A 56,640-nucleotide genomic window follows, 5' to 3' on the forward strand; every position below is an offset into this window, starting at 1 on the left:
GCTGCTGCTCGCGGTGCTCGGCGGCCACGCGGGCCGCGGGCTGCGCGTCGCCGTCGAGGACCCCGGCTACCCCTCGCTGCGCCGGGTGCCGGAGCGGCTCGGCCACGAGGTGCTGCCGGTGCCGATCGACGACCAGGGCCTCGACCCCGCCCGGCTGCCGTCCGGGGCGTGGGCCGGCCCGGGGGAGTGGGAGATCGAGCGGCCCCCGGACGCCGTGATCGTCACCCCCAGCCACCAGTACCCCCTCGGGGCGTCGATGCCCGCCGCCCGCCGGCTCGAGCTGCTCGGCTGGGCGCGCGCCCACGACGCGCTGATCGTCGAGGACGACTACGACTCCGAGCTGCGCTACGTGGGCGAGCCGCTGCCCGCGCTGTCCTCCCTCGACCACGCCCCGGGCGCCGTCCCGGAGCCCCCCGCCCCCGGCCGGCTGCTCGGCGCCGGCGGCCACGTGGCCACGCTGGGCTCCTTCACCAAGGTCCTCGCGCCCGGGCTGGGGGTCGGCTACCTGCTGGCCCCGCCCGCCCTCCGGGAGGACCTGCTGCGGCTGCGCACGGACCTGGGCAACCCGGCCTCCGCGGTCGCCCAGGACGCCATGGCCCGTTTCCTGGCCGACGGCGGCCTGCGCCGGCACACCGCCCGGATGCGGCGGGAGTACCGGCGCCGGCGGGACCTGCTCACCGCGGCCCTCGCCGGGGTCCACGGGGTGCGGGCCGTGCCCATGGACGGGGGGCTGCACGCCGTCCTCGAGTTCACCGGGGAGGTGCCCCTGGCGGAGCAGGACGTCGTGGACCGGGCCGCGGCCGCGGGCGTGCGGGTGGCGGCGCTGGGCTCGTACTGGGCGCACGGCGCGGGGGGTGGCCGCCGCGGCGTCGTCGTCGGCTTCGGCGCCACCGGTGCCGCCCCGGAGGGGGACGCCCTGCCGGACGCCCTCGCGGTCCTGGCCCGGGTGCTCTCGGCGCCCGGCCCCGCACGCGGTCGCTAGACTGGCCGGTGCCCCGGGGGTCTCCCCGCCGGGGCCCTCCCGCGAGCACGTTCCCGAAAGGCGCACCGTGAACCCCGACCCGAGCACCGGCATCCACCGCGACCTGTTCGCGCCCACGCTGCTGCGCGCGCTCGTGGCGCTGGTGTTCGGCGCCGTGACCGTGTTCTGGCAGGAGCCGACGCTGCCCGTGGTGGCCTGGGGCGTGGGGCTGTACCTCGTGCTCACGGGCGCGGCGAGCGTGCTCCTGCAGCTGCGCCTCAACGGCAACGACCACGTGGACATGGGCCCCACCCGGCAGATCCCGCAGTCCTACGGCGTGCTGTACCTCCTGGGCGGGGTCTTCACGATCCTCGGCGCCGACACCCCCGCGTGGCTCGTGGTCTACGCGGCGTCCATCATGGGCCTGGCCGGGCTCACGGAGCTGGCGCTCGGGCTGAAGTTCCGCACGACCTTCCCGCTGGGCCGCGACTGGACCATCGCCGGGCTGGTCACGGTCCTCGCCGCCACCGGTCTCGTGCTCGTGGTGGACCTCGGCCCCAAGGCGCTCTTCGGGGTGGTGGGGGCCGCCGCGGTGGTCATCGGCGTCACCCACCTGCTGGCCGCCCTCACGCTCCGGCACGAGGACCGCCGGGGACGGGCCCCCGCCGGGACCGCGTAGACTGGGCTACCGCACGGCAGGCCCCGGCCCCGCCGGGGACATCAGCTCACGAGGAGGACCAGTGGCACAGCGCAAGGGCTCGAGAGGCGGCTTCCGGGCCGACGTCAAGGGCCCCCTGATCCTGTCCGCCGTGCTCGCGGCGATCGCGTTCGTCGCCGTGGGCATCTTCGCCAGCGGCGGCACGGACAACGCCCTGCGCCTGGACCTCGCCTTCATCGCCGCCGGCATCGCGTTCATCGTGACGCTCGTGATCAGCGCCACGCTGATGATCGTCGAGAAGCCCAACGACCCCCACCTCGGCGCGGGCACGGGCGTCAACCGCTCCTCGGCCAAGCTCTACGCCGAGGCCCGGGCCCGGCGGCAGGCCGCCGCGCGGCCCCCCGGCGAGGCCGAGTTCGGCCAGCGCGTCCGGCCCGACACCGAGGGCGAGGACCTCCTCGGCCGCCGCCCCGCCGACGGCTCCGCCCCGGCGGACGGCCCGGACGACGACGGCCCCGCCCCGCGCGCCTGAGCATCCCGCCTGCCTGAGGCCCCCGAACGAGCCGGACCCCGCGCGCCCGGGGGTCCCGCTCGTTCCGGGGCCCTGCGCGCTCCCGGGAGGGACCCGCTCCGGTGGACAGCCCTGTCGCGTCCGGCCGGGCGCTGGGTAGATTGGGACGGCACCTGAGCAGCAGGGCCCGAACCCGCGCCCTGCTCGAGACCGGACGACGGGAACCAGCATGAGCCAGCAGCCGGAACCGCCCACCGAGGGCGACGAGGAGTTCGAGCGCAAGGTCCAGCAGCGGATGGCCGACCAGCAGGAGGACGGCGCCGACGAGGACCCCACGGACGTGGCCCAGGAGGACCACAAGTCCGAGGTGCCCGAGCTCGAGGAGAACGAGGAGAGCCCGGTCGACCCGGGCTCCGTCTGACCCCGGACCAGCGCCTGACACAACGCACGACGCCCCGGGAAGGGCCGATGGTCCTTCCCGGGGCGTCGTCGCGTCCGGCGGGCTCAGCGGCCGAAGCTCCGCAGCCGCAGCGAGTTCAGCACCACGAACACGGAGCTGAAGGCCATGGCGGCACCCGCGATCACGGGGTTGAGCAGCCCCGCGGCGGCCACGGGGATGGCCACCGTGTTGTAGGCGAAGGCCCAGAACAGGTTCGACTTGATGATCGACAGGGTCCGGCGGGACAGGGCGATGGCCGTGGGCACCGACCCGACGTCGCTGCGCACCACCGTGATGTCCGCGGCCTCGATCGCCGCGTCCGTGCCGGCGCCCATCGCGATCCCGAGGTCGGCCTGCGCCAGGGCCGCGGCGTCGTTGACCCCGTCGCCCACCATGGCGACCACGCGGCCGTCGTCCTGGAGGTCGCGGACCACCGCGACCTTGCCCTCCGGGCTGACGTCGGCCACGACGTCCTCGGCGGCGATGCCCGCCTCTGCGGCGACGGCCCGGGCCACGGGCTCGTTGTCGCCGGTCAGCAGCATGGGCCGCAGGCCCAGCTCCTTGAGCCGGGCGACCGCCTCGCGGGCGTCGTCCTTGACGGTGTCGCGCAGGTCGACGAAGCCGACGAGGGCCCCGTCGACGGCCACGAGGATCGTGGTGAACCCGCCCTCCTGGGCGCGGCGCAGCGCGTCGAGCTGGGCGCCGTCCAGGCGCACGCCGTTCTCGGACAGCCACGTGGTGCGCCCGACCACCACCGAGCGGGAGTGCATCCCGTCCGCCACGTGCGCGCGGACGCCGCCGCCGGGGGCCGAGACGAACCCGGAGACCGGGAACCGGTGCGGGGTGGCCGCGGCCACCGCCCGCGCGATGGGGTGCTCGGAGTGCTGCTCCACGGTGGCCGCGAGGTCCAGCACCTGGTCCCGGGAGTACCCGGACACGGGCGTCACTGCCGCCACGGAGAGCTGCCCGCTCGTGACGGTGCCCGTCTTGTCCAGCACCACGGTGTCCACGGTGCGGGTGTCCTCGAGCACCTCGGCGCCCTTGATCAGGATGCCCAGCTGCGCGCCGCGCCCCGTGCCCGTGAGCAGGGCCGTGGGGGTGGCCAGGCCGAGGGCGCAGGGGCAGGCGATCACGAGCACGGAGACCGCGGCCACGAAGGACGCGTTCACGTCCCCGGTCAGCAGGAGCCAGCCGGCCAGCGTGGCGAGGGCGATCACCAGGACGACCGGGACGAAGACCCCGGAGATCCGGTCGGCCAGCCGTGCCACGGGGGCCTTGCTCGCCTGCGCCCGGGACACCATCCGGCCCATCTGGGCCAGGGTGGTGTCGGCGCCCACGCGGGTCGCCTCGACCAGCAGCCGGCCGTTGGTGTTGATCGTGGCGCCGGTGACGGTGTCGCCGACCTCCACCTCCACCGGGAGGGACTCGCCGGTGAGCAGGGACGTGTCCACGGCCGAGCGGCCGTCCACGACCACGCCGTCGGCGGCGATCTTCTCGCCGGGGCGCACGACGACCAGGTCCCCCCGGCGCAGCTGCTCCGCGGGCACGCTCGTCTCCACGCCGTCCCGCAGGACCACCGCGTCCTTCGCGCCGAGCTCCAGCAGCGCGCGCAGCGCCTCGCCGGAGCGGGCCTTCGCCCGGGCCTCCAGGTAGCGGCCCAGCAGCAGGAACGCGGTGACCAGGGCGCCGGTCTCGAAGTAGAGCTGGTGCCCGCTCATGTCCATCGCGTGGCCGAGCATCGCGCCGGCCGTCATGCCGGGCTCGCGCAGCAGGTTCCACAGCGAGAACAGGTACGCGGCGGACACGCCCAGGGACACGAGGGTGTCCATGGTGGAGGTCAGGTGCCGGGCGTTGACCGCCGCCGAGCGGTGGAACGGCCACGCCGCCCACGTCACGACCGGCAGGCTCAGGGCCGCGACCACCCAGCCCCAGTGCGGGAACTGGAAGCCGGGCAGCATCGAGATCACGAACACCGGGAGGGAGAGCGCGGCCGCCACGAGGAGGCGCCGGCGCAGGGACTCGGGCGAGCGCAGCGAGGACGCCTCGCGCCCGGCGACCCGGGCCATGGCGTCGGAGCCGTCCGGGCCGCCTGCGTCGTCGCCCCCGGGCGCGTTCTTGAGGACGGCCCCGTACCCGGCCTTCTCGACCGTCTCGACGACCTGCTGGTCGCTCACGCCCGCGGGGACGTGGACGGTGGCGGTCTCGAGGGCGAGGTTGACGGAGGCGTCGACGCCGTCGAGCCTGCCCAGCTTCTTCTCGACCCGGCTGACGCACGAGGAGCACGTCATGCCCGTGATCTCGAGCTCGAGGGTGCGCAGGGGCCCGGCGACCTCGGTGGGGACGGGCGTGCGGGTCTCAGGCAACGGTGTACCCCGCTTCCTCGACGGCCTCCTCGATCTCGGCCGCCGACAGCTCGCGGGTGGACGTCACGACCACGGGGGAGACCCCGCCGGCCACGAGGTCGACGTCGACGGACTCGACGCCCTCCAGCTCGGTGAGCTCCTCGGTGACGGACCTGACGCAGTGGCCGCAGGTCATTCCGGAAACGTTGACGGTGGTCTGCACGATGGGCTCCTCGGGGTTTCGGTGGGGTGGTTCAGCGGGGTGGGTCAGCTCTTGAGCAGGCGCGCGATGGCCGCGGACGCCTCCTGGAGCTTGTCGTCGACACTCGTGACGTCCCCGGACTCCTGGGCGGCCTCGACGGCGCCCACGACGCAGTGGCTCAGGTGCTCGTCCAGCAGGCCCAGGCTCACGGCCTTGAGAGCCGACTGGATCGCGGAGATCTGGGTGAGGACGTCGATGCAGTACTTGTCCTCCTCGACCATCCGGTGGATGCCCCGGACCTGGCCCTCGATGCGCCGCAGGCGCTTGAGGTACGCGTCCTTGTCCTGGGTGTACCCGTGCGGCGGGGTCTGGGTCATGGGTCCTCCTCGGTCGTCCTGCAGCCACTGTATACCCCTTGGGGGTATAGCTCAAGCGGCCGGTCCGCCGCGGCCCGGCGATGTGCCAATCTTGAGGCATGGCTTCACTGATCGAGGACTACGCCCTGCTCTCGAACATGCGCACGGGTCCGCTCGTCTCCCGCACCGGGTCCATCGACTGGCTGTGCGCGCCCCGGTTCGACTCCCCCTCGGTCTTCGGCGCCCTGCTGGGGGAGCCCGACCACGGGCGGTGGCTGCTCGCCCCCGCGTGCACGGTCGCGGAGGGGGCCGACGGCGAGGTCCTCGACGAGGAGGACAGCGGCGCCCAGGTCGCCGAGCGGTTCTACGTGGAGAACACGTTCGTGCTGCAGACCGTGTGGGTCACCGACTCGGGGTCCGTGCGCGTGACCGACTTCCTCCCGCTGACCTCCCGCACGGACGTGGTCCGCCGCGTCGAGGGCCTCACCGGCGAGGTCGAGATGTACCACGAGCTGCGGGTGCGCTTCGGCTACGGCGCCGTGGTCCCCTGGGTCAGCCGCTTCGAGGGGGAGGAGGACCCCGGCGGCGGCGACCCCGCGCCCCCCATGCTCGTGGCCATGGCCGGCCCGGACGCCCTCGTCCTGCGCGGTGAGCCCCTCCCCGAGTCCACGGACGACGACGACGAGCGCCGCCACCGCGGGACCTTCACCGTCTCCGCCGGCCAGGCACGGGACTTCGTCCTCACGCACTTCCCGTCCCACCGCACGCCCCCGGCGCCGGTCGACGTCAACGAGCAGCTCACCCGGACCGTGGAGCTGTGGCAGGACTGGTCCGGGCTGTACTCCCCGCCGGCCGTCGGGGAGGACGAGCCGGTGCACATCGTCCCGGTCCGCGGCCACGCCGTGGCCCGGCGCTCGGACGTGGTCCGGCGCTCGCTGCTCGTGGTGCGGGCGCTGATGCACCAGGAGACGGGCGGGCTCGTGGCCGCCCCCACCACGTCCCTGCCGGACGTGGTGGGCGGGGAGCGCAACTGGGACCACCGCTTCGCCTGGCTGCGGGACGCCGCGATGGCCCTCGAGGTCATGCTCGACCACGACCACGACCGCGAGGCCGCCCAGCTGCGCAACTGGCTCCTGCGCGCCGTGGCGGGCGACCCGCACGACCTGCAGAACATCTACGGGGTCGCGGGGGAGCGCCGCGGGCGCGAGCACCAGCTCGACCTGCCCGGCTACGAGCGCTCCCGGCCGGTCCGCGAGGGCAACGGCGCCGCGGGCCAGCACCAGTCGGACGCCGTGGGGCACGTCATGGTGGTGTTCGAGAAGCTCCGCCGGCGCGGCGCCGTGGAGGACCACCTCTCCTGGCCCCTGCAGCAGGCGATGCTGCGCTCGGTCGTGGAGAACTACGAGGTCACGGACCAGGGCCTCTGGGAGATGCGCGGCGAACGGCAGTACTACACGCACTCGCGCGTGCTGATGTGGGCGGCGCTCCAGTGCGGCGTGGACGCCGTGCGCGTGCACGGCCTGCCCGGCGACGCGCAGCTGTGGGAGCAGCTGCGGGACGCCCTCGCGGAGGAGATCTGGACCAGCGGCTACGACCCCGAGGTCGGCTCCTTCGTGCAGTACTACGGGGCGAAGACCGTGGACGCCTCCCTGCTCCAGCTGCCGCAGGTGGGGTTCGTGGCCTACGACGACGAGCGGATGCTCGGCACCGTGCGGCGGATCGAGGAGGAGCTGCGGCACCCCAGCGGGCTCATCCACCGCTACCGCAACGTCCTGGGCCCGGTGGACCCCGATGACCCCGACGCGTACGCCGGGGTCATCGGGGTGGACGGCTTCCCCGGCCAGGACAACCCGCACCTCGGCGCGTCCCTGTGGCTCGCCGCCCAGTACGCGCGCTCGGGCCGCACGGACAGCGCCCGGAAGCTCGTGGACTCCGTGCTGTCCCGCGCCAACGACCTCGGGCTGCTCTCCACCGAGTGGTCGCCCGAGCAGCGGCGGATGACCGGCAACTTCCCGCAGACCTTCACCCACCTCGCCCTCGTCCAGGCCCTGGACGCCCTCGACGCCGCCCAGGGGCGCCGCGCCCCGGCGGCGCCGCACGAGAGCCCGGCCGAGACCCCGGCTGCGGCCGAGGCGGGCACGGGCGGGGTCTCCGCCGTTCCCGGAGGCGCCTCGTGAGCCACGCGGCTCCGGTCGACTGGCGGTCCTCGCCGGCGGTCCGGATCGGGCTGTCCGTGTCCGTGGCCACCGGGCTGTACGGCATCTCCTTCGGCGCCCTGTCCGTGGCGGCGGGACTGACCTTCTGGCAGACCGTCGCCCTGTCCGCGCTCATGTTCACGGGCGGCTCCCAGTTCGCCTTCATCGGCGTGGTCTCGGGCGGAGGGGCCGGGGCCTCGGCGCTGGGCGCCGCCACGCTGCTCGGGATCCGCAACGCCGTCTACGGGATGAGCATGAACGCCCTCGTCCGCCCGCGGGGCTGGCGCCGGCTCCTCGCCGCGCACGTGACCATCGACGAGTCCAACGCGGCCGCGTCCTCCCAGGTGCACCCCGTCGAGGAGCGGCGGGGCTTCTGGACCGCGGGCCTGGGCGTGTTCGCGCTCTGGAACCTGTTCACCGTGCTGGGCGCCCTGCTGGGCAACGCCCTCGGCGATCCCGCGCGGTGGGGCCTGGACGGCGCCGCGGTGGCCGCGTTCCTGGGCCTGCTGTGGCCGCGGCTGAGCGCCCGGGAGCCCGTGGCGGTCGCGGTGGTCTGCGGCCTCGTCACGGCCCTGACGATCCCGGTGCTGCCGGCGGGCCTGCCGATCCTCGTGGCCGCCGTGGTCGCCGCGTTCCTGGGCCGCTCCCGCGGTCCCGGGCCGGCCCCGTCCGGCGCGGCGTCCGGCCCCGGCGCCGAGGGGGCGGAGGCGTGAGCATGTGGTTCTGGGTGCTCGGGGCGTGCGCGCTCGCCTACGCCCTGAAGCTCGTCGGCTACCTCGTGCCGGACCGTGTGCTGGACGACCCGCGCGTCGGGCGCATGGCCGGCACCGTCACCGTGGGCCTGCTCGCCGCGCTCGTGGTCATGAACGCGCTCGGCTCCGGCCAGGAGCTGGTGCTGGACGCCCGGCTGGGCGCGCTGCTCGTGGCGGGAACGGCCCTGATGCTGCGGGCCCCGTTCCTGCTGGTGGTGGTGCTGGGGGCGGTCGCGGCGGCCGTGCTCCGGCTGCTCGGCGCGCCCTGACGCCTCGCGTCAGGCGACGCTCGGCAGGATGTTGTGGTTGAGCCGGAACAGGTTGCCCGGGTCGTAGCGGTTCTTCAGCTCGACGAGACGCCGGTGCGTCCGCTCCCCGTAGGCCTGCCGCGCGGCCTCGGGCGTGACGGGGCCGTGCTCGGCACCGAGGAAGTTCACGTAGAGGCCGGCGTCGGCGAACGGTTCCACGGCGGCGTGGGCCTTCCGGGCGAACGCCGTGAGGCGGGCGTCGTCGGCGGCGTCCGGCCAGTAGCCGTAGACGTTGAGCCAGTAGCGCGCGGACCGGTTGGGGAAGGCGGTGGCGCCGGCGGGCACGCGCCCGAAGAACCCTTCCATGTGGTGGATGTCGATGCCCGTGCCGAACCAGGTGATCTCCGAGGCGGCGCCGAGCACGGAGGCGGGCAGCTCCCTGGCCTGGAACGTGAAGGAGGTCACGACGCCGAAGTTCCCCCCGCCGCCGCGGATCCCCCAGAACAGGTCCGGGTTGTGCTCCGCGTTGGCGTGCAGGTGCTCCCGGGTCCCGGTGATCACCTCGGCGTCCACGAGGTTGTCGAGGCTCAGGCCGTTGCTGCGCGTCAGCCAGCCGACGCCCCCGCCCACGGTCAGGCCCGCGACCCCGGTGGCGCTCACCACGCCGAGGGGCACTGCGAGACCGTGCGGGACGGTCGCGCGGTCGACGTCGGCCAGGGTGGCGCCCGGCTCCACGGTCACGCGCCGGGTCCCCGGGTCCACCTCGACCCGCCGCAGCGCGCCGAGGTCCAGGACGAGCCCGCCCTCCACGGTGCCGTGGCCGGCCACGTTGTGCCCGCCGCCGCGGACCGCCAGCGGCAGGTCCGTGTGCTGCGCGGCGGCCAGCACCGGGTCGATGTCGGACACCGCGCCGGCCTGCACGACAGCGCGGGGCCGCACGTCGACCATGCCGTTCCAGACCCGTCTCGCCTCGTCGTAGAGCGGGTCGTCGGGCTCGACCAGCGTCCCGGTGAGATGGGTGCGCAGCCTCTCGAGCTCTCGGGCGATCTCCTGGTCGTGCTCCCCGCGGTCCACGGCATTCATGGGGCTGGCTTCCTGTGGGCGGGGGCGCGCGCCCCCGGGCTGGTGCTCGTGCTCGACGGCGGTGCGCGGACCGTCGTCGGCGATGCCGGAAGGGTCACGGGCGGACTCGGAGCGGTCCGGGCGCTCGACCCCGCCGGGGCTGGAGTTCCGGTGCGGGGGGATGCGGAACGGCGCACAGTGGTGCTGTCTCCAGGGTAGGAGCGTCCCCGGCCCGGCACAACGGTCCGCGCACAACGGTCCGCGCACAACGGTCCGGGCACGACGGTCCGGGCGCACCTGGCCGGGCGTGGGTCGGACGGGCGTGGGCCGGACGGGCGTGGGCCGGACGGGACGGCCCGTGGACGCGGGGAACGTCCGATCCGGTGCTCAGGCGAGCGGCAGCACCGGGGGAATGATCCCGTCCTCGATGGCCCGCTTGTAGAGCTCGAGCTTGGTGCGGGCCGGCCGCTCCACCGCGGCGTACTTGCGGCGGATCCGCTTGAGGTGCTCCTCCACCGTGGACTCGGCGATCTCCAGCAGCGCGGCCACCTCCTGCTCCTGGAGTCCGTCCACGTAGAGCGCGAGCACCTGGCGCTCCCGGGCGGAGAGCTTCGCGGGAGCTCTGCTGGGCAGCTCGGCCAGAGCCGACTGGAGCACGTCGCTCACGAAGTGGCCCAGCTGCCGGGAGAGCCGCATGGTGCGGAAGACGGTCCGGATGGGCTCCCACTTGCCCACGGCACCGGCCGCCCCGCAGGTGAAGGCGGACCGGACCCGGGCGAGGTCGTCCGGCGGCACCAGCACCACCACGGTGTGCTCCTGCGCGGTGAGGTCCGTGACGTTCTGCACGAGGTTGCGGCCGTCCAGGGTGTTCAGGCTCAGCAGGACCACCATCTCCTCGGCCGGGTTCTCGGCCAGGAACTCCGGGACGCTGCCCGCCACCGCGCTCACGCGCACGCCGTGCTCGGGGTGCTCGAGGGCCTCGCGCTGCATCGCGATGCGCGTCATGGGCTGGGGGCTGATCACGGCGGCGTTCAACATGGTGGGGCTCCTCGACGTCTCCCGCTGTGAGGTGGGCGGGATCTCCGCGGCCGGGGATCGCCGGTCCGCTCCGGCAGCGGGAGGGCCGTGTCCTGCGGCGGGACCGGCGCCGAACGCCCATATGTCCTTTGTGGAATACAGGGCGGTGTGGCGGGGGCCATCGGGGCAGGGGGTCCTCCGTGCGGTCGCCGCCGGCGGAGATGGTGCAGTGTGTTCCTCCACAGTGGCGGACCCGCCCGCGCGCGGGCAAGGCGATTCCGTGCGGACCTGCAACTTCGCACACCGCACGCCGCCCGACGGGCCGTGCCGGGGTCGGGGCCGGCGGAAGCGGTGCGGCTGGAAGAATGGGGGAGCCCGCACCGGTCGAGGAAAGGTCCGCACCGTCATGCACACCGACGTTCTCCCGGGATCGGGCGGGCAGGGACTCCGGCCGGGAGCGGCTCGCGAGCTCCGCGGAATCCTCGAGGAGCTCTCCCTGCGCGGCCTCGCCCCCCGGCTCCTCGATCCGGGGGCGGACCCGGTGCTCACGACCGCAGGGGAGGAGGGCCTCCGGGAGCACGGGCCCGCAGGCGGCGATCCCGCACCGCGGTCCGAGGCGGAGGCGCTCCTGCTGGCCGGTCTCGGGGCGGATGCTCCCGTGGGCGACACCGGGCTGCTCCTCTGGCTCGACCGGGCGAGGGCCGCTGCGGCGGCGGGCCGGCCGGTCGTCGTCACCGGCCTGGCCCTCGACCCCGATGCCGTCCCGGAGGAGATCGTGCGCCGGCTCCTCCCGGTCGCCTCCCTCGTGGGGCTGCGGGACGAGACGTCCCTGGCGGTGGCCCGCCGGCTGTGCCCCGAGCACCCCGGCCTGCGCGTCGGCTGGGAGGACGCGCTCCTCCTCCCGCGTCCCGCCGCCCCGGCCCGGCCGCTCGAGCAGGACGGGCCGACACGTCGCCCAGGAGAGTGGAGCTCCCCGGCCGGGCGGGCGCAGGAGGAGTGGGAGGGGCCGTCCGCGGAGTCGGCGGATCCGGACGGACGGGCCGAGCGGCAGGACGAGCTGGGCGGGTCGGCGGAGGAGCCGGGGGCGCCGGCGGGGCCGCCGCGGATCCTCGCCGCAGTGCGGCGGCCGGCCGGTCCCTTCCCGCCGGAGCGGCTCGCCCCCGTGCTCGCCGCCCTGCTGGACGCGCTGGTGCACCGGACGGGCGCAGCGGTCACGCTCCTGGCATGCGGCGGCGCCCCGGCCGACGAGGAGTTCGCGGCGGACGTGGCCGCGCTGCTTCCGGGCGACGTCCACCGGGTGCGCGCGGCTCCGGGAGAGGCCGGCACGGAGGCGCTCCGGGCGGACTGGGTCCTGACCACCTGCTCCCGCGGTGCGGCCCTCGGCCTCGCGGCACGGGCCGTCGTCCTCCCGGTGGGTCCGGACAAATATTCCATGGACGACATGAACGGCGTGCTGAGCCGCTGGGGGCTGGAAGGTGCCGTCGTTCCCCTGGCGGCGCTGCTCACCCCCGGCGACGTGGCGTGGGACACCCGTGCGGCCCTCCAGCAGTGGGCGGCGGAGGCCGTGGAGCACCGGGGGGCGGTGCGCGCCGCGCTGGCGGACGCCGAGCCGGCGGTCCGGGAAGCGGCGGCCCGGTGGTGGGACGACGTGGCCGGGGCGCTCCGCGGTCAGGAGCCCCGGCCCGCGGTAGGAACGGTGGCGGTGCCGCGCGGGGTCGGTGCCCCGGTGGTGCGTGCCCTCCGCCGCCGGTACACCGTTCCCGCGGTGCCGCCCGAACGGCCCACCGTCGCGGTCCTGCTGCGGCACCACGGCGCCCCGGCGCGCCTGGGCCGGGCCGTCGACGACCTCCTGGCGCAGACGTTCACCGACTGGCGACTGGTCCTCGTGGACGACGGCGGGAACCCCGCCGAGGTGGACGCGGTCCTGGCGCCGCGCCGGGACGAGCTCGCGGGGCGCGCGACGGTCCTCCACCACCGCAGGGCCCTCGGTGCCGCGGCGGCCGCCAACCGTGGGCTGCGGGCAGGGGAGTCTGAACTCGTCGTCCTGCACGACGGCTCGGAGCCCTGGCCGCCCGAGCTCCTGCAGCGCGCCGTGGCGCACCTCGAGGATCCCCTCGTGACCGACGACGGGGTCGTGGTGCCAACCGAGAATCCGCCCGGGACCGGCCGAGACGTACCGGCCGGTCGGCCGGGACGGAATCTCGTGCCGACGGACCGGGAGGCCCTCACCCTCACCGACGTGCTGGACGGCGACCGCACCGCGGTCGACGCGCCGTTCCTGTACCGGCGCGCGGTGCACGGGGTGCTGGGCGACTACGACGAGACCATCGGCGCCGCGGAGCGCTGGGAGTTCGTGCTCCGCTTCCTGGAGACGTTCACCGTGGGCCTGCTCCCCGCGCGCCCGACCGCCCGGCGGGACCGGACCGACGGGCGCGCCTTGGCGCGGGGCGAGGCGGCGGTGCGCGAGCGCCATCTCAGGCAGTGGAGCGCGGAGCACGGGATCGGCCTGCCGCTCTACCTGCGGCGGGCCGCGGCGGAGGAGGCCGGCGCCCTGCACCGGAGGCTGGACGCCGCCGAGGAGCTCGCGCACGAGCTCCTGGAAGTGGTCCGCGCCCAGACCCGGCAGATCGAACGGCTCGAGCAGGTCGTGGCGGAGAAGGGCTTCCTCGCCTTCTGGCGGCGTGCGTGGCGGGCCCTGCGCGGAGGATGAGCGGCCCGCTCCGGCCCGCTCCGGCCCGCTCCGGCCCGCTCCGGCGCGGCCGGTCGGCAGGTTGCTTTCCAGTTCTCCCGTCCGTGTGACATGCTTCACCCTTGGGCGCGTCCGGGACGTGCGAATTCCGTCCCGGACGCGCCCTTCGCGCAGTGTCCGCACCAGATGAGGAGTCGGGGCATGGGATGGCTTGATCGGCAGCACTCGGTGGCACCACCGGGATTCAACCGCTGGCTCATACCGCCGGCCGCCCTCGCGGTGCACCTGTGCATCGGTCAGGCCTACGCCACCAGCGTGTACAAGAACGCGCTGGTGGCGCACTTCGACGCGAGCCTGACCCAGATCGGCATCATCTTCTCCATCGCCATCGTCATGCTGGGCCTGTCCGCCGCCGTCTTCGGGACGTGGGTGGACACCGGCGGGCCGCGCAGGGCCATGTTCACCGCGGCGCTGCTGTGGTCCGGCGGGTTCCTGGTCGGCGCGCTCGGCATCTTCACCGAGCAGCTCTGGCTCGTCTACCTGGGCTACGGGGTCATCGGCGGCATCGGCCTGGGCATCGGCTACATCTCGCCCGTCTCCACGCTGATCAAGTGGTTCCCCGACCGCCCCGGGCTCGCCACGGGCATGGCGATCATGGGCTTCGGCGGCGGCGCGCTGATCGCCAGCCCCCTCTCCGCGGCCCTGCTCAACTTCTACGACCCGAACTCCGGCACCGAGGGCTGGGTGGCGAGCGGGAACGCCGTCGGCAAGCTGTTCCTGACCCTCGCGGTCGTCTATCTCGCCTACATGCTCTTCGGCGCGTTCACGATCAAGGTTCCGGCGGAGGACTGGAAGCCCGAGGGGTTCGAGCCCTCGAAGGTCGAGTCGAAGGCCCTCGTCACGAAGAACCACGTCTCGGCCCGCAACGCCATCCGCACCCGGCAGTTCTGGCTGGTGTGGATCGTGCTGTTCTGCAACGTGACGGCCGGCATCGGCATCCTCGAGCAGGCCGCCCCCATGATCCAGGACTTCTTCCGCCAGGCGGACGGCGCCTCCCTCGTGACGGCCGCCGTGGCCGGCGGTTTCGTGGGCCTGCTGTCCATCGGCAACATGGGCGGGCGCTTCGTGTGGTCCACCACCTCGGACGTGCTGGGCCGCAAGCGCATCTACATGGTCTACCTCGGTGTCGGGGCGGTCCTCTACACCGTGCTGGCGCTGTTCGGCTCGACCTCCACGCTGCTGTTCGTGCTGCTGGCCTTCGTCATCATCTCGTTCTACGGCGGCGGCTTCGCCACGGTGCCGGCCTATCTGCGGGACCTCTTCGGGACCTTCCAGGTGGGGGCCATCCACGGCCGCCTGCTCACGGCGTGGGCCGCCGCGGGCATCGCCGGGCCCCTCATCGTCAACGCGTTCCTCGACGCCCAGGGCACCCCCGGGGAGCTCACGGCGCAGGCGTACCAGCCGGCGCTGCTGACCATGGTCGGCCTGCTGGTCGTCGGCTTCGTCGCCAACCTCCTGGTCAAGCCCGTGGACGCCAAGTACCACGAGCCCGAGCGCCGGACCGCGGCGTCCGGCGCCGAGGCCTCCGGGAAGGCCGGCACCGAGTCCCCGCGCACGTCCGACACCGAGCTCTCCCCGAAGGAGGCATGACATGAGCCGTGCACGACTGGCACTGGGCTGGGTCCTCGTCGGGGTCCCGCTCGCCTACGGAGTGACGATGACCCTCACGCGGGTGACCGCGCTGTTCGTCTGACCGGCTGAACGACCGGCTGACGGGCCGGGCGCGTCCTGACCGGGCCGCTGCTCGGGCGGCGGGTCACACCGGGCCGCGGTCGTCCCCGGGGGCGTCGTCGTCGGACTGCCCGGCGTGCCCGAGGAAGCCGCGCAGCAGCGCGGCCGTGCCCTCCAGATGGGCGAGGGAGGCGGCCCGGGCGGCGGGGGCGTCGCCGGCCAGGACGGCGTCGGTGAGCTCGCGGTGCTGACGGTCGGAGTGCTCGAGGTTGACCGGCAGGACGGGGATCCGGTCCAGCAGGTCGCTGGCCCGCGAGCGCACCTCCGCGACGGCGCGGACCAGGCTGGGACAGCCGCCCAGCTCGGCCACCGCGATGTGGAAGCGTGCGTCGGCGGGGCGGTAGTCCTCCGGGGCGCTCTCCTCGACCTGCCGCAGGCACGCGAGCAGGTGCTCCCGGGCGGCCGCACTGAGGGACGCCGCCGCGGCCAGCTCCGCCGCGGCGGGCTCGACCACGGCGCGGAACACGAGCACGTCCTCGACGTCCGCGGGGTCCACCGGGGGGAGGGCCTCGTCCGGCAGGGCGGTGCGACCGGTCACGAAGGTCCCGCCGTACCGGCCCCGGACCACCTCCAGGACCCCGGCGACCTGGAGCTCGTGGAGGGCCTCCCGGAGCGTGGCGCGCGAGATGCCGAGCATCGCCGCGGTCTCCCGCTCGGGCGGGAGCCGCTCGCCCCGGCGGAACAGGCCGAGCCGGATCGAGTCGAGGATCCGCTCCACGGCCTCCTCGAAGGCGTTGCCCTGGCGCACGGGCCGGATGCGGGGGTGCTGGACGGGATCGCTCACGGTGGCGCTCCTCCCTGCGGTGCGACGTGCGCCCATGGTGTCACGGTCCCCGGGGACCGCCTCCGGCGGGACCCCGCCCTCCGCGCCGGACGGGGCCACGAGCAGCAGCGGCGCGCCGCCCGGTCCGGACGGCGCGCCGCTGCCTCCGGCCGGGACGGCCGGCCGAGGTCCTAGTGGGTGAGGTCGATGGCGACCACGCCCACCGCGATGATCAGGGCGGCGGAGACGAGGAAGCCCGCCGTGATGGCGATGAGGGCCCAGGAGCGGGCGCGGCCGGGGCGGTCAGTGGCTGAGGACGTGGTCTGGTTCATGCCCACCATTCTGCGGCATCCGGGGGGCCGGCTCCACCGCGACGCGGTCCGTGCCCGGCCCGGCGGCCGCCCGGCCGCGCCCCGCGGGGTCTTGACGGGGCACGGGGCAGCCCACAGACTGTGACCACTCGCGCCAAACGTCTGTTTTCAGACCTTTGTGGAATCCCGGAGGGATCGTCCCATGCCCGAATCCCCAGCACAGCCCACCCGCACCGACGAGTACTTCCAGCACCGCCAGCTCCGCTCCGGCGCCGCCGGGTGGGTCCTGCTCGCGGGCCTGGGCATCGCCTACGTCATCTCCGGGGACTTCTCCGGCTGGAACATCGGGCTCTCCGAGGGCGGGTGGGGTGGGCTGCTCATCGCCTTCGTGCTCATGGGCCTCATGTACACCTGCATGGTCTTCGGCCTCGCCGAGCTCTCCTCCACCCTCCCCACGGCGGGCGCCGGGTACGGCTTCGCCCGCCGGGCGCTCGGCCCCCTCGGCGGCTTCGCCACCGGGATGGCCGTGCTCATCGAGTACGCCGTGGCCCCGGCGGCGATCGCCACGTTCATCGGCGGCTACATCGAGGCGCTGGGCCTGTTCGGGATCACCAACTCCTGGCCCGTGTACCTCGTGACCTACCTGGTGTTCATGGGCATCCACATGTACGGGGTGGGCGAGGCGCTCAAGCTGATGTTCGGGATCACCGTGGTCGCGGTCCTCGCGCTGGGGGTGACCGTCGTCGCGCTCGTGCCGCACTTCGACGCCGCCAACCTCTTCGACATCGTCCCGAACGACGCCGCGGGGGCGAGCGCGTTCCTGCCCATGGGCTACGCGGGGGCGATGGCGGCCCTGGTCTACGGGATCTGGTTCTTCCTGGCGATCGAGGGCGTGCCGCTGGCCGCCGAGGAGACCGCCGACCCCCGCCGGGACATGCCGCGCGGGATCATCGTGGCCATGGCCTTCCTGCTGGTCTCGGGCGCGCTCATGCTGGTCCTGGTGCCCGGCGCGGCCGGGTCGGAGGCGATGAGCACCTCGGACAACCCGCTGCCGGAGGCCATCCGCACGGTCGCCGGGGCGGACAGCGCGATGGCGAACATCGTCAACTACGCGGGCCTGGCCGGGCTGGTCGCGAGCTTCTTCTCCATCATGTTCGCCTACTCCCGGCAGCTGTTCGCGCTCTCCCGGGCGGGGTACCTGCCCCGGTTCCTCTCGCTGACCGGCAGGCGCCGGACCCCGTGGGTCGCCCTCATCGTGCCCGGCACCGTGGGCTTCGTGCTCGCGGCCGTGACGGGCGACGGCGGACTGCTCATCAACATCGCGGTCTTCGGCGCCACCGTCTCCTACGTGCTGCTGAACCTCTCCCACATCGTTCTGCGGCTGCGCGAGCCGGACCTCCCGCGCGGCTACCGCACCCCGGGCGGCGTGGTCACCACCGGCATCGCCCTGGTGCTGGCGCTCGTGGCCGTGGTCGCCACGTTCCTGGTCGACGTGCTCGCCGCGTCCATCACCGCGCTCGTGTTCGTCGTCTTCCTCGCCTACTACTGGTTCTACAGCCGCCACCGCCTCGTGGGCCACGCCCCCGAGGAGGAGTTCGCGCAGATCCGCACCGCCGAGGCGGACCTGCACTGACCCCGTCCCGCCCGACTCCCTGCCCAGCGACCCCAGCACCCCAGCGTTCCCAGCGATTCCAGCGACGAAGGACCGGACCCATGACCCAGACTCCTCAGCACCCGCGCAACGACCGGATGCTCACCGTCGAGCAGCTGCGGCAGCACGTGGCCGACGGGCTCGTGGACACCGTGGTCCTGGCCTTCACCGACATGCAGGGCCGGCTCCAGGGCAAGCTCAACCACGCGCAGTTCTTCCTCGACTCGGTGCTCGACGAGGGCGCCGAGGGCTGCAACTACCTGCTGGCCGTGGACACGGAGATGAACACCGTGGGCGGGTACTCGATCAGCAGCTGGTCCTCCGGGTACGGGGACATGGAGTTCGCTTGTGATCTCGACACGATCCGGCTGATGCCGCACAACCCCGGCCAGGTCCTCATCCAGTGCGACCTCACCGGCCACGGCGGGCAGCCCATCCCGATGTCCCCGCGGTCCATGCTGCGCCGCCAGCTCGACCGCGCCCGGGACATGGGCTTCACCATGGTCACCGGCACCGAGCTGGAGTTCTGCGTCTACAACACGAGCTACGAGGACGCCTGGGACGCCGGCTACCGGAACCTGGTCCCGGCCAACCAGTACAACGTGGACTACTCCGTGCTGGGCTCCCAGCGGGTCGAGCCGCTGCTGCGGGAGATCCGCAACGCCATGTACGCGGCCGGGCTGACCGTGGAGTCCGCGAAGGGCGAGTGCAACCTGGGCCAGCACGAGATCGCGTTCCGCTACGACGAGGGCATGGTCACCGCGGACAACCACGTGGTCTACAAGCTGGCGTCGAAGCAGATCGCCCACCAGCAGGGGAAGTCCATCACCTTCATGGCCAAGCCCAACGAGCGCGAGGGCAGCTCCTGCCACATCCACATGTCCCTGCGCGGACCGGACGGCGAACTGGTCTTCTGGGACCGCGAGCGGAACGCCCGGTCCCGCACCTACGAGCACTTCATCGCCGGGGTGCTGCGGACCATGCGCGAGTTCACCCTGTTCTACGCCCCCACCATCAACTCGTACAAGCGCTTCGTCGAGGGCAGCTTCGCCCCCACCTCGGTGGCCTGGGGCGTGGACAACCGGTCCTGCGCCGTGCGCCTCGTGGGCAGCGGGCAGTCCGCCCGGATGGAGAACCGCCTCCCCGGCGGGGACGTGAACCCGTACCTGGCGCTGGCCGCGATGCTCGCCTCCGGGCTGCACGGCGTGGAGCAGGAGCTCGAGCTGGAGCCGATGACCGAGGGCAACGCCTACGAGTCCGACGCCCCCGTGGTGCCCTCCACCATGCGCGAGGCCCGGGACCTGCTGGACGGCTCGGAGCTCGCACGGGAGCTGTTCGGCGAGGACGTCGTCGAGCACTACGTGCACTACGCCGACGTGGAGCTGGCGGCCTTCGAGGCCGCCGTCACCGACTGGGAGCTGCGCCGTGGCTTCGAGCGCCTCTGAGCCGGGCAGGCCCGGGTACCGGCCGCGGATCGGGCTGACCACCTACTACCAGGAGGGCTCCTGGGGGGTCTGGAGCTCCGTGGCGGCGATCGTCCCGGGCGCCTATGTGGAGGCCGTCGCGGCGGCCGGGGGCACGCCCCTGCTGCTGCCCCCGGTGGGCACGGACCCGGGGGTGCTCGAGCTCGTGGACGGGCTGGTCGTCATCGGCGGCGTGGACGTGGACCCGCGGTTCTACGGCGCCGACCGGCACGAGCTGACCTCGTCCCAGCCCTCCCGCGACGAGCACGACCTCGCCCTGACCCGGGCGGCCCTGGAGCGCGGGGTGCCCCTGTTCGCGATCTGCCGCGGCGCCCAGATCCTCAACGTGGCGCTCGGCGGCACGCTGATCCAGCACCTGCCGGACGTCAACGCGAACGCCGCGCGCTACCAGCCCGGACCGGGCCGGTACGGCGAGGTCGAGTTCGCCACCGAGCCGGGCAGTCGCTGCCGCGAGCTGCTGGGCGAGACGGCGTGGTCCCCGTGCTACCACCACCAGGCCCTGGAGACGGTGGCCGAGGGCCTGGTGGTGACCGCCCGCGCCGAGGACGGGACGGTCGAGGCCGTGGAGACCACCGAGGGCGGCTGGACGCTCGGCGTGCAGTTCCACCCCGAGGAGAACCGGAAGGACTCCCGGCTCTTCGAGGGGTTCGTCCGTGTGGCCCACGGCTACGCGCAGGACCGCGCCCGGCAGCACAGCGCCCGGCACGACAGCCCCGGGGGGACCGGCCGGGCAGAGCACGCTCCACAGCGAGAGGACACCCGCATCCCATGACCACCACGCAGATCATCGACCCCGCCACGGAGGAGGTCGTCGGCACCGTCGAGCTGACCTCCCTGGAGCAGACGGACGCGGCGATCGAACGGGCCCGGCGGGCCTTCGAGACCTGGCGGACCGTCGCCCCCGCCGACCGCGCCCGGCTGCTGCGCCGCTTCGCCGACGCGGTGGACGCCGACCTCGAGCACCTCGCGGCCCTGGAGGTCCGCAACGCGGGGCACACCATCGGCAACGCCCGCTGGGAGGCGGGCAACGTCCGGGACGTGCTGACCTACTACTCCGGGGCGCCCGAGCGGCTCTCGGGGCGGCAGATCCCCGTCCAGGGCGGGGTCAACCTCACTTTCCACGAGCCCCTGGGCGTGGTGGGCGTGATCGTGCCCTGGAACTTCCCCATGCCGATCGCCGCGTGGGGCTTCGCCCCGGCGCTCGCCGCCGGCAACACGGTGGTGCTCAAGCCGGCCGAGCTCACCCCGCTGACCGCGATCCGGCTCGGGGAGCTGGCGCTGGAGGCGGGTCTGCCCGAGGGCGTGCTCACCGTACTGCCGGGCAGGGGCTCGGTGGTGGGGGAGCGCTTCGTGACCCACCCCGCCGTCCGCAAGGTCGTGTTCACCGGCTCCACCGAGGTGGGCCGGCGGATCATGGCCGGCTGCGCGGAGCAGGTCAAGCGCCTGACCCTCGAGCTGGGCGGGAAGAACTCCAACATCGTCTTCGCGGACGCCGACCTGGAGCAGGCCGCCGCGTCCGCCCCCGCCGGCGCCCTCGACAACGCGGGCCAGGACTGCTGCGCCCGCTCCCGCGTGCTGGTCCAGCGCTCCGTGCTGGAGAGATTCCTGGAGCTGCTGGAGCCCGCCGTGCGGGACTTCGCCTGCGGGGACCCGTGGGACGAGGGCACGCGGATGGGCCCGCTGGTCTCCGCCGCGCACCGGGACTCCGTGGCCGGCTTCCTCGCCGACGACGACGCCCGGGTCGCCTTTCGCGGGACCGCCCCCGAGGGCCCCGGCTGGTGGTTCCCGCCGACGGTGCTCACCCCGTCCCCGGACTCCCGGGTGTTCCGGGAGGAGATCTTCGGCCCCGTGCTCGCCGTGGTGCCGTTCGAGGACGAGGCGGACGCCGTGCGGATCGCCAACGACACCGAGTACGGGCTCTCCGGGTCGATCTGGACCCGGGACGTCGGCCGCGCGCTGCGGGTGTCCCGCGCCGTCGAGGCCGGGAACCTCTCCGTCAACTCGCACGCCTCGGTGCGCTACTGGACGCCCTTCGGCGGCTTCAAGCAGTCCGGCTTCGGCCGGGAGCTCGGCCCGGACGCCCCGCAGGCGTTCACCGAGACCAAGAACGTGTTCCTGGCCACCGACTGACGCCGCCGTTCCACCACCCGTCCCGGGGGAACCCCCACCACCGAACCCCCACCACCGAACCCCCACCACCGAAGGAGGACCCATGGAGGTCAACGCCCGCCGTCTGGTCGGCCGCAGCGCCGTCATCACGGGAGGGGCCAGCGGCATCGGTCTCGCCGCGGCCCGCCGCCTCGCCGCCGAGGGCGCGCACGTCGTCGTCGCGGACCTGAACCCCGCGGCCGGGGAGGCGGCCGCCGAGGAGGTCGGGGGGCTGTTCGTGCGCACCGACGTGGCGGACGAGGCCGACGTGATCGCGCTCTACGCGGCGACCTACGAGGCCTACGGGTCGGTGGACGTCGCCTTCAACAACGCCGGGATCAACCCGACCGACGACGGCTCCATCCTGGACACCGGGATCGACGCGTGGCGCAGGGTGCAGGAGGTCAACCTCACCAGCGTCTTCCACTGCTGCAAGCACGCCATCCCGTACATGCGCGAGCAGGGGAGGGGCTCGATCATCAACACCGCGTCCTTCGTGGCCGTCATGGGCGCGGCCACCTCGCAGATCTCCTACAGCGCCTCGAAGGGCGGCGTGCTCTCGATGAGCCGGGAGCTGGGCGTGCAGTTCGCCCGGGAGGGGATCCGGGTCAACGCGCTGTGCCCGGGCCCGGTCAACACGCCGCTGCTGCAGGAGCTGTTCGCCGCGGACCCCGAGCAGGCCCAGCGCCGGCTCGTGCACGTGCCGGCCGGGCGGTTCGCGGAGCCGGAGGAGATCGCCGCGGCGGTCGCGTTCCTGGCCAGCGACGACGCCTCGTTCGTCAACGCCGCCACGTTCCTGGTGGACGGGGGGATCGCCGGGGCCTACGTCACCCCGGTGTGACCCAGTGGTCAGTCGGCGGGGGCGGCAGGGCGGTTCACGGGTTCCTCGCCGTAGAGGGCGGCGACCTCCTCGGAGCCGAGCCATCCGTTGAAGGTGGGCGACTGCGGCCAGCCTTCGGGGGAGTCCTGCCACTCCTCCTGGCGCCCCCAGGGCAGCAGGTCGATGAGCGGGAAGGTGTGGCTGATCTGTTCGACACCGCGGCCGCTGCTGTGCCAGGTGCGGTGGACGGTGTCCCCGTCCCGGAAGAACACGTTCAGGGCGAAGCCGCCGCTCGGAGGAGCTCCGACGTCGGCGCCGAACGGGCTGCCGGCGGTCGAGTACCAGGTCATGCGGTTGCCGACGCGGCGGCGGTAGGCGAGGGCCTCGTCGATCGGGCCCTGGGTGACGACCACGAACCGGGCGTCGTAGTGGTCGAGGAAGTCCAGGCGGGTGAACTGCGAGGTGAAGCTCGTGCACCCTCCGCACTGCCAGGTCTCGCCGGGGAACCACATGTGGTGGTAGGTGATGAGCTGCCGCCTCCCGGCGAAGACGTCGACGAGACGGACCGGCCCGTCCTCGCCCTCCAGCGTGTAGTCCGGCAGCTCCACCATGGGCAGCCGGCGGCGCTGCGCCGCGATCGCGTCCAGCTCCCGGGTGGCGGCCTTCTCCCGGACGCGCAGCGCGTCGAGCTCCCGCTGCCAGGTCTCCTGGTCGACGACACGGGGCCGTCCTGTGCTGGTCATGGCAGATCCTCCTCGGTCCGGCCTCAGGCCGGCTGGTGGGCGGCGCAGTCGACCCCGGACCCGAACGACCGCGCGTCGAGCATCTCGATCGCGCCGTCGAGAGTGACGTTCTCGGTGATGACCAGGGTCCGCATGCCGTGACTCCTCCGTCCGTGCCCAGAGGGTGCGCCGTCGTCCCACGGCACCGTGGACCAGTAGAGTGTGTACACCGTACACATCGATGGAAAGAGAGGTCAAGGGTGCCGCGCACACGGGATTCCTACCACCACGGTGATCTCCGCAGAGCCCTGGTCGACGCCGGCCTCGCCGCGACGCGGGCCCGCGGTGCGGCGGCCCTGGGGCTGCGTGACGTCACCCGTCAGGCGGGCGTCTCGCCGAACGCCGCGTACCGGCACTTCGCCGACCGGCAGGCCCTCCTGGCGGCGGTCGCGCACGAGATCCAGGACCGGATGGCCGAGCGGATGCGGGCGCGGATGCCCGTGGCGGGGGACCTCGATCCGCAGGACCGGGCGCGGCTCCGGCTCCGCGGGGTGGGGCTCGGCTACATCGCCTTCGCCGTGGCCGAGCCGGGGTGGTTCGCGACGGCCTTCTTCGGACCGGGCGGCGGGCCGGGCGACGTGCTCCACGACCCCCACGACCGCCTGCCGCCGCCGTTCGCGCTGCTGGTGGAGGAGCTGGACGGCATGGTCGAGGCAGGCGTGCTCTCGCGCGAGCGGCGGGACGGCGCGGAGTGGGCCTGCTGGAGCGCCGTGCACGGCTTCGCGGAGCTCGTGGTCCACGGCCCCCTGCGCGGGCAGAGTCCCGAGCGGGTCGACCGGTGGGCGGAGCGGGTCGTGGACGACATCATCACCGGGATCGCCTGACGCGCCGGGCCCGTGCCGCGGGACCTGCGCCGTTTCCCAGGAGCCCGGGCGGCGGCACCCCGCGGTCGCGCGAGCGGCGCCCGGTCAGCGGGCGGCGGCGACCAGGTCCTCCCGCAGCGCCGCCACGAACCCGTCCACGTCCTCCTCGGTGGTGTCCCACGAGCACATCAGGCGGACCTCGCCGACGGCCGGGTCCCACACGTAGAACGGCCAGCGCTCCTGCAGCCGGGCGGTGCTCCCGGCCGGGAGCACCGCGAAGACCGCGTTGGCCTGGGGGGTCTGCGTCACCCGGGCGCCGGGGACCTCCGCGATCCCGGCCGCCAGCCGCCCGGCCATCGCATTGGCGCGGCGGGCCGCCTCGAGCCACAGGTCCCCCGTGTGCAGGGCCAGCAGCTGCGCGGACACGAAGCGCATCTTCGAGGCCAGCTGGGTCGAGAGCTTGCGCACGAACCGGGGCTGGCGCACGGCGTCCGGGGTGAGCACCACGACGGCCTCCGCGCCCATCAGACCGTTCTTGGTCCCGCCCCACGAGACCACGTCCACGCCCGCGTCGGTGGTCAGCGCCCGCAGCGGGACGTCCAGGGCCGCGGCGGCGTTGGCGAGGCGGGCGCCGTCCAGGTGGACCGTCAGGCCCAGGCCGTGCGCGTGCTCGCAGACCGCCCGCAGCTCCTCGGGCGTGTAGACCGTGCCGAGCTCGGTGGACTGGGTGACGGTGACGACGCGGGGCTGGGCGTGGTGCTCGAAGCCGAAGCCGTGCGCCTCCCGGTCGATCAGCTCCGGGGTGAGCTTCCCGTCCGGGGTGGGCACCGCCAGCATCTTCACGCCCGCGACCTTCTCGGGGGCGCCGCACTCGTCCACGTGCGCGTGGGCCGTGGCGGTGCAGATCGCGGCGTCCCAGCGGTCGGTCATCGCCGCGAGCGCCACGACGTTCGCCCCCGTGCCGTTGAACAGGGGATAGCACTCCGCCTGCTCGCCGAAGTGCCGGCGGACCACGTCCTGCAGCGCCTCGGTGTAGGGGTCCGCGCCGTAGGCCCCCACGTGCCCGCCGTTGGCGGTCGCCAGGGCCTGGAGCACCTCGGGGTGGACGCCCGCGTGGTTGTCGCTGGCGAAGCCCTTCCGGGCGGGGTCGTGCAGGCGGGACAGGACGGAGTCGGTCACGGGTGGCCCTTCCGGTGGATCGGCGGTGTGCCGGGCGGCACTCGCACTCTACTCGCGCCCCCGCCGGGGCAGTCCGGACCCGCACCGGGCCCGGGGCAGTCCGGTCCGGGCCCCGCCCGGGGCCGCCCGGCCCGGGCCGTCGGTAGGCTCGGGGCATGCGCATCGTCCGGGCCGCCGCGGCGGTGGTCGTCGGGGAGGACGGCCGGCTGCTGCTGGTCCGCCGGGCCCGGGAGCCCCAGCGCGGGCGCTGGAGCGTGCCGGGCGGGAAGCTGGAGCCGGGCGAGACCGTGGCCGAGGCCGCCGTCCGGGAGGCCTTCGAGGAGACCGGCGCCCGGGTCCGCGCGGAGCGCGAGCTGGGGGTGGTGCACGTCCCCGGGGGACCGGATCTCGTGTACGAGGTGCACGACGTCGCCGCGACCTACCTCGGCGGTGTGCTGCGCCCCGGCGACGACGCCGACGCCGTGCGCTGGGTGGCCCCGGAGGAGCTGCCGGGGCTCGAGGCCACCGACGGCCTGCTGGAGCACCTCGCACGGTTCGGGATCCGCCCGGCCTGAGACCCGCGGGCCCGGCCTCTCGTCCGGGCCCGGAGCGCGTGCTTGGATAGGGGCATGGCACAGACGCGGGGTTTCTACGTCGACACCGTGGAGCGCACCACCACGGCGGACCGGGACGCGGTCTGGGCGGTCGTCGAGGGCATCGGCGGCGAGCGCGGCTGGTACAGCACCGACCGCCTCTGGGCCGCCCGCGCCACGGCCAACCGGCTGAACCTCCCGCCCGGGCGGCTGCGCCACCGCGAGCACCCGGACCGCCTGGCGGCCGGGGAGCGCCTGGACTGGTGGACGGTCGAGGCCCTCGAGCCGCCGCGGCGGCTGCGGCTGCGGTCCGTCGTGCGGATGCCGGGGGACGCCTGGCTGGACATCTGCCTGGAACCGGGACCCGACGGCACTCTCGTCTACCGCCAGACCACGGTGTTCCGCCCCGCGGGCCCGGCCGGCCGGGCCTACTGGTACGCCATGCTCGCCCCGCACAAGGCCGTCCTGGGCCGGCTCGCCACGGACATCCTGCGGCAGGCGGGCGGTTAGGGCTCTTCCGCCCCGGCCGCTCCGGCCGTAGCGTGGACTCACCGGCCACCGTGACGCCCGGTGGACGCGGCCGGCGGCCGGGGGAGTGCCTCGGCACCGCTGCCGGGCGGAGCCTCCAGGAGAGTGCCGCCATGACCGCCGACGCCCCGTCCGTCCCCGACTCCCGCGCCCTGGCCGACGAGGCCGTCGCCCTGGTCCGCGAGTGGCTCGTGCGCGCCGCCGAGGGCCGCCGGCACCGCGACGGCGCCGCCGACCGGCTCGCCACCGTCCTCCAGGACCCGCACGGGCTCGAGTTCACCGTCGGCTTCGTGGACCGGGTGGTGCGCACCGAGGACGTGCGGGCCGCCGGGCGCGCCCTGCACGCGCTCGCCGAGATCGTGCCCCGCACCATGTCCGCGGCGGACCGCGCCCAGATCCGGCTCGGGGCCGCGCTCTCGGCCTCGGCGCCGCAGGTGGTCGTCCCCGCCGCCCGCACCCGGCTCCGCCAGCTCGTGGGCCACATGATCGTCGACGCCCGCCCCCGGCCGTTCGGGCAGGCCGTGAAGAAGCTGACGGCCCAGGGCCACCGGCTCAACATCAACCTGCTGGGCGAGGAGGTCCTCGGCGTGGAGGAGGCGGACAAGCACCTCGCCGACGCCGCGGCGCTGCTGGACCGGGACGACGTCGACTACGTGTCCGTCAAGGTCTCCTCCGTGGTCCCGCAGCTCTCCCACTGGGGCTTCGAGGGGACCGTGGCGAAGGTCGTCGAGCGGCTGCTGCCCGTCTACCGGGCCGCCGCCCAGGCCCCGGCCGGGAGCAAGTTCATCAACCTCGACATGGAGGTCTACTCCGACCTGCACCTGACCACCGAGGTGTTCACCCGTCTCCTGGAGCACCCGGAGCTGCGGGGTCTCGAGGCGGGGATCGTGGTCCAGGCCTACCTGCCGGACGCGCTCGCGGTGGTGCGGCGGCTCTCGGTGTGGTCCGCCGCGCGGGTCGAGGCCGGGGGCGCGGGGATCAAGGTGCGGCTCGTGAAGGGCGCGAACCTCCCCATGGAGCGCGTGGACGCCGAGCTCCACGGCTGGCCCCTGGCCACGTGGAGCAGCAAGCAGGAGACCGACACCAACTACAAGCGGGTCCTCGACTGGCTGTTCGTGCCCGGCCGGATGACGGGGCTGCGGCTGGGGGTGGCCGGGCACAACCTCTTCGACATCGCCTTCGCCCACCTGCTCGCCGAGCGCCGCGGCGTGACGGAGCGGATCGAGTTCGAGATGCTCCAGGGCATGGCGGTCGAGCAGGCGAGGGCCGTGAGCGCCGACGTCGGGCAGCTGCTGCTCTACGTGCCCGCCGTGCGCCCGGCCGAGTTCGACGTGGCCGTGTCCTACCTCGTGCGCCGGCTCGAGGAGAACGCCTCGCACGAGAACTTCATGTCCGGGATCTTCGAGCTGGCCCCGGACAACGAGGTCTTCGCGCGGGAGGAGCAGCGCTTCCGGGCCGCCCTCGAGGCGCTGGACCCGCGGCAGGACACCGCCCCGGCCCCCGCCCGCGCCCAGGACCGCACCGCGCCCGGCGCCGGGTCCGCGCACCTGCCGCTGGAGGAGCCCTTCCGCAACGAGCCGGACACCGACGTCTCGGTCCCCGCGAACCAGGCGTGGGCGGACGGGATCGCGGCCCGGATTCCGGACCGGTCCTGGTACGAGGCCCTGGCCGTGCCCGACCCCGTCGGCGCGCAGGACGTCGAGCGGCTCGTGCGCACGGGACGGGACGCCGCCGAGGGATGGCACGGCCGCGGCGCCCGCGAGCGGGCGGAGATCCTCAACCGGGCGGCCGACGTCCTGGCCGCCCGCCGCGGGCACCTGCTGGCGGTGGCCGGCGCGGAGGCGGGCAAGACCCTGGGCCAGTCGGACCCGGAGGTCTCGGAGGCGATCGACTTCTGCCGCTGGTACGCCCGCCGCGCCCTCGAGCTCGAGACCGTGGACGGCGCCCGGTTCGTCCCGGACCGGCTCGTGCTGGTCACCCCGCCGTGGAACTTCCCGCTGGCGATCCCCACCGGCTCCACGGTCGCGGCCCTGGCCGCCGGCGCCGCCGTGCTGCACAAGCCCGCCCCGGAGGCACGGCGCTGCTCGGCCGCCGTGGTCGAGGCGCTGTGGGAGACCGGCGTGCCGCGGGACGTGCTCCAGCTCGTCGACTCCGTGGAGGGGGAGGTGGGGCAGGCCCTCGTCTCCCACCCCGGGGTGGACCGCATCGTCCTCACCGGCGCCTACGAGACGGCACGGCTCTTCCAGTCCTGGCGGGCGGGGCGGCCGATGACCGCGGAGACCTCGGGCAAGAACGCCCTGGTCGTCACGCCCAGCGCGGACCGGGACCGGGCCGTGTGGGACCTCGTGACCAGCGCGTTCGGCCACGCCGGGCAGAAGTGCTCGGCGGCCTCCCTCGGGATCCTCGTGGGCAGCGTGGCGCGGTCCGAGCGGTTCCGCCGGCAGCTGCTGGACGCCGCGTCCTCGATGGTCGTGGACTGGCCGCAGAACCTGCAGGCCTCGGTGGGCCCGGTGATCGCCGAGCCCGGCGAGAAGCTGCACCGCGCCCTGACCCGCCTCGACCCGGGGGAGCAGTGGCTGCTCGAGCCGCGGCAGCTCGACGACACCGGGCGGCTGTGGCGGCCCGGGATCAGAACGGGGGTGGCCCCCGGCTCCTTCTTCCACCGCACCGAGTGCTTCGGCCCCGTCCTGGGGCTGATGGAGGCCGCGGACCTGCAGGAGGCGATCGAGCTGCAGAACGCGGTCGAGTACGGGCTGACCGCCGGGCTGCACTCCCTGGACCCCGACGAGGTCAGCACGTGGGTGGAGCTCGTCGCGGCGGGCAACCTCTACGTCAACCGCGGCATCACCGGGGCGATCGTCCAGCGCCAGCCCTTCGGCGGCTGGAAGCGGTCCTCGGTGGGCCTGGGCGCCAAGGCCGGAGGACCGAACTACCTGGTCCAGCTCGGCTCGTGGCAGAAGGCCCCTTTCGGGGAGGTCCCGGCCGAGCAGGCCGGCACCGAGCTCTCCGCGTCCGTCGCCCGCCACCTCGCGGAGCTCCGCCCCCTCGTGCCCGAGCCGGACGCCGCCTGGCTGACCGCCTGCGCCGAGCAGGACCAGGCGTGGTGGGACCGGGAGTTCGGCCGCGCCCACGACCCCACCGGCCTGCAGTCCGAGGCCAACCTGTTCCGCTACCGCCCGCGCGACGTCGTCGTGCGCGCGGCCGAGGACGCCCCGCTCACGGACGTGATCCGGGTGGGGCTCGCCGCGGTGCGCTCCGGCGCCCGCGTGGTCCTCGTCCCCGCGGGGGAGGTCCCCGCGCAGGTGCAGGAGCTCTTCCGCTCGGTGCTGGACCCCTGCGGTGACGAGGCCTTCGCCCGCGTCGCCGCCGACTGGTCCGATCCGAGCGGGGCCGGACGGATCCGGGTGGTGGGCACCGCGCCGGGCCTGGCCGAGGCGCTCGCCGAGCGGCCCGAGGTCGCGCTGCTCACCGGGCCGGTGGTCGGCGCCTCCCGTGTGGAGATGCTCCCGCTGCTCGCGGAGCAGGCCGTGTCCGTGACGATGCACCGCTTCGGGAACCCCTCGACGGACGCCGAGACGGTGGTGCGCAGGGTGATCGCGTCCTCGCCGGGCCTGGGCACCCCGGCGCCACCGGTCGAAATGTAGGCGTCGCCCCTGGTGGGAACGAGGCGCCGGTGCGAGGCTGAGCCCATGCGCGCATCCCTGAGGTACCTCGCACTGGGTCTGGCCGGAGCGCTCGGCGTCTCCGGCACCGTTCTCGGCGGCTCCGCGGCCGTTGCGCACGACGACCGGCAGCACGGGGGCCGGGGCTCGCCCGTCACCGCCGAGCTGCCCAAGGTCCCCGTCATGACCGGCGGCGGCGGCGCGGTCTCCTCCGTGGACCCGCTCGCGAGCCAGGTCGGCATCGACGTGCTCGAGCGGGGCGGCAACGCCGCTGACGCCGCCGTGGCCGCGGCCGCGGCCCTGGGCGTCACCGAGCCGTACTCCGCGGGCATCGGCGGCGGCGGGTTCTTCGTGCACTACAGCGCGGAGACCGGCGAGGTCCGCACGATCGACGGGCGCGAGACGGCCCCGGCCACGTTCACGGAGGACGAGTTCCTGGGCGAGGACGGCGAGCCCCTCGACTTCGCCACCGTGGTCAGCTCCGGGAAGTCCGTGGGCGTGCCCGGCACCCTGGCCACGTGGGAGACCGCGGCCGAGGAGTTCGGCACGATGGACCTGCACCGGCTGCTGCGGCCCGCGGAGCGGATCGCCGCCCGCGGCTTCGTGGTGGACGAGAACTTCCAGGAGCAGACCGCCCAGAACGCCGAGCGCTTCGGGAGGTTCCCCGAGACCGCGGAGCTGTTCCTGCGCGACGGCGAGGCGCCCGCGGTCGGCACCGTGTTCCGCAACCCCGACCTCGCCCGCACCTACCGCACCATCCGGCACGAGGGCACCGGCGCCTTCTACGACGGGTCGATCGGGGCGGCGGTCGTCGACGCGAGCCGGGAGCCCGCCACCGCCGAGGGCGTGGAGGTGCTCCCCGGGGAGATGACCCTCGAGGACCTGGGATCCTACGAGGCCCTGCTCAAGGACCCGGTCTCCACCGAGTACCGCGGCCTGGAGGTCTACGGCATGGGGCTGCCCAGCTCCGGCGGCATCACGGTGGCCGAGACCCTGAACCTCCTGGAGGCCTACGACGAGCGCACCGGGACGGCCCTCGGCGAAGTCTCCGGGACCCAGTACCTGCACCGCTTCTCGGAGGCCACGGGGACCGCCTTCGCCGACCGCAACCGGTGGATCGGGGACGTGCAGGGCGTGCCCGTCGAGGAGCTCACCAGCCAGGAGTTCGCCGACGAGCGCGCCTGCCTCTTCGACCCCGCCGCGGCCCAGGAGCGGCCCATCCCCTTCGGCGAGCCGGACGGGGACTACGCCGCGTGCGGGACGGCCGGGGCCCGTCAGCCCGAGCCCGTCGGCGGCGTCTCGACCACCCACCTCAACGTGGCCGACCGGTGGGGCGACGTGGTCTCCTACACCCTCACCATCGAGCAGACCGGCGGCTCCGGGATCACGGTCCCGGACCACGGGTTCCTGCTCAACAACGAGCTGACCGACTTCAACTTCGCGCCCGTCACCGAGGGCGTGCCGGACCCGAACCTGCCCGGCCCGGGCAAGCGGCCCCGCTCGTCGATGAGCCCCACGATCGTGCTCCGGGACGGGGAGCCGTGGATGTCGGTGGGCACCCCCGGCGGCGCCACGATCATCACCACGGTGGCGCAGATCCTCACCGGGCACATCGACCGGGACCTCGACCTCGTCGACGCCGTGGCCGCGCCCCGGCTGAGCTCCCGCAACGGGGCCGAGGAGGTGGACCTCGGCCTGGCCGAGTCCGAGGTCGGCCGTCAGCTGAGCGATCTGGGTCACGAGCTGGTCCCGCCCCCGCGCCGCTGGATCGGCAACGCCTCCGCCATCCGGATCCTCGGCGACGGCCGCTTCGAGGCGGCGGCCGAGACCGAGCGCGGCTACGGCGGCTCCGCCATGGTGGTGCACCCCGAGCCGTGACGCCGCGCTGTTGCTGACCGGCCGCTGACCTGTCACCGAGGCCCCGGGCCCCGTCCGCTCCGGACTGGGCCCGGGGCTTGTCGGGACACGTCCTAGGCTGGGTCCGGACCGCGCGTCCCGCGCCACGTCCGTCCGACCCAGGAGCCGCACCGTGTTCAGCCACCCGCCCGCCGACCGCCCCGGCCCCTCCGAGCCCGTCGTGCCGGGGGACCCCGCCCTGGACGACCGGTGGCGGGCGGCCACGGCCGGGTGGCGCCCGTCCTCGATCCGCCCGTCCTCGATCCGCTCGGGCGAGCCCGACCGCGTCCGCGCCTGGGTGCGCCACGCCTGGGAGGGCCTCGCCGGCGGGGGTGTCGACGGCGCGGCCGCCGGGCCGGACGACGACGACGCCGTCGGCCGGCGGGTGCGCGACCTGATGACCGTCGCCGCGCTGTTCGTCCTCCAGGAGCGCTTCCTGGCCGTCGCCGCCGGTGAGCCGGTCCCGGCCGGGGCGCCCGACCCCCGCCGGGACGGCGCCCCCCTGGGCGACGACGAGGTCCTAGCGGTCGTGCGGCAGACGTGGGAGATCGACCCCGCGGAGGAGGGGGCGGAGGGGTTCGCGGCGGAGCTCGCCGGGTTCCTGCAGGACCACCTGGACGAGCTCGCCGAGGAGGTCCGCGAGCGGCTGGTGGACCGGCGCGGCCCCACCCAGGTGTTCGCCGAGCTGTGGAGCCTCGAGCACGTGGACGAGCTGGAGCCCGCCGACCAGGAGGGGGAGCCCCCGTTCCCGCTCTCCACGGACGACATCGCGTGGATCGTCAGCGGCGTCCCCGGCCCCGAGAAGCACACCGCCTGGGAGTGGCTCATCCGCTGAGCCGGACCCCGGCCGCAGTGGCACCGGAATAAGCCGGCCCGCCGACGACTTTTATGGATGTATCCACAAAATCTGCGACGAGGAGCCCCGCATGACCATCCAGCTCGGCCTGAACACCTTCGGCGACCTCTACCCCGGGCCGGACGGGCGGATGCTCGGCGGGGCTCAGGTGATCCGCAACGTCGTGGCCGAGGCGGTGCTGGCCGACCAGGTGGGACTGGACTTCTTCGGCATCGGCGAGCACCACCGGGAGGACTTCGCGGTCTCCTCGCCCGAGACGGTGCTCGCCGGCATCGCCACGGTCACGGAGCGGATCCGCCTGGGCTCCGCGGTGACCGTGCTCAGCTCCGACGACCCGGTGCGGGTCTACCAGCGCTTCGCCACCGTGGACGCCCTCTCCTCCGGCCGCGCCGACGTCATCCTGGGCCGCGGCTCCTTCACCGAGTCCTTCCCGCTGTTCGGCTACCCGCTGGACGAGTACGAGGCGCTGTTCGAGGAGAAGCTGCAGCTGTTCGACCGGCTCCGCACCGAGGGCCGGATCGACTGGCAGGGCCGGCTGCGCGCGCCCATCCAGGGCTTGGAGGTCTACCCCAAGACCGAGGCCGGCGCGCTGCGCACGTGGATCGCCGTGGGTGGCTCGCCCAACTCGGTGGTCCGCGCCGCCCACTACGGGCTGCCCGTCATCTTCGCGATCATCGGCGGCAGCCCCTCGGCCTTCGCGCCCTTCGCCGACTACTACCGCCAGGCCCTCGAGCACTTCGAGAAGGAGCCGCAGCCGGTGGCCTTCCACTCCCCGGGCTACGTCGCGGAGACCGACGAGCAGGCCCGCGAGGAGTTCTTCCCGCACCAGGCGTACACGCACGCCCGGATCGGCAGGGAGCGCGGCTGGGGCCCGCTGACCCGCGCGGAGTTCGACGCGATGTGCGGACCGGAGGGCGCCTACTTCGTGGGCTCCCCGGAGACGGTCGCCCGCAAGATCGTCCGGTCCTCGGCGGCGCTCGGCGCCTCGCGCTTCGACCTCAAGTACGCGGTGGGCACCCTGGACCACGCCCGGATGCGGCGCAGCATCGAGCTCTTCGGCACCGAGGTGCGCCGCTACGTCGAGGACATGACCGCCGACCTGCCCGCGGGCACCGCCGCGTAGCCCCGCGCCCCGGCGGCCGGACCCCCGGGCGGGCCGCTCAGAGCCGCGTCGTGACCGCGTCGTGGGGCAGGGTGACCAGCACCGTGGTCCCGACGCCCCGCTGCGACCGGACCTCGAGCGTGGCCCCCGCGGCGTCGGCGATGTCCCGCATGATCCGCAGGCCCAGATGGCCCTCGGGGGAGCCCCGGGAGCCGTCGAAGCCGGTGCCGTCGTCGCTGATCGTCAGCACCGTGGCGCCGTGCTCCACGCCGAGCCGCAGGCTCACCGTGGACGCGTGGGCGTGCTTGGAGATGTTCGCGAACGCCTCCCGCGCCACCTTCAGGAACATGCCCTCCTGCTCCGGGGTGAGGAACACCGCGGGACCGATCTGCACGGACGTGTCGATCCCCCGCTGGGCCAGCGGGTCCGCGAGCCGGGCCAGGGCCTTCGGCAGTCCCAGGGTGAGCAGGTCCGGGGAGTACAGGGCGGTGGTGATCCCGCGCAGGGTGTGGAGGCTGCCCTGCAGGATCGTCCGGGACCGGCCCAGCGCGCTGCGCTGCTCCGGGACGTCAGCCGTCATCTCCTGGGCCTCCAGGGAGTAGGACAGGCCGGCCAGGTCCTGGATCACGTCGTCGTGCAGGTCCCGGGCGACCCGCACCCGCTCCAGCTCGGCGGCGTCCACGGCGTGCTGGAGCAGCTGTGCGCGGGCCGTCCGGTGGTCCTGGATCCGGCGGGCCAGACCCACCGCCGGGGCGAGCTGCGCCAGCTGGAACAGCGCCAGGGTCAGCAGCAGCGCCGGCGCCATGCCCATGAGCACCGAGCTCTGCTCGTCCCGCACGATCGAGTCGTCGTAGTACGCCTCGAGGACCAGCTGCTCGCCGCCGGCGGGGACGAACCCCACGTAGACCTCGACCAGCTGCCCCGCGCCGGACTCGTGGGAGTTCTCCGCCGCCTGCTGGTGCTCGATGGTGGCGACCCCCTCGCCCCGGGCCACGAGGTCCTCGTCCCACGGGGGCGGGCCGTAGTTCTGCCCCACGAGGGCGTGCTCGTCGGAGTAGACGATCGTGCCCTCCTCGTCCCAGATCTTGATCCGGTGGATGGTCCCGTCGTCGAGCCAGGGCTGCATCCGCACGTCCAGCTGGGCCGTGGCGGCCGCGTCGCCCGCGAGCAGGTCGTCGGTGATCAGGGGCGCCACGGCGTGGGTGGCCAGCCGCTGGGTGACGCGCAGGACGTGCTGCACGGCGTGCTCCTCGGCGACGGCCCGGATCCACCAGGTGGTGGGCACGGCGGCGACGAGCAGCACCACGAGTCCCGTGAGCAGGAACCTGCGAACGGCGGCCCGCACCTCGGACCGGTCGGTCGGCGGGGCCGGCGGGGGCAGCGGCCAGTCGTCGAAGACGACCGCAGCCCCCGGGTCGGCGCGGCCCACGTGCGAGAGCAGGCGTCTCATGACCGGACCGTCAGCAGGCCGAGCCTCGAGGCCACGGCGACCGCCTCCAGCTGGGAGTGGGCCCCCAGCTTGACGAGGATCGTCTTCACGTAGCCGCGGCAGGTGTTCGGGGTGATGTTCAGCAGTCGTGCGTTCGCGCCCACGCTGTGCCCCTCGGCCATCAGGCGCAGGACCTGCAGCTCGCGCCGGGTGAGCGCCGGCACCCCGGGGTCCGGCCGGCGGGCCGGATCCGTGGTCGCGAGCAGTGAGGGGTGGACCGCCATCGTGCCGCAGCGGGCGCTGCGGATGGTCTCCAGCAGGGTCGCGAGCGAGCCGTCCTTCGGCAGGAACGCGCAGATCCCGGTGCTCGCGGCGGCCTCCAGCACGTGCTGGGTGGGGTCACCGGTGAGCATGACGATCCGTGTCCCCGGCCGGTCCCGGAGGATCCGGGCGGAGGCGGTCACCCCGTTGCCGCCGGCGAGGTGGTAGTCCATGACCACCACATCGGGCCGCAGCGCCGCGCACAGGCGGACGCTCGACTCGACGTCGTCGGCCACGCCGACGCTGCACAGGTCCGGCTCCTGGCCCAGCGCGCCGGTCAGCAGCTCCGCGAACGTGGTGTGGTCGTCCACCACCAGGATCGAGGTGCGCGCCGCGCGCCCCTCCGCAATGTCAGCGTCCATCTCGGACCAGCCCCCCGGCAACCCCTGTACTACGTGTGGGTAGTATGCCGATTGCAAATCATGGACACCAAGCGGGCGGGTGTCATCTGTTTGGGGGTTGACAAGGGGACATTCGGTTCGTGAACGCCGTCGGCTGCACCAGCTCATGCCTCCACCCCCTATGCGGCCGTGCTCAGGCTGCGGCCCAGGAAGGCCTGGAGCACCGAGACCGCCTCCTGCCGGGCGAGCGGGACGCGGGCGCCAGGGACCCAGTCGGGGTCGCCGGCCCGGCTGTGGAGCACCAGCAGGGCCGTCAGGGCCTGGCCCAGCTCGTCGCCGGTCGCGGCCGTGGCCTGCAGCATGCGGGTGTAGGCCAACTGCAGCACCCCGGACGGAGCGCATCCCAGCTCCTGGTCCAGGGTCCACCGGCACTGCTCGTAGGCCTGCAGGCCCTCGACCGAGCGCCCAGCCCCTTCGAGCCCGAGCACGAGCACGGTCCAGGCTCGTTCGTTCAACGGGTCGGCCGCGACCACCTTCCGTGCCTGGGCCACGGCTTCCTCGCAGCGGCCCAGCTCGAGGTCTGCCTCGGCCAGCAGTACACGGGCCTCGGTCACTCGAGCCGCGAAGGCGCTGCGCTGGGACTCGATCCACTCGCAGTCCTGCTCGTCCTCCAGCAGGGAGCCCGAGGCCATGCCCAGCGCTCGGTGCAGCAGCAGATCCGCCTCGCGGGCGGAGGAGCGCATCGCAGTCTCCAGCAGTCGCTCGAAGCGGGGCAGGTCCAGATCCACCAGGGCGGCGTCGATGACGTAGCCGCCGTTCGTGGTCCTCAGCGGACCGTTCCTGCCCTGCCCGGGCTGGAGGTGCCGGCGCAGAACGCTGACGTAGCTCTCCAGGTTCGCGGAAGCCGCCGCGGGTGCGTCGTCCCCCCACAGCAGATCGACGAGTCGTTGCTTCGACACCCGTGTCCCCAGGTGCAGGAGGAGGATCTCGAGGATCCGCCGCTGCCGGGGACCCCCCAGCTCCTTGGACGTCAGGGTCCGGCTCCCGCACCGGACCACCAACGGACCGATGACCTGCACCGACAGCCTGGCCCCCGTGGCACCGGCTGCGGTTCGAACGTCGACAGTAGAAACATCCATCGTGATCACTCCCCCCGAAGTGCCTCCACTGTGGCGGGCGGCCCCCCTCGGCCAACAGCACCGGATGGGGGGTGGGGCACCCCCCATCTGAGGGGTGTGCCAAAGGAAACGACCGGCGCACAGGGCGCCGGCCCCCGGGAGTCCGGGCCTCGACCGCCTGGAAGCAGCCCGCCCCGAGGGCCGGACGGGCCCGACCGCAGCCTTCACCGGCACCGATCTGCGACATGGAACGTCATGAACACGGGGCGACTGTCCCCCGAGCTGACGACGTGCGGAGGTGATCGGTCCGCACCGCAACGTTTCTCCAAGGTTCCGTGCCGACCGTGGGGTCATGACCACTCAGGAATCAACAGCCGTCGTCGACACCCCGCCGGCCCGGCGGGGACGCCACCGCTGGATGCCGCCGGCGCTGTTCCTGCTGGCGGTCCTTCTGGTGCTGGCGCACGGTGCCCTCTCCGCGGAGAAGGAGCCGGGCACCATGCTCGGAGCCTCCGGGTCCGTGCCCGGAGGGCTCGCGCGTCTCAACGGGGTCATGCCGTACACGCAGTTCGTCGCCCAGGAGGGACGGGACGTGCCGGCGGAGCTCAGCGGAGACGTTCCGAGCGGCGCCCACCTGGTGATCGTCCTGCTGGAGCTCACCGCGATGGAGTCCGAAGGTCTGGACTTCGACGCCGACGACTACGTGGTGGAACGGCTCGGGGGCCGCACGTCGCAGGTGGTCTGGGCGTCGCCGTCCGAGGCTCCGCTCGCGCAGAACGAGACCGTGCAGGCGGAGCTGGTCTTCGAGGTGCCCGACAAAGCCCTCGAACTGACTCTCGCCGGAGCCGGCGACGTGCGCCTCTCGATGGGTACCGAACACCACAGCGGCGGCAGAGGACGCTGACCGCACGGAACGACCCGGTCGTTCCACCACATGTCATGACCAGAACGCGGGACCGCGCGGAGCGCAACGGTCCCGATCCAAGGGGGAGCAACATCATGGCCGTCTCGAGAAGAAACGTCCTGCTGCTGGGCGGGCTGGGAGTCACAGGGGCGGCTCTGGGCGTGCCGACGACAGCGGTCAACGCCAAGTCGGCGAGCGCGCTCGCCGACTCCCTGATGCCCAGGCCGTTCCGGACCGAGTTCGCCCAGGCGCCCGTTCTCGCTGCTGACGACCCGCTCGGCCGGCCCACGATCGATCCCGTCGACGGGAAGCCCATCGAGTACTACACGGTCACGGAGCAGGCCGCCTCGGCCCAGATCCTGCCGAAGGCGGGTCTCCTGACGCCCATTCTCGGCTACAACGGCATCTTCCCGGGCCCTACGATCGACGTCTACCAGGGCACGAAGGTCGAGCTGACCGTGGTCAACAAGCTGCCGCGCCAGCACGCCCTGGACGGTCACAGCCTGGACACGTCCACCCACCTGCACGGTTCCGCGTCGCTGCCCCAGTACGACGGCTATGCCAGCGACATCACGCGCCCGGGGTTCCAGAAGACGTACAAGTACCCGAACTTCCAAGGCGGCAGGACCCTGTGGTACCACGACCACGGGGTCCACCACACCGCGCTCAACGCCTATTCGGGGCTGGCGGGGCAGTACCACATGCACGACGCCAACTCGGAGCGGCTCCTGCCGCGGGGGAAGTACGACGTCGCACTCACCGTCTCCGACGCGATGTTCGCCGCCAACGGAGCCCTCGGCTACGACGACAACAGCCGGTCGGGGCTGTGGGGGGACGTCATCCTCGTGAACGGCAGGCCCTGGCCCGTCATGAAGGTGCAGAAGCGGGTCTACCGGTTCCGTTTCCTCAACTGCTGCATCTCCCGGTCCTTCCGGCCCAGGCTCAGCACGGGGGACCCGCTCGTCATGGTCGCCACGGACGGCGGGCTGATGCCCACCGCCCAGCCTGTTCGCGAGTACCGGCACGCCGGCGCCGAGCGCTACGAGTTCCTGGTCGACTTCAGCAAGTACAGGACGGGACAGCGGATCGAACTGCAGAACCTGTCCAACGACAACAACGTCGACTACGACTTCACGAACAAGATCATGGCCTTCGACGTCGTGGACGAGCCCGTGGACACGTCCGACCCCACCTGGAACCGGATTCCCACCGCTCTCGTCGGCAGCGAGGTGATGGATCTGCAGGAGAGCCAGTCGACGAGGAGACGACACTTCCGGGTGAAGCGCGACGACAGCACCTGGACGATCGACGGGGAGACGTGGGCGGACGTGATCGCCAGCAACTACCGCAAGGTGATGGCGGAGGTCGAGCTGGGGGCCACGGAGATCTGGGAGTTCGAGAACTCCTCGGGCGGGTGGTTCCACCCCATGCACATCCACCTCATCGACTTCAAGATCATCGGACGCAACGGCCGGGCTCCGTTCGCCTACGAGAAGGGGCCGAAGGACACCGTCTACGTGGGCGAGGGGGAGACCGTCCGGCTGCTCATGAAGTTCGGACCCCACAAGGGCCGGTACATGGTGCACTGCCACAACCTCGTCCACGAGGACCACGACATGATGGCGCAGTACCAGGTCGGCGAGTCGGCGGACCCGGACCCCAACGATCCGATGACGGCGGCACCGGCGGTGCCGGCGGGAACGAGCAGCGCCACCCCTTCCCCCTCGCCGTCGGCCTCGCCCACGCCGTCAGTCTCGCCGTCGGCCACGTCGTCGCCGTCCGTCTCGCCGTCGCCGTCGCCGTCCGCCTCGCCGTCGCCGTCCATGTCGCCTTCGCCGTCGCCCACGCCCACCAAGAAGTCCGGGAAGAAGTCGCAGACCAAGGGTCCGCGTGCCGGCAGATGACGTGGACCTGTCGTACCAGCCGCACGGGCGCAGCGGACCCGCTGTCCCGAGAAGAGAGGATGAGCTGACATGGTGCAGCTGAGACCGGCCCCCGTCCCGACCCGGCAGAAGCCGGACCGGACACGTCACCGGCCCATCGGGCCGCGGACGGTCTGGGCGGTGCTGCTGGGCCTGGCCCTGGTCCTGGCCACCCGGGTCTGGTTGATCGAACCCGTGGTCGTCGCCTCGGACAGCATGGAGCCCACCATGGGGCAGAAGAGCGTGGCGCTGCTGCTGAAGCCCGATCCCGATCCCGCCGCGGTGTCCGCGGGCACCGCGGTCGTCTTCCCCCACCCCGACGACGGCAGCATGACCGTGAAGCGGGTGGTGGCCACCGGCGGACAGACCGTGGCGATCGAGGACTCCCTCCTCGTCGTCGACGGCAGGACGGTCGACGAGCCGTTCGTCGACCACAGCCGGATCGACGGCACCTACTTCGGCCCGGTCACCGTCCCCGACGGACACGTCTTCGTCATGGGCGACAACCGGGGCGTGTCGGTCGACTCCCGGCACTTCGGCACCGTTCCCGCAGAGGACCTGGAAGCCACGGTCCTGCTGCCCCGGCCCTGAGCCCGCCGCCGCTCGACGGCAACCGCACCAGCGGGCCCGGGACTCGCCACTCCCCTCGTCCCGGGCCCGCTCCTCCATGTCATGAACGGGGCATCCGCAAGGTATTTCCAAGACCCGCACCGTTGTCTGTTTGCACATGCACCAACTGGGGGAGAAGGGCGTCCGATGAAAACCACGAAGAGGATCCGCGTGCCGGAGGAGACGGTGGCGGAGGGCGTCTCGCGCAGAGGCGTCCTCACCGGCGTGATGGCCGGCCTGGCCGCGCTGCCGGTCACGGGGCAGGCCCATGCCGCGCCCAAGGCGCCCACACCCAAAGTCCCCGCGCCCACGGCTCCCGCTGCGGCTCGCGTGCTGAGCGCGACCCGGTCGGGCCACGGTACGGGGGCGCCGCGGGGCTCCGACATCGCGGTCACCGCGGGGCGGACCAAGGAGGGACGCTTCGGGGTCATGTTCAAGAAGCTCCCGGCCTTCGCCCCGAGCGACGACCTGCTGGCGGACCTCGCGCAGCAGATGGTCGACCGCACCCCGCCGCTGGCCGACGTCTCGCTGAGCAACGACGGGTTCGACAACCCGGACATTCCTGCCGGCTACGCCTATCTGGGGCAGTTCATCGACCACGACATGACGCTCGACAAGACGCCCATGCCGCAGCAGGACCTGGACCCGAAGGGACTCACCAACTTCGACACCCCCTTCTTCGAGCTGGGCTCCGTCTACGGCAGGGGGCCGGCCGCCGACCCCCAGCTCTACGACCCGGCCGATCGGCGCCGGATGCGCATCGGGCGGAACCACGACGGTTTCCCGGACCTGCCGCGCAACGCGGACGGCACCGCGATCATCGGGGACCACCGCAACGACGAGAACCTGATCGTCGCCCAGTTCCACCTCACCTTCCTGCAGCTGCACAACAGGTTCGTGGACGAGGGCATGACGTTCCAGCAGGCGCAGCAGATGACCCGGTGGCACTACCAGTGGCTGATCGTGCACGACTTCCTGCCCCGCATGGTGGGCAGGGGTCTGGTGGCCGGCATGCTCAAGCCGCGCAGGGGCGGACCGACCGGGGTGGACTGCAAGTTCTACAGACCCGGCAATCCCACCCGGCCCATGATGCCCATCGAGTACTCGGTGGCCGCCTACCGGTTCGGCCACAGCATGATCCGCGCCGAGTACGAGATGCACGACGCGGTCACCATTCCCTTCTTCGGGCACCCCGCGAACGACCTCCGCGGGTCCCGCCCGCTGCCGACCATCGCACGGGCCGACTGGAACTACTTCTTCGACGTCCCCGGGATGAGCGAGCCGGACGACCGCAACATGACGCGGCTGATCGACACCAAGCTGGCGCTCCCGCTCAACGAGCTCCCGCCGACCGTGGTGCAGCACGTCGACGGCGCCATCCTCTCCCTGGCCCACCGGAACCTGGTGCGGGGCAAGCGGCTCGGCCTGCCGGCCGGCCAGGACGTCGCCAAGGCCATGGGTGTGGCACCGATCCCCAATGACAGGCTCGGGCTCACGGACCCCGGCTGGAAGGGCCGGGCACCGCTCTGGTACTACATCCTGAAGGAGGCGGAGCTGCTCGGCGGCAGGACGCTGGGCCCCGTCGGCGGGAGGATCATCGCGGAGGTCGTCCTCGGCATCCTCTCCCTGGACCGCTCCTCGTTCCTCAACGCCCCCACCGGGTGGGCACCTGCGAGGACACCGTTCGAGTGCGGCGACTTCCTCGAGATGGCGGGTGCCCTCGAGAACATGCCCGCCGGCTCCGAGGCCGAGGACCTGGAGGCAGAGGACCCGGAGGTCGAGCTGCCGGAGGAGGAGCACCCCGAGGGGGAGCCCCCCGAGGACGAGCACCCCGGGAGCGCCTGACCCGCCTGCCGTGAGTACACGGATGCGTGTACCGTGAGGGCATGTCCTCCGTCGCCCCCACCCACACCTCGGCGCTGTCCCGGCTGGGTGCCGCCCTCTCCGACGAGACGCGCCTCCAGATCCTGCTGGCCCTGCGCGACGCCCCGGGCCGTCCCTCGGAGCTGGCGCGGGCCCTGGGCGTGTCCAAGCAGGTGATGTCCAACCAGCTCGCCTGCCTGCGCGGATGCGGGCTGGTGACGGCCTCCGCCGAGGGGCGCAGCACCTGGTACCGGCTGGCCGATCCCCGCCTCGGCCCGGCGCTGGGGGACCTGCTGGAGCTGGTGGTGACCGTGGACCCCACCTGCTGCTCCCCGGCCGGATGCACCTGCGCATGAGCTCCCGCACTCTGGGACCGGGCCCCCTCACCTCGGCACGCCGGGCGGTCCTGCACCGGCGGGTGCGCCTGATCGTGGCCGGCACCATCACCTACAACGTCCTCGAGGCCGTGGTCGCCCTGACCGCCGGCACCATCGCCTCCTCCGCCGCGCTGATCGGCTTCGGGCTGGACTCCGTCGTCGAGGTCCTCTCGGCGGCGGCGGTCGCCTGGCAGTTCGCCGCTCCCGACCCGCACCGCCGGGAGAAGGTGGCCCTGCGGGTGATCGCGTTCTCCTTCTTCGGCCTGGCCGCCTTCGTCACCGTCGATGCGCTGCGCAGCCTGCTCGGGGCCGCCGAGCCCGGGCACTCCCCGGTCGGCATCGGACTGGCCGCCGTGAGCCTGGTGATCATGCCGCTGCTGTCCTGGTTCGAGCGGCGCACCGGCCGGGAGCTGGGCTCCGCGTCGGCGGTGGCCGACTCCAAGCAGACCCTGATCTGCAGCTACCTCTCGGCCGTGCTGCTGGTCGGACTGCTGCTCAACAGCACCTTGGGCTGGTCCTGGGCCGACCCGCTGGCCGCCCTGGTCATCGCCGGGTTCGCCGTGAAGGAGGGGCTGGAGGCCTGGCGGGGGGACGCCTGCTGCACCCCGGCGGCGGTGCTCGTCGGTGACGACGAGGACGGCGACGGGTGCGCCGGCCCGTGCGGCCCCGGCTGCGCCCCCTGACCCCTCGGCCGCCGGTCCCTGCGGGCGGCCGGCCCCGTCCGGGCGGGAGCGCACCCAGGGGCCGGCCCGTGCGCCGAGGGGGTCGGAGCACGGGCCGGCTGGAGGGAGCGCTGTCTCAGATGCTCATCCGGTGCCCACCACCCCCCTCGCCTCTCCGCCGCGCGTGGACTGCACGAGCACGCTCGAGATGCGCTGGCCCGGGCCGGGCTTGGCCCGGTACTCCCAGTTGCCGAGCGAGTCCACCGGGGCGGAGCCGACCTTGACCGGCGTGCCCGAGGTCGTGTTGTAGATGTTCACCGAGGTCGCCGGGTTCAGCAGGGACGGTGCACCGGGCACGAGCGCCGTGCCGGTGAGCCGCAGCTCCTTGCCGACCCGGTGGCGCGAGGCCGCCGCGACGGTCACCACGTCGTCGCTCTTCAGGGTGATCGTCGCGGGGGCGCTCGCGACCCCGGCGGCGTTCTTGACCACCAGCTGGAGGACCGGGTCCTGGTCCGCGGCCGCGGGCGCCGTGGCGGAGACCGTGGTGAAGAACGGCACCACCACCTTCGGCTTGGCCACGGTCTTGCTGCTGAACGTCACCTGCGGCCCGCTGACCTGCGTCCACTCGTAGGAGGCCGCGTTCGTGGACCCGCTGCCGTCCAGCTCCGTGGCCATCCCCCGGGCCACCGAGCCGGGCAGGGCCGCGACGGCCGCGGTGGCCGCGGGCTGCACGACGTCGGGGTTGTCCGGGGTGGTGCCCTCCGTGACGGGACCGGGGTCCGGGGAGGGATCGATCGGGTCCTCGCCGACCGGGGAGGCCTCCCCGCCCGTGACGACCACGGGCACGGTGGTCCGGCTCGTCCCGGAGGTGGAGACCGTGGCCTCGACCGGGGGAGCGAGCGTGGGGAACGAGCCCTTGTAGACGTTCGCGGTGCCGGTGGCGGCGAGCGCCCCGAAGCCGGCGACCTCCGGGGCGGTCCCGGAGGATGACGTCGCCTCGACGGTCAGCGCGGTGCCGTCGTAGGTCGCGGCCGTGGCGACCGAGACGTCGGTGACGGCGACCTCGGCGCTGCTGACGGGCTTGTCCCCGAGGTTCCGGACCGTCACGGTCGCCGGAGCGGCGCCCGTGTACGCGATGCGGGCGTAGGCGCGCTCCGAGTCGCCCTCGTCCTTCTCCATGGGCGTGGTGCTGAACACGCCGTCCTGGCCGACCACCTCGAGCTGGTCCCCGCGGCTGGTGGCGAAGACGTCGAGGTGGCCTCCGCCGACGACGGCCCGGTCGGCCTGCACCCCCGTATTGGTGGAGATCTTGCCCATCACGGAGAACTGGTCGTTGCGGGCGGTGCCGCCGTCCGAGGTCGTGACCTCGAAGAAGTTCGTGCCGAGCGGGCTGCCCGTCACGGTGTGCTCCACGTCGGGGTTGCCCAGGTAGCCCTCGGGGGCCCCGCTGTCCCACTGCAGGAAGGGGCCGATGTCCCCCTTGAGCGGTGTCTGGAAGTTGCCGACGGCCGGGGAGACGTCCTCCACCAGGCGCCCGCGGCCCCGCTCGTCGGTGTCGACCGTCACGGTGCCGTAGGGGTGCGTGAACGTCAGGGTGGTGTTGGGCGCGGCGTCGTCCACGTCGATGCGCTGGCGGGAGAAGACGACCTGGTCCCCGGGGATCGGGTTCTCGTTGGCGAAGGCGGCCTCCAGGGCGAGGGTGAGGACCGCGTCCCCGCCGCCGGGGATCTGGACCTCGGAGCCGGCGAGCATGTAGAAGGCCTCGCCGGGGAAGTTGTCCGGGAAGGAGATGGGCTTCAGCGGATCGGGGACGTCCCCCGGCGGGAAGGCGCACAGCGGGTTGTCGCCGTCCAGGCACAGTTCCGTGCGGACCTTGCTGCTGTCCTCGTACCAGGCCGGGAACCCGTGCTCGGTGTTCACGGGTCCCACGGCGGTCAGGCCGCCCGGGTTGCGCTGGACGACCTCGGTGGCGGCGGTCGAGGCGCTGATGCCGGTGGCGCCGAGCAGGAGCGCGGCGGCGGCGGCGACCGTGCGGCGGCCGCGGGGGTGCTGTGGCGGGTCCCGCAGCAGTTCGCGGGGCCCGGTGGAGGTGCTCATGATGTCTCCTCAAGTAGCGGCGGTGCTGATAGCGCGAATATGCAAAAGCGCACTTGAGAAAACCCTGTGGCACCGGGCCCGGGCCGGGGCCGCCACGGAGCGGGAGGGGGGAGGGCCCGACGCACGACGTCATGACGGGCCCGGAGGAGGGAGTGCGCTCAGCTCCGCAGCCGGGCCACGGCCTCGTCCTGGTGCAGGATGTCCTGGCGCATCTCGTCCTCGAGGAAGGCCAGCAGCGCGCGGGAGAGCTCCGAGTTCTCGGAGGCCACGGCGTCCCGGGCCACCGCGGCCCGGAAGTCGTGGGCGAACGCGTCGATCGCGGTCTGGGCCACGCAGCTGTGCGTGGAGATCCCGCAGAGCATCAGGTGGGTGGCGCCCAGGTTGCGCAGCCGGGCCGCGAGGTCCGTGTCGAAGAACGCGCTGTCCCGGGTCTTGACCAGCCCCGTCCCGCCCTCGGTGTCGAGACCGGCCACGTACTCGGACTGCTCCGTGCCGGGGAACGCGAAGCCCTGCCCGTCGTCGTGCATGTTGACGGTCCACGTGGAGCCGTCCCGCTCGTGCTGGGTGCGGATCAGCACGATCGGGCAGCCGCCGTCGCGGGCCGCCCGGATCAGCTCGTTGACCTTCTTCGTCACGGGCTCCCGCTGCTCCTCGAGCTCGGGGAAGTCGAAGTACGAGTTCTGCATGTCGATGACGAGCAGGGCGGTGCGGCCCTGCGCCGGGTGCTGGGGCATGGCGTCCTCTCCGGTGCGGGGGGAGCCCCGCGGGGGGCTCCGGTGGACAACGATCCGATCAGTGAACTTACTACCTTCGGGCGCGCGGCTCCACCCGCTCCGGGGCTCCGGTAGCCTGAGGCGCATGGCCTATCACGCGGACGCCCTCGAGCTCGAGGGCAAGGAGATCCTCACGTGGGAACGCTTCGGCGAAGCGACCCAGGAGCTCGCCCAGAGCGTCGTGGACAGCGGTTTCCTGCCGGACATCATCATCGCGGTGGCCCGCGGCGGTCTGCTCCCGGCCGGTGCGCTGTCCTACGCGATGGGGGTCAAGCTCTCGGACGCGATCAACGTGGAGTTCTACACCGACGTCCACCAGACCCTGCCGGACCCCGTGCTGCTCGCCCCGATGCTGGACACCGAGTCCATCGCGGGCCGGAAGCTGCTCGTCGTCGACGACGTGGCGGACTCCGGGCGGACCCTCGCCCTGGTGCTGGAGCTGCTGCGCGGCCTGGGCGCGGAGGCGCGCTCCGCCGTCATCTACGGCAAGCCCCGCTCCGTGATCCGGCCCGACTACCTGTGGAAGGCCACCGACGACTGGATCGTCTTCCCCTGGTCGGCCGCCCCACCCGTCACCGCCGGCGCCTGACCGCCCCCGGGCCGCGTCCCGCCCGGGCCGCTCCTCATCCGGTCAGCGCAGCGCCGCCCGCACCCCGGGGTGGCCGGCCACGACGAGCCACACGACGTTGACCGCGACCAGGACGGTGGTGCTGAGCCCGGGCAGCAGGTGCCCGCCCAGGAGGAACACCGCCAGGTCGAAGAGGTCGCCGAGCACGGCCAGGGAGCAGAAGACGATGCCGAGGATCCAGCCCCACTGCAGCTGCTCGCGCAGCGGGAACCAGACCAGCGAGTAGAGGGCCGTCGTCAGCACCACGCCGAGGAGCGCCAGCGCGGCGGACAGCCCGGCGCCGGGGAGCCCCGGCACCCGCACCAGGTCCTCCATACCGGGGAGCTGGGCGCTGGGGCCCGCGACCGCCTGCACGAACGTGTCCGCCACGTTGACCGCGAACGAGAGCAGGGTGAGCCGCAGCAGCAGGCGCAGCCGGGCCGTCATCGGCGGCCCGGGCGGGACCGTGCCGGGACCCGGTCCGCCGGGGAGCCGCGGGGGCGGCCCGCCGCCCGGACGGTGCGGGCCGCCGGGACCGTGCGGGTGCTGGCTCATGGCCTGTGCCTCCTGGCGCGCGCGAGGTGTGCTCACCGCCGAACCTACCGCTCCCTGCCCCGGCCGGCACGGGTTTCCAGGAGAGGGTCCACGCGGGGCCTCCCCGGGGCGGCCCGTGCGACGTGGATCACCCGGGGTAGGCTGGCACGGTAGGCACCGACGGCGCGACCGCTCGTCGGTCGTGCGCGCACCCGTGACGACCGACCAGCCAGGAGCAGCCGCGACATGACGACTCAGCACGACCGGACCGCCGCCCCCGACCGCCACCGCGCCGAGGTGATCGACGCCCCGCTGCGTGCGGACGTCCGCCGCATCACGACCCTGCTGGGGGAGACCCTGGCCCGTCAGCGCGGCGAGGAGCTGCTGGAGCTGGTCGAGCAGGTCCGCCGGCTCACCAAGGACGCGAAGGACGCCAAGGCCTCCGGGGCCGACGACGCCGCGGGCCAGGTCCGCGACCTGCTCGGCTCCCTGCCCCTCGACCGGGCGACGGACCTGGTGCGGGCCTTCGCCCACTACTTCCACCTGGCCAACGCCGCCGAGCAGGTGCACCGCGTGCGCGTGCTCGGCCGCCGCCCGGAGGACGAGGGGTGGCTCGCCGCGGCGGTCACCGACGTCGCCGCCGAGGCCGGTCCCGACGCCCTGCGGGAGGCGGTGGGCAGCCTGGACGTCCGGCCGGTGTTCACCGCGCACCCCACCGAGGCCTCCCGGCGCTCCGTGCTGACCAAGATCCGGCACCTCTCCGACATCCTGGCCCGCGAGACCGCCGAGGGCTCCGCCGCGCGCCGCAGCCAGGACCGGCGCCTCGCCGAGCTGATCGAGCTCCTGTGGCAGACCGACGAGCTGCGCCAGAACCGCCCCACCCCGCTCGACGAGGCCCGCAACGCCCTGTACTACCTGCGGGAGGTCCTCACCGAGACCATGCCCGTGCTGCTCGCGGACCTCGAGGACCAGCTCTCGCAGCACGACGTGCACCTGCCGGCCGGCCCCCCGCCGCTGCGCTTCGGGTCCTGGATCGGCGGGGACCGGGACGGCAACCCCAACGTCACCCCCGAGATGACCCGCCGGGTCCTCCAGCTGCAGGGGCAGGCCGCCGTGGACATCGCCCTGAGCTTCCTGGACGTGCTGGTCTCCCGGCTGTCCTCCTCCACCGCCATCGTCGAGGTCGATCCCGAGCTGCGCGAGTCCGTGGAGCGGGACGTGGCCCACCTGCCCGGCCTGGACCCGCGGGTCCTGGAGCTCAACGCGCAGGAGCCGTACCGGCTCAAGCTCACCTGCATCAAGGCCAAGCTGATCAACACCCGCCGCCGGTTCGCGGAGGAGACCGTCCACGAGCCGGGCCGGGACTACCGGACCACCGCCGAGCTCGTGGCCGACCTCGACGTGGTGGCCCGCTCGCTGCGGCACCACGCGGGCGCGCTCGCCGCCGACGGCTCCCTCGCCGCGGCGACCCGCACCATCGCCGGCTTCGGCCTGGGCCTGGCCACCCTGGACGTCCGCGAGCACGCCGACGCCCACCACGAGGCCGTGGGGCAGCTGCTCGACCGGCTGGGCGAGCTGGACCAGCCGTACGCGGACATGGACCGGGGCGCGCGCGCCGCGGTGCTCGCCGGGGAGCTCGCCGGCCGCCGCCCGCTCGCCCCGCCGGGGCTGTCCACGGGCGCCGTGCACCTCGACGGCGACGCGGACCGGACGTTCGCGGTCTTCCGGGAGATCGCCCGGGCCCAGGAGACCTACGGCGAGGAGATCGTCGAGACCTACATCGTGTCCATGACCCGCGACGCGGACGACATCCTGGCCCCCGTGATCCTGGCCCGCGAGGCCGGGCTGGTGGACCTCACCGGCGAGCAGGACCGCGCCACCCTCGGCTTCGCACCGCTGCTGGAGACCGTCGGGGAGCTGCGCCGCTCCGCGGAGGTCATCGACGAGCTGCTCTCCGACCCGGCCTACCGGCGGGTGGTCGCGGCGCGCGGGAACATCCAGGAGGTCATGCTCGGCTACTCCGACTCCAACAAGGAGTCCGGGGTGATGACCAGCCGGTGGGAGATCCACCGGACCGAGCGCCGGCTCCGCGACGTCGCCGCCCGGCACGGCGTGCGGCTGCGGCTCTTCCACGGCCGCGGCGGCTCCGTGGGCCGCGGCGGCGGCCCCACCCACGACGCGATCCTCGCCCAGCCCAGCGGCGTCCTCGCCGGCGAGATCAAGTTCACCGAGCAGGGCGAGGTGATCAGCGACAAGTTCTCCCTCCCCGCCCTGGCCCGGGAGAACCTCGAGCTGTCCCTGGCCGCCGTGCTGCGCGCCACGGCGCTGCACCAGGACCCGCGCTCCACCGAGGAGGAGCTGGACCGGTGGGGCGAGGTCATGGACGTGGTCAGCGACGCCGCCTTCGCCTCCTACACGGGCCTGGTCGAGGACCCCGACCTGCCGGAGTACTTCCTGTCCGCCACCCCGGTGGAGCAGCTGGGCGCGCTGAACATCGGCTCCCGCCCGGCCAAGCGCCCGTCGTCGGACAAGGGTCTGTCCGGGCTGCGGGCCATCCCGTGGGTCTTCGGCTGGACGCAGTCCCGCCAGATCGTGCCCGGCTGGTTCGGGGTGGGCTCGGGCCTGCGCGCCGCCCGCGAGGCGGGGATGGAGGGGGACCTGCGCACCATGCTGGAGCGCTGGCACTTCTTCCGCTCCGTGATCTCCAACGTGGAGATGACCGTGGCGAAGACCGACCTGGAGATCGCCGCCCACTACGTCCGGGCCCTGGTGCCCGAGCGGCTCCAGCACGTGTTCGAGGTGATCCGCCGCGAGTACGAGCTCACCCTCGACGAGCTCGCCCGGCTCACCGGGCAGGCGGAGCTGCTGGACGGCAACCCCACCCTGAAGCAGACGCTCGAGGTGCGGGACCAGTACCTCGACCCCATCTCCTACCTGCAGGTGGAGCTGCTCCGCCGGATCCGGGAGCAGGACGCCGAGGGCCGGGAGGTCGACGAGGGCCTGCAGCGGGCCCTGCTCATCACCATCAACGGGGTGGCCGCCGGCCTGCGCAACACCGGCTGACCGCCCGGGCCGGGCGGCGGCGCGGAGGGACGCGGCCGCCCGGCCCGGTCCGCGGGCGGGAGGAGGTCCGCGGCCCGGCCGGACCGGGGCCCGGATCAGGGGACGGGCAGCAGCAGGGCGACGGCGCCGAGCACGGACAGTCCCGCCCGGAGGTGGTTGGCCCGCGTCCACGGCCGCGCGTAGGCGGACCACACCACGGTCCGGCGATCGGTGCGGGCCAGCCGGGCGTTGAGCGGGACGTTGACCGCCACGGTCAGGACCCAGCCCGCCAGGGAGGCCAGCGCACCCAGCACGCGCAGCGGCCCGCCGGGTGCGGAGAGGCTCGTGCCGACCACGACGAGACAGGCCAGGGCGGTGCCGAAGAACAGGACCAGGAACGGCGCCCGCACCGCGGCCCGGTTGACGGCGATCATCGCCGAGGCCGCCGCGCCGCCGGGGAGGCGCCGCAGCGCCGGCATCACCACCAGGGAGAACGCCAGGTAGAACCCGCCGACGAGGCCCGAGCCGATGCCGGCGACCAGCGCCGGCCACGTCTCCACGCCGCGGGGCTCAGTCGCCGACGGCGTCGCGGCCGCGGCGCACGATCAGCGGATCGGCCGGGTGGACCACGGACGGGTCCTTGTCCTCGTAGTCGAACTGGTCCAGGAAGAAGCGCAGCGCGTTGATCCTCGCCCGCTTCTTGTCGTTGGACTTCACCGTGGTCCACGGGGCGTGGTCGGTGTCCGTGCGCAGGAACATCTCCTCCTTCGCCTCGGTGTAGTCCTCCCACCGGTCCAGGGAGGCGAGGTCCTGCGGGGACAGCTTCCACCGGCGCACGGGGTCGATCTGACGGATCGCGAACCGGGTCCGCTGCTCCTGCTGGGTCACGGAGAACCAGAGCTTGGTGAGGTGGATGCCGGAGTCCACGAGCATCTTCTCGAACACCGGGGCCTGGTCCATGAACCACGCGTAGTCCTGCGGGGTGCAGAAGCCCATCACGGGTTCCACCACCGCCCGGTTGTACCAGGAGCGGTCGAAGAGCACCATCTCCCCGGCGGTGGGCAGGTGGCGGATGTAGCGCTGGAAGTACCACTGCCCGGCCTCGCGGTCCGAGGGCTTGGTCAGGGCCACGACCCGGGCGGCGCGCGGGTTGAGGTACTCGGTGAACCGCTTGATCGTCCCGCCCTTGCCGGCGGCGTCCCGGCCCTCGAACACGATGACGTGCTGGAGGTCGTGGTCCTGGCCCCAGTACTGGAACTTCAGCAGCTCGATCTGGAGCTTGTACTTCTCCAGCTCGTACTCCTCCCGGCTCATCAGCTCGTCGTAGGGGTGGTCCTCCCGCCAGGTCTCCACGGCCGAGCCCCCCGGGTCGATGAGGTCCGGGTCCTCCTCGTGCCCGTGGGGCACGGTGTAGCCCATCTGCGTGAGGTGGTCGATGAACTCCCGCAGGTTCTCCCGCACGGCCCACTGGTCGGCGGGCATCCACTGCCGTTTTCCGTCGGGCATCGGCCGTTCCTCTCCGGTCAGGGTCTCTTGAGCGCAGTGTAGGCGTGCTCATCCTGACCCGCCCGGACGGCGGGCACATGACCGCCCGGTGAACACCAGGGGCTCGGTCCTCCTGCCCCGCCCGGGGCCGACCGTGCAGAACCCCGTGCGGTCGGCTACAGGGGCTCGCCCGCGGCACCGTCGATGTCGACGCTGACGTCGTGGCCGACGGCGGTGCCGTGCTCCACCGTCCGCGAGACCGTGCAGTACTTGTCGTGGGACAGGGTGACGAGGCGTTGGACCATGCCGGCGGCCTTGCGGCCGGCGGCGTCGTCGGGGAACGCGAGGTGGAAGGAGAGGTGCAGGTCCTCCAGGCGGTTCGCCCCGTTCTCCTCGAGGATCTTCTGTCCGGTCGCCTCGACGCGGAACTCCGAGGGCTCCGAGCTGCGGGAGGTCGCCACGTCCACGTCGATGGCCGAGCACCCGGCGACGGCGGCCAGCAGGAGCTCCACGGGGGACAGCAGGCCCTCACCGCGGCCGAAGGCGATCTCGGCCCCCTCGGCGTTGCGGGCGGTGTAGTGGCCGGTGGCGGTGCGGGTCAGCTCGACGGAACGCGGGGCGGGGTCGTTGATCTCACTCATGCACCCATGATGCCAACCCCGCTCGCGTCGGCGGTCCCGGCACCGCCCCCGGGGGCCGGCGGAATAGGCGCTGCGGCCGTCGCCGTTGACGTGGGAACGTCACCGTCCAGCGCCCAGGAGGCCGGCTTGTCCCCATCACGACCGGCGCACGACGGCCGCGAGCCCGAGGAGCCCGAGCGGAGCCACCTGGACGCCGAGCTCGAGGCGCTGATCGCCGACTACCGCCGGCTGCACCAGGACGACGCCCGTCTGCGCCGGATCGAGCGCATCATCCACGCCGCCCACCGGTCCGCCGACGAGGAGGGCGGGGACCGTGCCGGCGAGATCCGCGAGGAGCAGATCGCGCCCGCGCTGAGGGTCCAGGACGCGCGGCGGGTCGCCGCCGGGCTGCTGCGCACCGAGGAGGACATGAGGGCCTACGCGGCCCGTTTCGCCCGGCGCAGCACCGAGAAGGACCCGGCGGGAAGGGACCTGGAGCGCCAGGCGCACGCGCTGGACGCCGCGGGCCGGAACTGGGTGCTGATGATCGGCCAGAACCGTGACCACGGACTGGTCGCCTGCCGCTTCGTCCGGGAGAAGGGCATCCCGCACGCCCGCGTGGTGTCCTTCACCGCGGAACGGCTGAGGCTGCCCATCCTGGTCGTCGAGCTCGGCCTGGACGAGGACGGCCCCTGCCCCGGGTGAGCTCTCCGCCGCGGGCGGCGGCCGGGGGCGCGGGGCACGCCACGACGGGTCGACCTCCGGCGACCAGGGGTCAGGTCCGCGTCGCCAGCACCAGCTCGGTGAGCGCGCTGAGCAGCGGCCCCTCCACGCCCAGGGCGGGTGCCTGCCCGAGCGCCCCCACGGGATCGCGCCGCACGGCCTCGTGCACCCGCCGCTTGACCTCGTAGCCGATCTGGGCGTCGTTGAGCAGGTCGAAGACGCGGTCCGCGGGATCCTGGGCGGCCACGGCGCCCAGTCCCGCCGACCGCACCACGATCTGCGCCCCGGGGGCGACCCCCTCGACGGTGACCGAGGTGCGGTGCCCGCGCACGCCGTTCCCCCGCCGGGCGGTGCGGACCGGGACGGTCCTCCCGTCCACGGTCACGGTCGGCTCGGCCGGCTCCTCGAGGCCGATGAAGGTGAGGGTCCAGGTGCGCGCCGCCGGCAGGCAGCCGAGGTGGCCCTGCGCCGGGCCGACCGTGAACTCCCCGGCGGCGGTGTCGAGGGCGAGCGGGGTGCGCGCCCAGCGGGCCGGGTCGAGGCCGTCGCCGCTGTCGTCGTCCTCGTCCAGGACGGTGCGGTGCGAGGCGCCGGCGACCACCAGGACCTCCAGCTCCCCGGGATTGCCGGGGCCCGGCGCGGCGTCGTCGTCGGACCCCGCGAGGGGCACGATCGCGCCGGCGCGGGCCAGGACGGGCACGTCGTGGAGACCCCGGTGCAGCACGAGCTCCCGCCCGCCGTCGTAGACGGTGCCCGTGAACAGGTCCGTCCAGGACCCCTCCGGCAACCACACCGGCACGGCCGCGCGGGTGACCACCGGGTCCGCGGGGGAGGTGACCGGGGCGACCATCAGCTCGGGCCCGAACAGGTACTGGTGGCCGTACCGGTAGGCCTGCTCCGCCTCCGGGTGCTCGTGGTACAGGGGCCGGACCAGGGGGACGCCCTCCACGGCGGCGGCCCGGTTGGCGGTGTGCAGGTAGGGGACCAGCCGGTGCCGCAGCCGGAGGCCGCGCTCCATGGCCTCCGCGTATGGGGAGCGGTAGCGCCACGGCTCCTTGGCGATGAAGTCGTTGTCGCCCGAGTGCAGGCGCAGGATCGGGGAGAACACCCCGAACTGCAGCCAGCGGGTGGCCAGCTCGTCGTCGCGGGCGCCGAAGACGTGCCCGCCGATGTCGTGGCTCCACCAGCCGAAGCCGATGTTCGCCGCCGTCGCCGTGAAGTACGGCTGGAACGCCAGCGAGGCCCAGGAGATGACGGTGTCGCCGGAGAAGCCGACCGGGTAGCGGTGGCTGCCGGGCCCGGCGTAGCGGGAGAGCGTCAGCGGGCGGGACCCGTCCGCGCCCGAGTCCAGGAAGTGGTAGTGGTTGAGCACCCACAGGGGGTCCACCCCGGGCAGCCGCGAGTGCGGCCCGGACTGCCAGTCGACCCACCAGAAGTCCACGCCGTCGGCCTCCAGGCCGCGGTGCAGGACCTCGAAGTACGCGGCCACGAAGTCCCGGTCGGTGACGTCGAAGGCCACGGGCTCCTCCGAGCCCGGCTCGCGACCCAGGGCCTCGAGCATCGCGGGGTGCGCGTCCTCGAAGGAGCGCACCCCGTCGGCCGGGTGCAGGTTGAGCGTGACCCGGTAGCCGTGCTCGTGCGCCCACGCGAGGAAGGCCCGCGGGTCCGGGAACAGCTCCCGGTTCCAGGTGTAGCCCGTCCAGCCCGAGCCGTGCCGGCGCTCCACGTGCTCGTCCGTGAGGTGCCAGTCCATGTCCACCACCAGCACGGAGAACGGCAGGCGGCGCCGGTCGAACTCGGCGACCAGCTCCCGGTACTCGGCCTCGTCGTAGGCGTGGTACCGGCTCCACCAGTTGCCGAGCGCCCAGCGCGGCAGGACGGGCTGCGGCCCGGACAGGGCGTAGAGGTCGCGCAGCGCCTGCCGGTGGTCGTGGCCCCAGCCGAAGAGGTAGAGGTCCACGGCGCCCTCCTCGGGCGCGCGCGGCGCGTACCAGCCGTCGTCCGTGAGCAGCACCGAGGCGGAGTCGTCGATCACCCCGAAGCCCTCGCGGGACGTGATGCCCGGCTCGAGCGGGATCGGGCCGTCGGCCTCGTCCAGGGTGCGCGCGGTCCCGCCCAGGGTGGGGGCGGGGACGCCGTAGCGCCACACGCTGTGGTAGCTGGTCACGCCGCCGCGGATCTGCGCGGACAGTCCCGTCGGGCTGAAGGCCCGCTCGTCGTAGCTGAGGTGGATCCGCTCCGTGCTCAGCTCCAGACCGGCCGCCGTGCGCCGCACCCGGAAGTCCGGCACCGGGAACCGGCGGTCGACGGCGAACGCGGACGGACGGTCCTCGAAGCGGCCGGCGGGACTGTACTCCAGGCGCAGCAGCCCGGGGCTCAGCACGCTGATGCGGTAGTGCTCGCCGGCGACGACGGCGCCCGGGTCCGCGGTGCCGGCGCCGGTGGGACGGAAGTGGGGGAGGGGCATGCGTCCACCCTAGGCGGACCGGGGCGGGAATAATCCGGGACGGGCGCCGCTTTACGGTAGTAGTTCAAATTTGAAAGAACAGGGCGGGCCGTCCGGCCGGACGCCGCCGCGGAGCAGGAGGACCACATGCAGTTCGGCATCTTCACCATCGGGGACGTCACCGAGGACCCCACCACGGGACGCACCCCCACCGAGCACGAGCGGATCAGGGCCACCGTCGAGATCGCGAAGAAGGCGGAGGAGGTGGGCCTGGACGTCTTCGCCACGGGCCAGCACCACAACCCGCCGTTCGTGGCGCCGGGGAACCCGCCCGTCCTGCTGGCGAGCATCGCGGCGCAGACCGAGCGGCTGCAGCTGTCCACGGCCACCACCCTGATCACCACCACCGACCCGGTGCGCATCGCGGAGGACTACGCCTACCTGCAGCACCTGACCGACGGCCGCGTGGACCTCACCATGGGGCGGGGCAACACCGGCCCGGTCTATCCGTGGTTCGGCCAGGACATCCGCCAGGGCATCCCGCTGGCGATCGAGCACTACAGCCTGCTCCACCGGCTGTGGCGGGAGGACGTGGTCAACTGGCAGGGCCGGTTCCGCGGCGCCCTGCAGGGTTTCACCTCGACCCCGCGCCCGCTCGACGGCGTGGCCCCCTTCGTGTGGCACGGCTCGATCCGCTCCCCCGAGATTCCGGAGCAGGCCGCCTACTACGGCGACGGGTTCTTCCACAACAACATCTTCTGGCCCGCCGAGCACACCCGACGGATGGTGGAGTTCTACCGGACGCGCTTCGAGCACTACGGCCACGGCTCGGCCGACCAGGCCATCGTGGGCCTCGGCGGCCAGGTGTTCATGCGCCGGAACTCCCAGGACGCCGTGCGGGAGTTCCGCCCCTACTTCGACAACGCCCCCGTCTACGGGCACGGGCCGTCCCTGGAGGACTTCACCACGCAGACGCCGCTGACCGTC

At 73.6% G+C, this 56,640-nt stretch carries 50 protein-coding genes (1 of these 50 only partly in view); 31 read left to right on the forward strand and 19 right to left on the reverse strand.

All coding sequences use genetic code 11. The annotated features are described in order from the left end of the window. The 4 genes from CRM73_RS04000 to CRM73_RS04015 form a co-directional block, all read left to right on the forward strand. Window positions 1-982, forward strand: a 982-nt coding sequence (locus CRM73_RS04000; RefSeq protein ID WP_229586905.1) for a PLP-dependent aminotransferase family protein, incomplete at its 5' end; no start/stop codon positions are given. 67 nt (window positions 983-1,049) lie between these two features. Then, window positions 1,050-1,640: a DUF308 domain-containing protein gene (locus CRM73_RS04005; protein ID WP_017832951.1), complete on the forward strand. Its 591-nt coding sequence runs from the start codon at window positions 1,050-1,052 to the stop codon at window positions 1,638-1,640. Window positions 1,641-1,701: 61 nt separating this feature from the next. Further along, window positions 1,702-2,151, forward strand: a complete 450-nt coding sequence (locus CRM73_RS04010; RefSeq protein ID WP_017832952.1) for a hypothetical protein — start codon at window positions 1,702-1,704, stop codon at window positions 2,149-2,151. Window positions 2,152-2,359: 208 nt separating this feature from the next. Next, complete coding sequence (locus tag CRM73_RS04015; protein ID WP_017832953.1) at window positions 2,360-2,551, forward strand: hypothetical protein; 192 nt, start codon at window positions 2,360-2,362, stop codon at window positions 2,549-2,551. Window positions 2,552-2,634: 83 nt separating this feature from the next. Here the strand turns inward: CRM73_RS04015 and CRM73_RS04020 are convergent, their stop codons facing one another. The 3 genes from CRM73_RS04020 to CRM73_RS04030 form a co-directional block, all read right to left on the reverse strand. Further along, window positions 2,635-4,857 (reverse strand): heavy metal translocating P-type ATPase, encoded by a 2,223-nt coding sequence (locus tag CRM73_RS04020; protein ID WP_229586927.1) that lies wholly within the window; start codon window positions 4,855-4,857, stop codon window positions 2,635-2,637. A 67-nt stretch (window positions 4,858-4,924) separates the two neighbouring features. Continuing rightward, complete coding sequence (locus CRM73_RS04025) at window positions 4,925-5,134, reverse strand: heavy-metal-associated domain-containing protein (protein WP_017832955.1); 210 nt, start codon at window positions 5,132-5,134, stop codon at window positions 4,925-4,927. A 44-nt stretch (window positions 5,135-5,178) separates the two neighbouring features. After that, a complete protein-coding gene (locus CRM73_RS04030) occupies window positions 5,179-5,490 on the reverse strand; it encodes a metal-sensitive transcriptional regulator (RefSeq protein WP_017832956.1) in 312 nt (103 codons plus the stop codon). A 98-nt stretch (window positions 5,491-5,588) separates the two neighbouring features. On the opposite strand from CRM73_RS04030, the gene CRM73_RS04035 reads away from it, so the two are divergent. The 3 genes from CRM73_RS04035 to CRM73_RS04045 are packed head-to-tail and all read left to right on the forward strand — an operon-like array spanning window position 5,589 to window position 8,685. Continuing rightward, complete coding sequence (locus CRM73_RS04035) at window positions 5,589-7,646, forward strand: glycoside hydrolase family 15 protein (RefSeq protein ID WP_229586907.1); 2,058 nt, start codon at window positions 5,589-5,591, stop codon at window positions 7,644-7,646. Beyond that, complete coding sequence (locus CRM73_RS04040) at window positions 7,643-8,377, forward strand: AzlC family ABC transporter permease (RefSeq protein WP_109221832.1); 735 nt, start codon at window positions 7,643-7,645, stop codon at window positions 8,375-8,377. Before CRM73_RS04035 ends, CRM73_RS04040 begins: the two co-directional genes overlap by 4 nt. After that, window positions 8,374-8,685, forward strand: coding sequence for an AzlD domain-containing protein (locus CRM73_RS04045; protein ID WP_109221831.1), 312 nt, complete (start codon window positions 8,374-8,376; stop codon window positions 8,683-8,685). The genes CRM73_RS04040 and CRM73_RS04045 overlap by 4 nt, the downstream gene beginning before the upstream one ends. A 9-nt stretch (window positions 8,686-8,694) precedes the next feature. On the opposite strand, the gene CRM73_RS04050 is transcribed toward CRM73_RS04045, so the two are convergent. Continuing rightward, window positions 8,695-9,747: an FAD-binding oxidoreductase gene (locus tag CRM73_RS04050; RefSeq protein ID WP_229586909.1), complete on the reverse strand. Its 1,053-nt coding sequence runs from the start codon at window positions 9,745-9,747 to the stop codon at window positions 8,695-8,697. 366 nt (window positions 9,748-10,113) lie between these two features. Next, window positions 10,114-10,764, reverse strand: a complete 651-nt coding sequence (locus CRM73_RS04055; protein ID WP_109269226.1) for a LuxR C-terminal-related transcriptional regulator — start codon at window positions 10,762-10,764, stop codon at window positions 10,114-10,116. A gap of 385 nt (window positions 10,765-11,149) precedes the next feature. On the opposite strand from CRM73_RS04055, the gene CRM73_RS04060 reads away from it, so the two are divergent. Together CRM73_RS04060 and CRM73_RS04065 are read left to right on the forward strand one after the other, a co-directional pair. Then, window positions 11,150-13,453 carry a glycosyltransferase gene (locus CRM73_RS04060; protein ID WP_109243033.1) on the forward strand — a complete coding sequence of 768 codons (2,304 nt, stop codon included), beginning with the start codon at window positions 11,150-11,152 and terminating at the stop codon, window positions 13,451-13,453. 180 nt (window positions 13,454-13,633) lie between these two features. Further along, entirely contained in the window at window positions 13,634-15,082 is a 1,449-nt protein-coding gene (locus CRM73_RS04065; RefSeq protein WP_109243032.1) for an OFA family MFS transporter, read from the forward strand. Between the two features lie 166 nt (window positions 15,083-15,248). Here CRM73_RS04065 and CRM73_RS04070 read toward each other — a convergent pair whose 3' ends face one another. Beyond that, window positions 15,249-16,007 carry a FadR/GntR family transcriptional regulator gene (locus CRM73_RS04070; RefSeq protein WP_017832965.1) on the reverse strand — a complete coding sequence of 253 codons (759 nt, stop codon included), beginning with the start codon at window positions 16,005-16,007 and terminating at the stop codon, window positions 15,249-15,251. Window positions 16,008-16,177: 170 nt separating this feature from the next. Next, the gene (locus CRM73_RS04075) at window positions 16,178-16,318 is read right to left on the reverse strand and encodes a hypothetical protein (RefSeq protein WP_154676740.1); all 141 of its coding nucleotides are present in this window, start codon (window positions 16,316-16,318) and stop codon (window positions 16,178-16,180) included. 181 nt (window positions 16,319-16,499) lie between these two features. Between CRM73_RS04075 and eat the strand changes: the two genes are divergently transcribed. The 5 genes from eat to CRM73_RS04100 all read left to right on the forward strand — a co-directional run bounded on the left by eat (window position 16,500) and on the right by CRM73_RS04100 (window position 22,421). Next, window positions 16,500-17,930: an ethanolamine permease gene (gene eat, locus CRM73_RS04080; protein WP_035925423.1), complete on the forward strand. Its 1,431-nt coding sequence runs from the start codon at window positions 16,500-16,502 to the stop codon at window positions 17,928-17,930. Window positions 17,931-18,010: 80 nt separating this feature from the next. Beyond that, window positions 18,011-19,393, forward strand: coding sequence for a glutamine synthetase family protein (locus tag CRM73_RS04085; protein WP_095649884.1), 1,383 nt, complete (start codon window positions 18,011-18,013; stop codon window positions 19,391-19,393). Beyond that, entirely contained in the window at window positions 19,374-20,204 is an 831-nt protein-coding gene (locus tag CRM73_RS04090) for a gamma-glutamyl-gamma-aminobutyrate hydrolase family protein (RefSeq protein ID WP_109243031.1), read from the forward strand. Before CRM73_RS04085 ends, CRM73_RS04090 begins: the two co-directional genes overlap by 20 nt. Further along, window positions 20,201-21,562 (forward strand): aldehyde dehydrogenase, encoded by a 1,362-nt coding sequence (locus CRM73_RS04095; RefSeq protein WP_035925432.1) that lies wholly within the window; start codon window positions 20,201-20,203, stop codon window positions 21,560-21,562. Before CRM73_RS04090 ends, CRM73_RS04095 begins: the two co-directional genes overlap by 4 nt. A gap of 82 nt (window positions 21,563-21,644) precedes the next feature. Further along, window positions 21,645-22,421 carry a 3-oxoacyl-ACP reductase gene (locus tag CRM73_RS04100; protein WP_035925435.1) on the forward strand — a complete coding sequence of 259 codons (777 nt, stop codon included), beginning with the start codon at window positions 21,645-21,647 and terminating at the stop codon, window positions 22,419-22,421. Window positions 22,422-22,429: 8 nt separating this feature from the next. Here the strand turns inward: CRM73_RS04100 and CRM73_RS04105 are convergent, their stop codons facing one another. Continuing rightward, complete coding sequence (locus CRM73_RS04105) at window positions 22,430-23,143, reverse strand: DUF899 family protein (protein ID WP_229586910.1); 714 nt, start codon at window positions 23,141-23,143, stop codon at window positions 22,430-22,432. A gap of 239 nt (window positions 23,144-23,382) precedes the next feature. On the opposite strand from CRM73_RS04105, the gene CRM73_RS04110 reads away from it, so the two are divergent. Next, window positions 23,383-24,006 carry a TetR/AcrR family transcriptional regulator gene (locus tag CRM73_RS04110; protein WP_095649880.1) on the forward strand — a complete coding sequence of 208 codons (624 nt, stop codon included), beginning with the start codon at window positions 23,383-23,385 and terminating at the stop codon, window positions 24,004-24,006. Window positions 24,007-24,090: 84 nt separating this feature from the next. Here the strand turns inward: CRM73_RS04110 and CRM73_RS04115 are convergent, their stop codons facing one another. Continuing rightward, window positions 24,091-25,164 (reverse strand): low specificity L-threonine aldolase, encoded by a 1,074-nt coding sequence (locus tag CRM73_RS04115; protein WP_095649879.1) that lies wholly within the window; start codon window positions 25,162-25,164, stop codon window positions 24,091-24,093. Between the two features lie 155 nt (window positions 25,165-25,319). Between CRM73_RS04115 and CRM73_RS04120 the strand changes: the two genes are divergently transcribed. The 6 genes from CRM73_RS04120 to CRM73_RS04145 all read left to right on the forward strand — a co-directional run bounded on the left by CRM73_RS04120 (window position 25,320) and on the right by CRM73_RS04145 (window position 33,801). Next, window positions 25,320-25,718, forward strand: a complete 399-nt coding sequence (locus tag CRM73_RS04120; protein ID WP_109243029.1) for an NUDIX hydrolase — start codon at window positions 25,320-25,322, stop codon at window positions 25,716-25,718. 54 nt (window positions 25,719-25,772) lie between these two features. Then, window positions 25,773-26,246, forward strand: coding sequence for a DUF2867 domain-containing protein (locus CRM73_RS04125; protein ID WP_035925446.1), 474 nt, complete (start codon window positions 25,773-25,775; stop codon window positions 26,244-26,246). A 131-nt stretch (window positions 26,247-26,377) separates the two neighbouring features. Then, window positions 26,378-29,908 (forward strand): proline dehydrogenase family protein, encoded by a 3,531-nt coding sequence (locus tag CRM73_RS04130; RefSeq protein ID WP_229586911.1) that lies wholly within the window; start codon window positions 26,378-26,380, stop codon window positions 29,906-29,908. A gap of 45 nt (window positions 29,909-29,953) precedes the next feature. Then, window positions 29,954-31,804, forward strand: coding sequence for a gamma-glutamyltransferase (ggt, locus tag CRM73_RS04135; protein WP_229586912.1), 1,851 nt, complete (start codon window positions 29,954-29,956; stop codon window positions 31,802-31,804). Between the two features lie 151 nt (window positions 31,805-31,955). Continuing rightward, on the forward strand, window positions 31,956-32,657 hold the full coding sequence (locus CRM73_RS04140; protein ID WP_229586913.1) for a hypothetical protein: 702 nt from the start codon (window positions 31,956-31,958) through the stop codon (window positions 32,655-32,657). 91 nt (window positions 32,658-32,748) lie between these two features. Continuing rightward, the gene (locus CRM73_RS04145) at window positions 32,749-33,801 is read left to right on the forward strand and encodes an LLM class flavin-dependent oxidoreductase (protein WP_035925458.1); all 1,053 of its coding nucleotides are present in this window, start codon (window positions 32,749-32,751) and stop codon (window positions 33,799-33,801) included. A gap of 37 nt (window positions 33,802-33,838) precedes the next feature. Here CRM73_RS04145 and CRM73_RS04150 read toward each other — a convergent pair whose 3' ends face one another. From CRM73_RS04150 to CRM73_RS04160, 3 genes are all read right to left on the reverse strand, one after another. After that, the gene (locus CRM73_RS04150; protein ID WP_229586914.1) at window positions 33,839-35,230 is read right to left on the reverse strand and encodes a sensor histidine kinase; all 1,392 of its coding nucleotides are present in this window, start codon (window positions 35,228-35,230) and stop codon (window positions 33,839-33,841) included. Beyond that, entirely contained in the window at window positions 35,227-35,892 is a 666-nt protein-coding gene (locus CRM73_RS04155) for a response regulator transcription factor (RefSeq protein ID WP_052132837.1), read from the reverse strand. Before CRM73_RS04155 ends, CRM73_RS04150 begins: the two co-directional genes overlap by 4 nt. A 158-nt stretch (window positions 35,893-36,050) precedes the next feature. Beyond that, on the reverse strand, window positions 36,051-37,010 hold the full coding sequence (locus CRM73_RS04160; RefSeq protein WP_176475250.1) for a BTAD domain-containing putative transcriptional regulator: 960 nt from the start codon (window positions 37,008-37,010) through the stop codon (window positions 36,051-36,053). Between the two features lie 331 nt (window positions 37,011-37,341). Here CRM73_RS04160 and CRM73_RS04165 point away from each other — a divergent pair, with 331 nt between their 5' ends. The 6 genes from CRM73_RS04165 to CRM73_RS04190 all read left to right on the forward strand — a co-directional run bounded on the left by CRM73_RS04165 (window position 37,342) and on the right by CRM73_RS04190 (window position 43,347). After that, complete coding sequence (locus CRM73_RS04165; RefSeq protein ID WP_229586916.1) at window positions 37,342-37,893, forward strand: hypothetical protein; 552 nt, start codon at window positions 37,342-37,344, stop codon at window positions 37,891-37,893. A gap of 35 nt (window positions 37,894-37,928) precedes the next feature. After that, the gene (locus tag CRM73_RS04170) at window positions 37,929-39,797 is read left to right on the forward strand and encodes a multicopper oxidase family protein (protein WP_229586918.1); all 1,869 of its coding nucleotides are present in this window, start codon (window positions 37,929-37,931) and stop codon (window positions 39,795-39,797) included. Between the two features lie 69 nt (window positions 39,798-39,866). Beyond that, window positions 39,867-40,406 (forward strand): signal peptidase I, encoded by a 540-nt coding sequence (gene lepB, locus CRM73_RS04175; protein WP_081994306.1) that lies wholly within the window; start codon window positions 39,867-39,869, stop codon window positions 40,404-40,406. A 165-nt stretch (window positions 40,407-40,571) separates the two neighbouring features. Then, window positions 40,572-42,269, forward strand: a complete 1,698-nt coding sequence (locus CRM73_RS04180; protein ID WP_229586920.1) for a heme peroxidase family protein — start codon at window positions 40,572-40,574, stop codon at window positions 42,267-42,269. A 41-nt stretch (window positions 42,270-42,310) separates the two neighbouring features. Beyond that, window positions 42,311-42,643, forward strand: coding sequence for a helix-turn-helix transcriptional regulator (locus CRM73_RS04185; RefSeq protein WP_095649956.1), 333 nt, complete (start codon window positions 42,311-42,313; stop codon window positions 42,641-42,643). Next, window positions 42,640-43,347: a cation transporter gene (locus CRM73_RS04190; RefSeq protein WP_229586922.1), complete on the forward strand. Its 708-nt coding sequence runs from the start codon at window positions 42,640-42,642 to the stop codon at window positions 43,345-43,347. Before CRM73_RS04185 ends, CRM73_RS04190 begins: the two co-directional genes overlap by 4 nt. 123 nt (window positions 43,348-43,470) lie before the next feature. Here CRM73_RS04190 and CRM73_RS04195 read toward each other — a convergent pair whose 3' ends face one another. Both CRM73_RS04195 and CRM73_RS04200 read right to left on the reverse strand, forming a co-directional pair. Next, window positions 43,471-45,423, reverse strand: coding sequence for a hypothetical protein (locus tag CRM73_RS04195; protein WP_229586923.1), 1,953 nt, complete (start codon window positions 45,421-45,423; stop codon window positions 43,471-43,473). 158 nt (window positions 45,424-45,581) lie between these two features. Beyond that, window positions 45,582-46,157 (reverse strand): isochorismatase family cysteine hydrolase, encoded by a 576-nt coding sequence (locus CRM73_RS04200; protein WP_229586924.1) that lies wholly within the window; start codon window positions 46,155-46,157, stop codon window positions 45,582-45,584. A 124-nt stretch (window positions 46,158-46,281) separates the two neighbouring features. Between CRM73_RS04200 and CRM73_RS04205 the strand changes: the two genes are divergently transcribed. Continuing rightward, window positions 46,282-46,785 (forward strand): phosphoribosyltransferase, encoded by a 504-nt coding sequence (locus CRM73_RS04205; RefSeq protein WP_017832986.1) that lies wholly within the window; start codon window positions 46,282-46,284, stop codon window positions 46,783-46,785. Between the two features lie 42 nt (window positions 46,786-46,827). On the opposite strand, the gene CRM73_RS04210 is transcribed toward CRM73_RS04205, so the two are convergent. Further along, the gene (locus CRM73_RS04210) at window positions 46,828-47,358 is read right to left on the reverse strand and encodes a hypothetical protein (protein WP_176337306.1); all 531 of its coding nucleotides are present in this window, start codon (window positions 47,356-47,358) and stop codon (window positions 46,828-46,830) included. A gap of 225 nt (window positions 47,359-47,583) precedes the next feature. Between CRM73_RS04210 and ppc the strand changes: the two genes are divergently transcribed. Next, window positions 47,584-50,400 (forward strand): phosphoenolpyruvate carboxylase, encoded by a 2,817-nt coding sequence (gene ppc / locus CRM73_RS04215; protein ID WP_109243019.1) that lies wholly within the window; start codon window positions 47,584-47,586, stop codon window positions 50,398-50,400. Between the two features lie 95 nt (window positions 50,401-50,495). Here the strand turns inward: ppc and CRM73_RS04220 are convergent, their stop codons facing one another. From CRM73_RS04220 to CRM73_RS04230, 3 genes are all read right to left on the reverse strand, one after another. Then, window positions 50,496-50,939 carry a DUF1772 domain-containing protein gene (locus CRM73_RS04220; RefSeq protein WP_017832989.1) on the reverse strand — a complete coding sequence of 148 codons (444 nt, stop codon included), beginning with the start codon at window positions 50,937-50,939 and terminating at the stop codon, window positions 50,496-50,498. Window positions 50,940-50,949: 10 nt separating this feature from the next. Next, a complete protein-coding gene (gene ppk2 / locus CRM73_RS04225; protein ID WP_095649865.1) occupies window positions 50,950-51,885 on the reverse strand; it encodes a polyphosphate kinase 2 in 936 nt (311 codons plus the stop codon). A 155-nt stretch (window positions 51,886-52,040) separates the two neighbouring features. Then, window positions 52,041-52,505: an OsmC family protein gene (locus tag CRM73_RS04230; protein ID WP_017832990.1), complete on the reverse strand. Its 465-nt coding sequence runs from the start codon at window positions 52,503-52,505 to the stop codon at window positions 52,041-52,043. A 126-nt stretch (window positions 52,506-52,631) separates the two neighbouring features. Here CRM73_RS04230 and CRM73_RS04235 point away from each other — a divergent pair, with 126 nt between their 5' ends. Next, complete coding sequence (locus tag CRM73_RS04235) at window positions 52,632-53,189, forward strand: hypothetical protein (RefSeq protein ID WP_017832991.1); 558 nt, start codon at window positions 52,632-52,634, stop codon at window positions 53,187-53,189. Window positions 53,190-53,259: 70 nt separating this feature from the next. Here CRM73_RS04235 and CRM73_RS04240 read toward each other — a convergent pair whose 3' ends face one another. Further along, entirely contained in the window at window positions 53,260-55,674 is a 2,415-nt protein-coding gene (locus tag CRM73_RS04240; protein ID WP_229586925.1) for a TIM-barrel domain-containing protein, read from the reverse strand. 126 nt (window positions 55,675-55,800) lie between these two features. Between CRM73_RS04240 and CRM73_RS04245 the strand changes: the two genes are divergently transcribed. Next, a protein-coding gene (locus CRM73_RS04245; protein WP_017832993.1) for an LLM class flavin-dependent oxidoreductase crosses the window boundary here: on the forward strand, window positions 55,801-56,640 show its 5' portion. 348 nt of this gene lie beyond the right edge of the window; the window shows 840 of its 1,188 coding nt (coding positions 1-840); the start codon lies at window positions 55,801-55,803; its stop codon lies off the right edge, out of view.

It is taken from the genome of Kocuria sp. CCUG 69068, from assembly GCF_020833785.1.
In the GTDB taxonomy this organism is placed as follows: Bacteria; Actinomycetota; Actinomycetes; order Actinomycetales; family Micrococcaceae; genus Kocuria; species Kocuria rosea.

Bases quoted from the DNA above. Each gene is read 5' to 3' on its own strand.
- eat (WP_035925423.1), top strand. From the start codon at position 16,500: ATGCCCGAATCCCCAGCACAGCCCACCCGCACCGACGAGTACTTCCAG.
- ggt (WP_229586912.1), top strand. From the start codon at position 29,954: ATGCGCGCATCCCTGAGGTACCTCGCACTGGGTCTGGCCGGAGCGCTC.
- CRM73_RS04085 (WP_095649884.1), top strand. From the start codon at position 18,011: ATGACCCAGACTCCTCAGCACCCGCGCAACGACCGGATGCTCACCGTC.
- CRM73_RS04160 (WP_176475250.1), bottom strand. From the start codon at position 37,010: ATGGATGTTTCTACTGTCGACGTTCGAACCGCAGCCGGTGCCACGGGG.
- CRM73_RS04240 (WP_229586925.1), bottom strand. From the start codon at position 55,674: ATGCCCCTCCCCCACTTCCGTCCCACCGGCGCCGGCACCGCGGACCCG.
- CRM73_RS04195 (WP_229586923.1), bottom strand. From the start codon at position 45,423: ATGAGCACCTCCACCGGGCCCCGCGAACTGCTGCGGGACCCGCCACAG.
- CRM73_RS04170 (WP_229586918.1), top strand. From the start codon at position 37,929: ATGACCAGAACGCGGGACCGCGCGGAGCGCAACGGTCCCGATCCAAGG.
- CRM73_RS04150 (WP_229586914.1), bottom strand. From the start codon at position 35,230: ATGAGACGCCTGCTCTCGCACGTGGGCCGCGCCGACCCGGGGGCTGCG.
- CRM73_RS04145 (WP_035925458.1), top strand. From the start codon at position 32,749: ATGACCATCCAGCTCGGCCTGAACACCTTCGGCGACCTCTACCCCGGG.
- CRM73_RS04095 (WP_035925432.1), top strand. From the start codon at position 20,201: ATGACCACCACGCAGATCATCGACCCCGCCACGGAGGAGGTCGTCGGC.
- CRM73_RS04060 (WP_109243033.1), top strand. From the start codon at position 11,150: ATGCACACCGACGTTCTCCCGGGATCGGGCGGGCAGGGACTCCGGCCG.
- CRM73_RS04075 (WP_154676740.1), bottom strand. From the start codon at position 16,318: ATGAACCAGACCACGTCCTCAGCCACTGACCGCCCCGGCCGCGCCCGC.
- CRM73_RS04165 (WP_229586916.1), top strand. From the start codon at position 37,342: ATGACCACTCAGGAATCAACAGCCGTCGTCGACACCCCGCCGGCCCGG.
- CRM73_RS04200 (WP_229586924.1), bottom strand. From the start codon at position 46,157: ATGCCCCAGCACCCGGCGCAGGGCCGCACCGCCCTGCTCGTCATCGAC.
- CRM73_RS04055 (WP_109269226.1), bottom strand. From the start codon at position 10,764: ATGTTGAACGCCGCCGTGATCAGCCCCCAGCCCATGACGCGCATCGCG.
- lepB (WP_081994306.1), top strand. From the start codon at position 39,867: ATGGTGCAGCTGAGACCGGCCCCCGTCCCGACCCGGCAGAAGCCGGAC.
- ppc (WP_109243019.1), top strand. From the start codon at position 47,584: ATGACGACTCAGCACGACCGGACCGCCGCCCCCGACCGCCACCGCGCC.
- CRM73_RS04155 (WP_052132837.1), bottom strand. From the start codon at position 35,892: ATGGACGCTGACATTGCGGAGGGGCGCGCGGCGCGCACCTCGATCCTG.
- CRM73_RS04205 (WP_017832986.1), top strand. From the start codon at position 46,282: ATGGCCTATCACGCGGACGCCCTCGAGCTCGAGGGCAAGGAGATCCTC.
- CRM73_RS04210 (WP_176337306.1), bottom strand. From the start codon at position 47,358: ATGAGCCAGCACCCGCACGGTCCCGGCGGCCCGCACCGTCCGGGCGGC.
- CRM73_RS04185 (WP_095649956.1), top strand. From the start codon at position 42,311: ATGTCCTCCGTCGCCCCCACCCACACCTCGGCGCTGTCCCGGCTGGGT.
- CRM73_RS04180 (WP_229586920.1), top strand. From the start codon at position 40,572: ATGAAAACCACGAAGAGGATCCGCGTGCCGGAGGAGACGGTGGCGGAG.
- CRM73_RS04230 (WP_017832990.1), bottom strand. From the start codon at position 52,505: ATGAGTGAGATCAACGACCCCGCCCCGCGTTCCGTCGAGCTGACCCGC.
- CRM73_RS04130 (WP_229586911.1), top strand. From the start codon at position 26,378: ATGACCGCCGACGCCCCGTCCGTCCCCGACTCCCGCGCCCTGGCCGAC.
- ppk2 (WP_095649865.1), bottom strand. From the start codon at position 51,885: ATGCCCGACGGAAAACGGCAGTGGATGCCCGCCGACCAGTGGGCCGTG.
- CRM73_RS04105 (WP_229586910.1), bottom strand. From the start codon at position 23,143: ATGACCAGCACAGGACGGCCCCGTGTCGTCGACCAGGAGACCTGGCAG.
- CRM73_RS04100 (WP_035925435.1), top strand. From the start codon at position 21,645: ATGGAGGTCAACGCCCGCCGTCTGGTCGGCCGCAGCGCCGTCATCACG.
- CRM73_RS04030 (WP_017832956.1), bottom strand. From the start codon at position 5,490: ATGACCCAGACCCCGCCGCACGGGTACACCCAGGACAAGGACGCGTAC.
- CRM73_RS04035 (WP_229586907.1), top strand. From the start codon at position 5,589: ATGGCTTCACTGATCGAGGACTACGCCCTGCTCTCGAACATGCGCACG.
- CRM73_RS04050 (WP_229586909.1), bottom strand. From the start codon at position 9,747: ATGAATGCCGTGGACCGCGGGGAGCACGACCAGGAGATCGCCCGAGAG.
- CRM73_RS04015 (WP_017832953.1), top strand. From the start codon at position 2,360: ATGAGCCAGCAGCCGGAACCGCCCACCGAGGGCGACGAGGAGTTCGAG.
- CRM73_RS04190 (WP_229586922.1), top strand. From the start codon at position 42,640: ATGAGCTCCCGCACTCTGGGACCGGGCCCCCTCACCTCGGCACGCCGG.
- CRM73_RS04120 (WP_109243029.1), top strand. From the start codon at position 25,320: ATGCGCATCGTCCGGGCCGCCGCGGCGGTGGTCGTCGGGGAGGACGGC.
- CRM73_RS04065 (WP_109243032.1), top strand. From the start codon at position 13,634: ATGGGATGGCTTGATCGGCAGCACTCGGTGGCACCACCGGGATTCAAC.
- CRM73_RS04125 (WP_035925446.1), top strand. From the start codon at position 25,773: ATGGCACAGACGCGGGGTTTCTACGTCGACACCGTGGAGCGCACCACC.
- CRM73_RS04020 (WP_229586927.1), bottom strand. From the start codon at position 4,857: ATGACGTGCTCCTCGTGCGTCAGCCGGGTCGAGAAGAAGCTGGGCAGG.